The organism is Streptomyces sp. A0642, from assembly GCF_004795105.1.
Taxonomy (GTDB): Bacteria; Actinomycetota; Actinomycetes; order Streptomycetales; family Streptomycetaceae; genus Streptomyces.
Genome location: NZ_SSBL01000001.1, coordinates 57,672 through 113,704 on the forward strand (window position 1 = coordinate 57,672; position 56,033 = coordinate 113,704).

The 56,033-nt window shown below is 73.4% G+C and carries 51 protein-coding genes (1 of these 51 only partly in view); 25 read left to right on the plus strand and 26 right to left on the minus strand.

Annotated elements, in window-relative coordinates:
* Window positions 1–341, plus strand: the final stretch of a protein-coding gene (gene hemE / locus E6R60_RS00205; RefSeq protein WP_136324273.1) for a uroporphyrinogen decarboxylase. 733 nt of this gene lie to the left of the window's left edge; only the last 341 of its 1,074 coding nucleotides appear in the window; its start codon lies beyond the left edge, outside the window; its stop codon occupies window positions 339–341.
* A 28-nt stretch (window positions 342–369) separates the two neighbouring features.
* Here hemE and E6R60_RS00210 read toward each other — a convergent pair whose 3' ends face one another.
* Complete coding sequence (locus E6R60_RS00210) at window positions 370–1,752, minus strand: FAD-dependent oxidoreductase (RefSeq protein WP_136324274.1); 1,383 nt, start codon at window positions 1,750–1,752, stop codon at window positions 370–372.
* A gap of 83 nt (window positions 1,753–1,835) precedes the next feature.
* Window positions 1,836–2,783, minus strand: coding sequence for a DUF4349 domain-containing protein (locus E6R60_RS00215; RefSeq protein ID WP_136324275.1), 948 nt, complete (start codon window positions 2,781–2,783; stop codon window positions 1,836–1,838).
* Between the two features lie 127 nt (window positions 2,784–2,910).
* On the opposite strand from E6R60_RS00215, the gene hemG reads away from it, so the two are divergent.
* Entirely contained in the window at window positions 2,911–4,410 is a 1,500-nt protein-coding gene (gene hemG, locus E6R60_RS00220; protein ID WP_136324276.1) for a protoporphyrinogen oxidase, read from the plus strand.
* A gap of 4 nt (window positions 4,411–4,414) precedes the next feature.
* Entirely contained in the window at window positions 4,415–5,149 is a 735-nt protein-coding gene (hemQ, locus tag E6R60_RS00225; RefSeq protein WP_136324277.1) for a hydrogen peroxide-dependent heme synthase, read from the plus strand.
* Between the two features lie 145 nt (window positions 5,150–5,294).
* Here hemQ and E6R60_RS00230 read toward each other — a convergent pair whose 3' ends face one another.
* From E6R60_RS00230 to E6R60_RS00250, 5 genes are all read right to left on the minus strand, one after another.
* Window positions 5,295–6,086 (minus strand): TIGR04222 domain-containing membrane protein, encoded by a 792-nt coding sequence (locus tag E6R60_RS00230; protein WP_136324278.1) that lies wholly within the window; start codon window positions 6,084–6,086, stop codon window positions 5,295–5,297.
* Window positions 6,087–6,150: 64 nt separating this feature from the next.
* A complete protein-coding gene (locus E6R60_RS00235) occupies window positions 6,151–7,167 on the minus strand; it encodes a TIGR04222 domain-containing membrane protein (protein WP_136324279.1) in 1,017 nt (338 codons plus the stop codon).
* Between the two features lie 5 nt (window positions 7,168–7,172).
* Window positions 7,173–8,504 (minus strand): DUF692 domain-containing protein, encoded by a 1,332-nt coding sequence (locus tag E6R60_RS00240; RefSeq protein ID WP_136324280.1) that lies wholly within the window; start codon window positions 8,502–8,504, stop codon window positions 7,173–7,175.
* A 132-nt stretch (window positions 8,505–8,636) separates the two neighbouring features.
* On the minus strand, window positions 8,637–9,386 hold the full coding sequence (locus E6R60_RS00245; RefSeq protein ID WP_136324281.1) for a DUF4142 domain-containing protein: 750 nt from the start codon (window positions 9,384–9,386) through the stop codon (window positions 8,637–8,639).
* A 266-nt stretch (window positions 9,387–9,652) separates the two neighbouring features.
* A complete protein-coding gene (locus tag E6R60_RS00250; protein WP_136324282.1) occupies window positions 9,653–10,399 on the minus strand; it encodes a peptidyl-tRNA hydrolase in 747 nt (248 codons plus the stop codon).
* A 71-nt stretch (window positions 10,400–10,470) separates the two neighbouring features.
* Between E6R60_RS00250 and E6R60_RS00255 the strand changes: the two genes are divergently transcribed.
* Genes E6R60_RS00255 through E6R60_RS00270 form a run of 4 tightly spaced genes read left to right on the plus strand, consistent with a single transcriptional unit; the run spans window position 10,471 to window position 12,918 of the window.
* Window positions 10,471–11,148 carry an AIM24 family protein gene (locus tag E6R60_RS00255; protein ID WP_136324283.1) on the plus strand — a complete coding sequence of 226 codons (678 nt, stop codon included), beginning with the start codon at window positions 10,471–10,473 and terminating at the stop codon, window positions 11,146–11,148.
* Between the two features lie 59 nt (window positions 11,149–11,207).
* Complete coding sequence (locus E6R60_RS00260) at window positions 11,208–12,035, plus strand: ATP-binding cassette domain-containing protein (protein ID WP_136324865.1); 828 nt, start codon at window positions 11,208–11,210, stop codon at window positions 12,033–12,035.
* Entirely contained in the window at window positions 12,032–12,703 is a 672-nt protein-coding gene (locus E6R60_RS00265; protein WP_136324284.1) for an ABC transporter, read from the plus strand. The genes E6R60_RS00260 and E6R60_RS00265 overlap by 4 nt, the downstream gene beginning before the upstream one ends.
* Before the next feature lie 14 nt (window positions 12,704–12,717).
* Window positions 12,718–12,918 (plus strand): hypothetical protein, encoded by a 201-nt coding sequence (locus E6R60_RS00270; protein WP_136324285.1) that lies wholly within the window; start codon window positions 12,718–12,720, stop codon window positions 12,916–12,918.
* A gap of 15 nt (window positions 12,919–12,933) precedes the next feature.
* Here the strand turns inward: E6R60_RS00270 and E6R60_RS00275 are convergent, their stop codons facing one another.
* The 4 genes from E6R60_RS00275 to zapE form a co-directional block, all read right to left on the minus strand.
* Window positions 12,934–13,623: a polysaccharide deacetylase family protein gene (locus E6R60_RS00275; RefSeq protein ID WP_136324286.1), complete on the minus strand. Its 690-nt coding sequence runs from the start codon at window positions 13,621–13,623 to the stop codon at window positions 12,934–12,936.
* Window positions 13,624–14,007: 384 nt separating this feature from the next.
* Complete coding sequence (locus E6R60_RS00285; protein ID WP_136324287.1) at window positions 14,008–15,387, minus strand: alkaline phosphatase PhoX; 1,380 nt, start codon at window positions 15,385–15,387, stop codon at window positions 14,008–14,010.
* Between the two features lie 134 nt (window positions 15,388–15,521).
* Window positions 15,522–15,947 (minus strand): OsmC family protein, encoded by a 426-nt coding sequence (locus E6R60_RS00290; RefSeq protein ID WP_136324288.1) that lies wholly within the window; start codon window positions 15,945–15,947, stop codon window positions 15,522–15,524.
* Between the two features lie 86 nt (window positions 15,948–16,033).
* Window positions 16,034–17,125: a cell division protein ZapE gene (gene zapE / locus E6R60_RS00295; RefSeq protein WP_136324289.1), complete on the minus strand. Its 1,092-nt coding sequence runs from the start codon at window positions 17,123–17,125 to the stop codon at window positions 16,034–16,036.
* A gap of 196 nt (window positions 17,126–17,321) precedes the next feature.
* Here zapE and E6R60_RS00300 point away from each other — a divergent pair, with 196 nt between their 5' ends.
* The 4 genes from E6R60_RS00300 to msrB all read left to right on the plus strand — a co-directional run bounded on the left by E6R60_RS00300 (window position 17,322) and on the right by msrB (window position 20,620).
* The gene (locus E6R60_RS00300; protein WP_168713516.1) at window positions 17,322–18,092 is read left to right on the plus strand and encodes a pyrimidine reductase family protein; all 771 of its coding nucleotides are present in this window, start codon (window positions 17,322–17,324) and stop codon (window positions 18,090–18,092) included.
* Between the two features lie 143 nt (window positions 18,093–18,235).
* A complete protein-coding gene (locus E6R60_RS00305; RefSeq protein WP_136324290.1) occupies window positions 18,236–18,688 on the plus strand; it encodes an indole-3-glycerol phosphate synthase in 453 nt (150 codons plus the stop codon).
* Window positions 18,689–18,810: 122 nt separating this feature from the next.
* A complete protein-coding gene (gene murC / locus E6R60_RS00310; protein ID WP_136324291.1) occupies window positions 18,811–20,205 on the plus strand; it encodes a UDP-N-acetylmuramate--L-alanine ligase in 1,395 nt (464 codons plus the stop codon).
* A gap of 10 nt (window positions 20,206–20,215) precedes the next feature.
* Window positions 20,216–20,620: a peptide-methionine (R)-S-oxide reductase MsrB gene (msrB, locus tag E6R60_RS00315; protein WP_136324292.1), complete on the plus strand. Its 405-nt coding sequence runs from the start codon at window positions 20,216–20,218 to the stop codon at window positions 20,618–20,620.
* A gap of 37 nt (window positions 20,621–20,657) precedes the next feature.
* Here the strand turns inward: msrB and E6R60_RS00320 are convergent, their stop codons facing one another.
* From E6R60_RS00320 to E6R60_RS00335, 4 genes are all read right to left on the minus strand, one after another.
* On the minus strand, window positions 20,658–21,119 hold the full coding sequence (locus E6R60_RS00320) for a hypothetical protein (RefSeq protein ID WP_136324293.1): 462 nt from the start codon (window positions 21,117–21,119) through the stop codon (window positions 20,658–20,660).
* 96 nt (window positions 21,120–21,215) lie between these two features.
* Window positions 21,216–23,663, minus strand: coding sequence for a GTPase-associated protein 1-related protein (locus E6R60_RS00325; protein ID WP_136324294.1), 2,448 nt, complete (start codon window positions 23,661–23,663; stop codon window positions 21,216–21,218).
* Window positions 23,664–23,979: 316 nt separating this feature from the next.
* Window positions 23,980–24,390: an SgcJ/EcaC family oxidoreductase gene (locus E6R60_RS00330; RefSeq protein WP_136324295.1), complete on the minus strand. Its 411-nt coding sequence runs from the start codon at window positions 24,388–24,390 to the stop codon at window positions 23,980–23,982.
* Window positions 24,391–24,490: 100 nt separating this feature from the next.
* Window positions 24,491–25,780, minus strand: coding sequence for a sigma-70 family RNA polymerase sigma factor (locus E6R60_RS00335; protein WP_276613936.1), 1,290 nt, complete (start codon window positions 25,778–25,780; stop codon window positions 24,491–24,493).
* Here E6R60_RS00335 and E6R60_RS00340 point away from each other — a divergent pair.
* On the plus strand, window positions 25,676–26,563 hold the full coding sequence (locus tag E6R60_RS00340) for a LysR family transcriptional regulator (protein WP_136324297.1): 888 nt from the start codon (window positions 25,676–25,678) through the stop codon (window positions 26,561–26,563). The two genes, E6R60_RS00335 and E6R60_RS00340, sit on opposite strands and share 105 nt — an antisense overlap.
* A gap of 80 nt (window positions 26,564–26,643) precedes the next feature.
* Here E6R60_RS00340 and E6R60_RS00345 read toward each other — a convergent pair whose 3' ends face one another.
* The 3 genes from E6R60_RS00345 to E6R60_RS00355 all read right to left on the minus strand — a co-directional run bounded on the left by E6R60_RS00345 (window position 26,644) and on the right by E6R60_RS00355 (window position 28,716).
* Window positions 26,644–27,432, minus strand: coding sequence for an oxidoreductase (locus E6R60_RS00345; RefSeq protein WP_136324298.1), 789 nt, complete (start codon window positions 27,430–27,432; stop codon window positions 26,644–26,646).
* Between the two features lie 169 nt (window positions 27,433–27,601).
* Entirely contained in the window at window positions 27,602–28,012 is a 411-nt protein-coding gene (locus E6R60_RS00350; protein WP_136324299.1) for a Rid family hydrolase, read from the minus strand.
* Between the two features lie 83 nt (window positions 28,013–28,095).
* Entirely contained in the window at window positions 28,096–28,716 is a 621-nt protein-coding gene (locus E6R60_RS00355) for an L-threonylcarbamoyladenylate synthase (protein WP_136324300.1), read from the minus strand.
* A gap of 300 nt (window positions 28,717–29,016) precedes the next feature.
* Here E6R60_RS00355 and E6R60_RS00360 point away from each other — a divergent pair, with 300 nt between their 5' ends.
* From E6R60_RS00360 to E6R60_RS00380, 5 genes are all read left to right on the plus strand, one after another.
* Window positions 29,017–29,463 (plus strand): MarR family transcriptional regulator, encoded by a 447-nt coding sequence (locus E6R60_RS00360; protein WP_136324301.1) that lies wholly within the window; start codon window positions 29,017–29,019, stop codon window positions 29,461–29,463.
* A gap of 150 nt (window positions 29,464–29,613) precedes the next feature.
* A complete protein-coding gene (locus E6R60_RS00365; RefSeq protein WP_136324302.1) occupies window positions 29,614–30,450 on the plus strand; it encodes an alpha/beta hydrolase in 837 nt (278 codons plus the stop codon).
* A gap of 274 nt (window positions 30,451–30,724) precedes the next feature.
* Window positions 30,725–31,753, plus strand: a complete 1,029-nt coding sequence (gene tdh / locus E6R60_RS00370) for an L-threonine 3-dehydrogenase (protein WP_136324303.1) — start codon at window positions 30,725–30,727, stop codon at window positions 31,751–31,753.
* A gap of 28 nt (window positions 31,754–31,781) precedes the next feature.
* Window positions 31,782–32,975: a glycine C-acetyltransferase gene (locus E6R60_RS00375; RefSeq protein ID WP_136324304.1), complete on the plus strand. Its 1,194-nt coding sequence runs from the start codon at window positions 31,782–31,784 to the stop codon at window positions 32,973–32,975.
* Window positions 32,976–33,015: 40 nt separating this feature from the next.
* A complete protein-coding gene (locus E6R60_RS00380; protein ID WP_136324305.1) occupies window positions 33,016–33,936 on the plus strand; it encodes a LysR family transcriptional regulator in 921 nt (306 codons plus the stop codon).
* Between the two features lie 365 nt (window positions 33,937–34,301).
* Here the strand turns inward: E6R60_RS00380 and E6R60_RS00385 are convergent, their stop codons facing one another.
* Together E6R60_RS00385 and E6R60_RS00390 are read right to left on the minus strand one after the other, a co-directional pair.
* Window positions 34,302–36,941: an ABC transporter permease gene (locus E6R60_RS00385; RefSeq protein ID WP_136324306.1), complete on the minus strand. Its 2,640-nt coding sequence runs from the start codon at window positions 36,939–36,941 to the stop codon at window positions 34,302–34,304.
* Window positions 36,938–37,648, minus strand: coding sequence for an ABC transporter ATP-binding protein (locus E6R60_RS00390; protein ID WP_240802328.1), 711 nt, complete (start codon window positions 37,646–37,648; stop codon window positions 36,938–36,940). The genes E6R60_RS00385 and E6R60_RS00390 overlap by 4 nt, the downstream gene beginning before the upstream one ends.
* Window positions 37,649–37,815: 167 nt before the next feature.
* On the opposite strand from E6R60_RS00390, the gene E6R60_RS00395 reads away from it, so the two are divergent.
* Entirely contained in the window at window positions 37,816–39,045 is a 1,230-nt protein-coding gene (locus E6R60_RS00395; protein WP_136324307.1) for a sensor histidine kinase, read from the plus strand.
* On the plus strand, window positions 39,033–39,692 hold the full coding sequence (locus E6R60_RS00400; protein ID WP_136324308.1) for a response regulator transcription factor: 660 nt from the start codon (window positions 39,033–39,035) through the stop codon (window positions 39,690–39,692). Before E6R60_RS00395 ends, E6R60_RS00400 begins: the two co-directional genes overlap by 13 nt.
* A gap of 5 nt (window positions 39,693–39,697) precedes the next feature.
* Here E6R60_RS00400 and E6R60_RS00405 read toward each other — a convergent pair whose 3' ends face one another.
* Entirely contained in the window at window positions 39,698–40,084 is a 387-nt protein-coding gene (locus E6R60_RS00405; protein WP_136324309.1) for a VOC family protein, read from the minus strand.
* 66 nt (window positions 40,085–40,150) lie between these two features.
* Between E6R60_RS00405 and E6R60_RS00410 the strand changes: the two genes are divergently transcribed.
* Both E6R60_RS00410 and E6R60_RS00415 read left to right on the plus strand, forming a co-directional pair.
* Window positions 40,151–40,792 (plus strand): nucleoside/nucleotide kinase family protein, encoded by a 642-nt coding sequence (locus tag E6R60_RS00410; RefSeq protein ID WP_136324310.1) that lies wholly within the window; start codon window positions 40,151–40,153, stop codon window positions 40,790–40,792.
* A gap of 67 nt (window positions 40,793–40,859) precedes the next feature.
* Complete coding sequence (locus E6R60_RS00415; RefSeq protein WP_136324311.1) at window positions 40,860–41,990, plus strand: aminopeptidase P family protein; 1,131 nt, start codon at window positions 40,860–40,862, stop codon at window positions 41,988–41,990.
* A gap of 21 nt (window positions 41,991–42,011) precedes the next feature.
* On the opposite strand, the gene treZ is transcribed toward E6R60_RS00415, so the two are convergent.
* Entirely contained in the window at window positions 42,012–43,772 is a 1,761-nt protein-coding gene (gene treZ / locus E6R60_RS00420) for a malto-oligosyltrehalose trehalohydrolase (protein ID WP_136324312.1), read from the minus strand.
* A 176-nt stretch (window positions 43,773–43,948) separates the two neighbouring features.
* On the opposite strand from treZ, the gene E6R60_RS00425 reads away from it, so the two are divergent.
* The gene (locus E6R60_RS00425) at window positions 43,949–45,304 is read left to right on the plus strand and encodes a GH1 family beta-glucosidase (RefSeq protein ID WP_136324313.1); all 1,356 of its coding nucleotides are present in this window, start codon (window positions 43,949–43,951) and stop codon (window positions 45,302–45,304) included.
* 34 nt (window positions 45,305–45,338) lie between these two features.
* Here the strand turns inward: E6R60_RS00425 and E6R60_RS00430 are convergent, their stop codons facing one another.
* Window positions 45,339–46,250: a GNAT family N-acetyltransferase gene (locus E6R60_RS00430; protein ID WP_136324314.1), complete on the minus strand. Its 912-nt coding sequence runs from the start codon at window positions 46,248–46,250 to the stop codon at window positions 45,339–45,341.
* Window positions 46,251–46,482: 232 nt separating this feature from the next.
* The gene (locus E6R60_RS00435) at window positions 46,483–47,439 is read right to left on the minus strand and encodes a GNAT family N-acetyltransferase (protein WP_136324315.1); all 957 of its coding nucleotides are present in this window, start codon (window positions 47,437–47,439) and stop codon (window positions 46,483–46,485) included.
* Window positions 47,440–47,616: 177 nt separating this feature from the next.
* Here E6R60_RS00435 and E6R60_RS00440 point away from each other — a divergent pair, with 177 nt between their 5' ends.
* Entirely contained in the window at window positions 47,617–48,183 is a 567-nt protein-coding gene (locus tag E6R60_RS00440) for a DUF1707 and FHA domain-containing protein (protein WP_136324316.1), read from the plus strand.
* Window positions 48,184–48,573: 390 nt separating this feature from the next.
* A complete protein-coding gene (locus E6R60_RS00445; RefSeq protein ID WP_136324317.1) occupies window positions 48,574–49,590 on the plus strand; it encodes a cytochrome P450 in 1,017 nt (338 codons plus the stop codon).
* Between the two features lie 34 nt (window positions 49,591–49,624).
* Here the strand turns inward: E6R60_RS00445 and treY are convergent, their stop codons facing one another.
* Both treY and glgX read right to left on the minus strand, forming a co-directional pair.
* The gene (gene treY / locus E6R60_RS00450) at window positions 49,625–52,006 is read right to left on the minus strand and encodes a malto-oligosyltrehalose synthase (protein WP_136324318.1); all 2,382 of its coding nucleotides are present in this window, start codon (window positions 52,004–52,006) and stop codon (window positions 49,625–49,627) included.
* A gap of 225 nt (window positions 52,007–52,231) precedes the next feature.
* Complete coding sequence (glgX, locus tag E6R60_RS00455; protein WP_136324319.1) at window positions 52,232–54,400, minus strand: glycogen debranching protein GlgX; 2,169 nt, start codon at window positions 54,398–54,400, stop codon at window positions 52,232–52,234.
* A 356-nt stretch (window positions 54,401–54,756) separates the two neighbouring features.
* Between glgX and E6R60_RS00460 the strand changes: the two genes are divergently transcribed.
* On the plus strand, window positions 54,757–55,989 hold the full coding sequence (locus E6R60_RS00460; RefSeq protein ID WP_136324320.1) for an SAV2148 family HEPN domain-containing protein: 1,233 nt from the start codon (window positions 54,757–54,759) through the stop codon (window positions 55,987–55,989).
* Window positions 55,990–56,033: the final 44 nt, after the last annotated feature.

Here is a 56,033-nt window from a genome sequence, read left to right on the forward strand (position 1 = left end):
CCCCGTACGGCGTCCCGCGCATCCACTTCGGTGTCGGCACCGGTGAACTGCTCGGCCTCATGGGCGAGGCCGGCGCGGACGTCGTCGGCGTCGACTGGCGCGTCCCGATGGACGAGGCCGCGCGCCGCGTAGGCCCCGGCAAGGCGCTCCAGGGCAACCTCGACCCCGCCGTGCTCTTCGCCCCGACCGCCGCCGTGGAGGCCAAGACCCAGGAGGTGCTGGACGCGGCCGCCGGCCTGGAGGGCCACATCTTCAACCTGGGCCACGGTGTGATGCCGTCGATGGACCCGGACGCGCTGACGCGCCTGGTCGAGTACGTCCACACCAGCACCGCGCGCTGACACCGGCCGCCCGGGAGGCGGGCGCCGCTCAGGCGGTGCCGGCCTCCCGCAGCGCGGTGACCGTCTTGCGGGCCGCCACCAGGACCGGGTCCCAGACGGGGGAGAACGGCGGGGCGTAGCCCAGGTCCAGCGACGTGATCTGCTCCACGGTCATCCGGGCGGTGAGCGCCACCGCCGCCGTGTCCACCCGCTTGGCCGCCCCGTCACGTCCCACGATCTGCACGCCCAGCAGCCGCCCCGTGCGGTACTCCGCGAGCATCTTCACCGTCATCGGCCGCGCCCCCGGGTAGTAGCCGGCCCGGCCCGTCGACTCGATCGTCGCCGTGACGAAGCGCAGACCCACCGCGCGGGCGTCCTTCTCACGCAGACCGGTGCGGGCGATCTCCAGGTCGCAGACCTTGCTCACGGCGGTGCCGACCACGCCGGGGAACGTTCCGTAGCCGCCGCCGACGTTGGAGCCGATGATCTGGCCGTGCTTGTTGGCATGCGTGCCCAGGGCGATGTGGCGCGTGCGGCCCGCCACCAGGTCGAGGACCTCGACGCAGTCGCCGCCCGCCCAGATGTTGTCGTGACCCGCGACCCGCAGGGACAGATCGGTGAGCAGCCCGCCGTGGGGGCCGAGCGGCAGTCCGACGGCGCGGGCCAGGGTCGTCTCCGGCTCGACGCCGATGCCGAGCACCACCACGTCCGCCGGGTACGACGCGCCGTCCGTCTCCACGGCGCTCACCCGGCCGTCCGCACCGGTACGGATCGCGGTGACGGCCGCGCCGTTCACCGTCGTGATCCCGAGCCCGTCCATCGCCTCGTGGACGAGGCGCCCCATGTCCGGGTCCAGCGTCGCCATCGGCTGCCGCCCGCGGTTGAGCACGGTCACCTCGAAGCCGTGCTTCAGCATCGCCTCGGCCATCTCGACGCCGATGTAGCCCGCACCGACGACGACCGCGCGCCGGCCCTTCGCCCGGTCCAGGGTGTCCAGCAGCGCCTGCCCGTCGTCCAGGGTCTGCACGCCGTGGACCCCGGGCGCGTCCATGCCGGGCAGGGCGGGGCGCACCGGACGGGCCCCCGTCGCGATGACCAGTTTGTCGAAGCCGGTCCACGAGGTCTCGCCCGAGTCCCGGTCCAGGGTGCGCACCCGCTGCCCGGCGACATCGATCTCCGTCACCTCGGTACGCGTCCGCAGGTCGATGCCGCGGGCGCGGTGCTCCTCGGGGGTGCGCGCGATCAGGTCGTCCCGCTGCTCGACGTCACCGCCGACCCAGTACGGGATTCCGCAGGCCGAGTACGAGGTGAAGTGCCCCCGCTCGAAAGCGGTGATGGCCAGCTCGTCGGGGCCCTTGAGCCGGCGTGCCTGGGACGCGGCGGACATGCCCGCCGCGTCACCCCCGATGACCACCAGTCGTTCCGCCGCCATGCCAGATCCCTTCGACGCACCTGCGAAGGGCCCACGCTACGGCGCGGCGGATCCCGGGGGCGCGGCGGCGCCCCCGGGGGCCCTCACTCGCCGGCCGCCGGGGGCTCCCCGGCCGCCCTGCCCCGGCGGCGCAGCAGCCGCCACACGACGAGCAGGACGGCCGCGACGGCCAGGAACGGAGCCGTGGCGCCCACCACCATGGCCAGCCAGCGCAGCATCGTCAGGAAGGCGTGCCAGCCGCCGCTCAGCGCGTCCAGCAATCCGGGGTCCCCGTCCTCCTCCGGCGCCGCCTCCGGTTCCGTCAGGTCGAGCGTGATCGTGGCCAGCGTCGTACGGTCCTTGAGCGAGGCCTGCTGGGCGAGCAGGGACTCCAGGGATGCCTGACGGCTGCTCAGTTCGCCTTCCAGTGTGACGACGTCGGAGAGTGTGCCGGCCCGCTCCATCAGCTTGCGCACCCGCGCCACACTGGCGCGCTGGGTGGCGATCCGGCTCTCCACGTCGACGACCTGATCGGTGACGTCCTTGGCGGTGGACGTACGGGAGAGCAGCTTCCCCGCCCCGGCGAGCTCCCGCAGCACGTGGTCGTTCTCCTCCTGCGGCACCCGCAGCACGAGATGCGAGGAGTCGTGCGTGTCGTCCACCTGCTCGGTCGTCTCGTCGGCGACCAGCCCGCCCGCGTTCTGCGCGACGGTACGGGCGGCGGCGGCGGCCTTGGACGCGCTCCTGACCTCCACGGACAGGGACGCGGTACGGATGACGTGCGGGGCCGACCCCGGAGCCGGTGTCTTCGGCTTCCCCGACTTCGCCGAGCCCCCCTCGGCGTCCGGTGCCGCCTCGCCCCCGGCGTCCGCCTTGTTCTGTCCGGTGGCGGACACGGCGCGCTCGTCGGAGGCCGCACCGGAGTCGCCGCCGTCGGAGCCCGCGCCGCATCCGCTCAGCGCGAGGACGGCGGTGAGCAGCCCGGCGGCGAGCGCGGTGCCCGAGCGGCGGGCCGCCCGTCTGCCGGTACGGGTGATGGGTACTTCGTGCATAACTGTCCCCCCAGGACGGGTGATTGCTTGCTTCGGTTCGACGTGCGGGACGGCGGTCCGGGTTTCGCGAAACCGGTGTCGAAGCGGTCACGGTCGGGACTCGGAAGAGGTTTGAGAGAGTGGGGGCATGCAGCGTTCAGCACACCGCGCGGACAGGGCCCCCGGTCACGTCGTCGTCATCGGCGGCGGCATCGCCGGACTCGCCGCCGCCCACCGGCTCCTGGGGACCGGCCTGAGGGTCACCCTCCTGGAGGCGACCGACCGGCTCGGCGGCAAGCTCATGACCGGCGAGGTCGCGGGCGTACGCGTCGACCTCGGCGCCGAGTCGATGCTCGCCCGCCGGCCGGAGGCGGTCGCGCTGGCCCGCGCCGTCGGGCTCGGCGACCGGCTCCAGCCGCCCGCCACCGCCACCGCCGCGCTGTGGACGCGGGACGTGCTGCGTCCCATGCCCAAGGGCCATGTGATGGGGGTCCCCGGCGACCCGGCGGTGCTCGGTGAGGTGCTCTCGCCCGAGGGCCTCGCCCGCGTCGCCCGGGAACGCGACCTGGCCCCGACCGCCGTGGGCGACGACGTGGCCGTCGGCGCGTACGTGGCGGACCGGCTCGGCCGCGAGGTCGTGGACCGCCTGGTCGAGCCGCTCCTGGGCGGCGTGTACGCGGGCGACGCCTACCGGATCTCGCTGCGCGCCGCGGTGCCGCAGCTCTTCGAGGTCGCCCGGCAGGCGGGCTCCCTGCTCGACGGGGTGACCCGCATCCAGGAGCGGGCCGCCGCCCGGCAGCAGACCGGACCGGTCTTCCAGGGGATCGACGGAGGGATCGGCACCCTGCCGGGCGCCGTGGCCGAGGCCGTGCGCGCCGGCGGCGGCGAGATCCTCACCGAGACGCCCGTGCTGGGCCTGACCCGCGGTGCCGACGGATGGGACGTCCGCACCGACACCCGGGTGATCAGCGCCGACGGCATCGTCCTCGCCGTCCCCGCGTGGTCCGCCTCCGCCCTCCTCGCCGCCGAGTCCCCGGCCGCTTCCGCCGGGCTCGCGGGCGTCGAGTACGCGTCGATGGCTCTGGTCACCCTGGCCTTCCGGCGCTCCGACGTGACGGGCTCCCCGGCCTTCGACGGCCGCTCCGGCTTCCTGGTGCCCCCGGTCGACGGCCACACCATCAAGGCCGCCACCTTCTCCACCCACAAGTGGCAGTGGGTCGCCGACGCGGCGCCGGACCTGTTCGTCCTGAGGACCTCGGTGGGCCGCTACGGCGAGGAGGAGCATCTGCACCGCGAGGACGGCGAGCTCGTCGACGTGTCGCTGAGCGACCTCGCCGCGGCGACCGGACTGGCCGCGAAGCCCGTCGCCACCGAGGTCACCCGGTGGATCGGCGGCCTGCCGCAGTATCCCGTGGGCCATCTCGGCCGCGTCGCCCGGATCCGGGAGGAGGTCGCCGTACTGCCCGCGCTGCGCGTCTGCGGCGCGGTCTACGACGGGGTCGGCATCCCCGCCTGCATCGCGAGCGCCCACCGTGCCGCGGACGAGATCGTCCTGGACCTCGCGGGAGGGAACGGCGCGGGGGACGCCGGAGAGATCATCGCCACTCCGACCCTGGTTCAGGGCACCCGGAGCGAGGCGGGACAATAGCCGTATGAGTGCTCCTGAGACTGTGACATCAAGCAAGGCCCCCAACGCCGGCAAGAAGGCGAAGGACCTCAACGACGTCGTCCGCTACACCCTGTGGTCCGTCTTCAAGCTGCGCGACGTGCTGCCCGCGGACACGGACCGTGCGGCGTACTCCGGCGAGGTCCAGGAGCTGTTCGACCAGCTCGCGGCCAAGGACGTCACCGTGCGCGGCACCTATGACGTGTCGGGCCTGCGCGCCGACGCCGACGTCATGATCTGGTGGCACGCCGAGACCTCGGACGCGCTGCAGGAGGCGTACAACTTCTTCCGGCGCACCCGGCTGGGCAAGAGCCTCGACCCGGTCTGGTCGAACATGGCGCTGCACCGCCCCGCCGAGTTCAACAAGTCGCACGTCCCGGCGTTCCTCGCCGACGAGACGCCGCGCGACTACATCAGCGTGTACCCCTTCGTGCGCTCCTACGACTGGTACCTGCTGCCGGACGAGGACCGCCGCCGCATGCTCGCCGACCACGGCAAGATGGCCCGCGGGTACCCGGACGTGCGCGCCAACACCGTCGCCTCCTTCTCCCTCGGCGACTACGAGTGGGTCCTGGCCTTCGAGGCCGACGAGCTGCACCGCATCGTCGACCTCATGCGTCACCTGCGGGCCTCCGAGGCGCGGATGCACGTCCGCGAGGAGGTCCCCTTCTTCACCGGCCGGCGCAAGTCGGTCGCGGACCTGGTGGCCGGGCTCGCGTAGCGAGCGGGTTCCGATCACCCCAACCCGGAAGATCAGACGGCGGAACCCGCGGTACAGCGTGCCGCCCGCCGTTCCAGCGACACCGGGTTCGGCTTCCGGTGCGGCGCGCCTCCGGCGCGCCGCACCGGTGTCTTTCACCGGCTGGTCACGGGATGATCCGTGCGCCGCCCCCGCCGCCGAGCGCGGCCCGCAGCGCCGGGTCGGCGAGCGCGCGCACCCCGCGCACGGCGACCGCCACCAGCACATCGCCCTCAGGACCATCCGCGGCGGCCGTGCGCGCGTCCAGAAGCCGCTGTCCGGCGGGGGACGCCCAGGCGCTGTACGGATGCACTTCCATCCGGGCGACGGCCAGGCAGCCCAGGGTCAGTACGAGCGGCAGTCCGAACCAGGCGAGCACGGGCATCCCCGAGCCGCCCGGGTCCCGCTCGCGCCCGGGTACGAGCAGCGCGGCGGCGCCGAGCGCGGCTGTCAGCACAGCGGCCCCGCGGACCGCGCGCACCGCCGACGCGATGTCCGCCCCCGCCCCGCGCGGAAGCGCCAGTCCCGCGGCGACGAGGCGGTCGGCGAGGGCGCGCACGGCGTCGGCCGCCGCCGCTGCCGTGCGGACCGGCGGTATCGGGGACTGGCCCTGCGGGCCGATGGCGCGGATCACCGTGCGCTCCACCTCGTCACGGCCGTCCGGGTCGACCACCGTCGCCCAGCCGGTGTGCGCGAGCAGCAGCCGCCGGCGCAGATGCAGGGTGACGAGCGCCAGATCGGCGACCCGGTGCGGGCCGCCGGCCAGGAAGGCGGTCTCGTACAGCGTGAGTCCGGGGCCTTCCGCAGCGTGGGGCGAGCCTCCCCGCGGCGGGCTCACGCGAGCGGCGGCGAGACAGAGCCGGACACAGGAGAGGGTCGCCGCGCCCCATGCGACCAGCAGGAACAGAACCCAGAGCATGCCGGAGTCGTATGCGAGGGCGGGACGGAGCGCCAGGGGATTTCAGGATGCGGACAGCGACCGCTCAGGAACTGCTGCCGCAACTGGAGCCGCAGCTGGAACTCGAACTGCTGCCGCAGCTGGATCCGGAGCCGCAACTGGAGCCCGAGCCGCAACTGGACCCGGAACCGCAGCCGGACCCCGACGACCCGCACCCGCCGCCCCCGCTCCCGCCGCTGCTTCCGCAGCCGCCGTCGCCGGGGCTCGACCCGGCGCACCACACCGCCGGCACGAGAAGCAGTGCGGAGGAGTCGGACGAGTGATGCGACGGTGAGGACGAGTTCAGGGGCCCTCCCGCGGGCCGCATCCGGGCCGCCGTGATCAGGTGCGCCCGCAGCGCCGGGTCGGTGAGCGCCCGCGGCCCGGCCATGGCCACCAGGTGCGCCGCGTCCGTCGCGTACGCGTGAGCGGTACGGAACTCCGCCGCTGCCCGGCGCCCCGCCTTGGTGATCCGGGCGCGTGCGCTGCCCGCGACGACCAGCCCGATGACGGTGCCGGCGGCGAGGGCGGGGAACACCAGGAGGAAGAACGGGAAGGTGTCGGAGTAGCCGTCCGACCCGACGGCCTGCGCGATGGTCAGCACGAAGGCGACCGGGAAGCCGAGCAGGCAGCCCAGCCCCTGCGCGAGACCCCAGCGGCGCCACTTCCGGTTCGCCCCGGGAACGTTGAGCAGACCGCGTTCGGCGAGGCCGTCGCCGAGCTCCTGGACGGCGGGATGGCGCATCACCGCGTTCCGCAGCGTGTGCAGGGCTCCGCTGGGAGCCGCGGCCTGCTCCTGGAGCACCGCCCGCTCCACCGGGTCGTGGGCGACGGCCCGCTGGACCGCGGCGATCCCGGGGCCGCCGACGACCAGCCGGCCGTCCGCCAGCATCGCGGCCAGCGCGGTGTCCACGACCCGCCCGGGGCCGCCGTTCAGGAACGCCACCTCGGACAGGTCGTGGGCAGGGCCGTCGAGGCCGCGGCGGGCGCGGCCGGAGCCCAGGATCAGCAGCGTCGAGGAGACCGCCACGGCGAGCGTGAGGACCAGGGCCAGTACGTTCATCCCGGTCACCTTCCTGCGAGTACGGAACGGGCCGCACGGGCAAGCTGGGCGGTGCGGCGGGGCGGGCGGGCAGCGGCCCGGTCCTGCCACCAGTGGGTCAGCCGACGGCGGGCCGCCTCGTCGGCGGGGAGGCCGGCGATGAGCAGCCGCTCGGCGAAGTCCAGGGCGTCGCGCCGGTATCCGGCGGACATCGGACGGCTCCTGGCGTACGCGAGGAACGCCTCCCGGTAGCCGCGGCCCAGGATCTCCGGGAGCTCGGGGGCCACCTTGGCGACGACGTCGGCGCGCTTGGCGGCCAGGGCCCGGCTCTGGACGCCGAGGCGGCGGTGGTCGAAGCCCTCGGGGGCGGGGGTGCCGGCGACGAGGGCGGAGAGCAGCGCGGTCTGCGCGACCGCCACCCGGTCCCGCAGCGCCTCCGGGTCCCCGGCCCCGTTCCCGGGCCGCACGGTCCGCGCCGTGCCGGGGGCGGGCGGTCCGGCACTCGACGGGCGGGGAGCGGGCCGGGGCGCGCCGGCCCGGCGGGCGGCGAGGGTGTCGCGGATCGCGTCCAGTTCCCCGGCCAGCGCGGCGGGCGGCGGGAAGTCGTCGTCGCGCTCCAGCAGGACCCCGGGCGGGGCGATACGGGAGCGGAGTTCGGCGAGGACGTCGAGCACGGGCCCCGTGACGGGGTGGGCGTGGGTGTCGTGCCAGACGCCGTCCTTCTCCACGCCGCCTGCCACGTGCACGTACGCGATGGCCTCCACGGGCAGTTCGTCTAGGGCGGTGGCGGGGTCCTCGCCCCGGTTGACGTGGTTCGTGTGCAGATTCGCCACGTCGATCAGCAGCCGCACTCCCGTGCGTTCGACCAGCTCCGCCAGGAACTGCCCCTCGGTCAGCTCCTCGTCCGGCCAGGAGATCAGCGCCGCGATGTTCTCCAGCGCCAGCGGCACCGGCAGCGAGTCCTGCGCCACCCGCACGTTCTCGCAGAGCACGTCCAGCGCCGCCCAGGTACGCGGCACGGGCAGCAGGTGTCCCGCCTCCAGCACCGGTGACGCCGTGCGCGCGCCGCCCGCCCGTACGAAGGCGATGTGCTCGGTCACCAGGGGCGCGCCCAGCAGGGTGGCGCGCGCCGCCAGGCCGGCGAGCCGCCCGGCGTCGGGGCGGTCGGCCCCGCCGAGGCCGAGCGAGACGCCGTGCGGGACCACGGTGACGCCCCGCTCCCTGAGCCGTACCAGGGAAGCCGGCAGATGGTCGGCGCAGAGGTTCTCCGCCACCGCCTCCACCCAGTCGATCCCCGGCAGCGCCTCCACCGCGTCGGCGATCTCCGGCCGCCAGCCGATCCCGATTCCCAGCTCCATGGTGTCCCCCTCCGCCGCTCTGTGCAGGGGTCATGGCCCCGCCGCGCGGCGGTGAACCCGAAGAAGGGGACGTTCAGAGCTTGATTTGAGGTTCCCCGGCTCCTGGCGGGCCCGGCCGGCGCGGTGCGCCTGTCAGGGCATCGGCATCGGCATCGGCATCGTGGAGGGACGCGAGGTGAACGACTGGTCCCCGGTCGGGGCCGCCGGGACCGGCTGCGGCAGGACCGAGCCCCTCGGCGCCACCGGCGGTCCGCTCGGGCTGGCCGTCGCCGTTCCCGCCGCCTCGCGGGCCAGGGCGTCGAAGTCGACGAAGCCGGTGGCCTCCAGCATGGTGATGTGGTCGAGCACGGTCACGTTGGCGTCGCTCGCCAGCTGCCGGATCAGCGAGTTGCGGGTGGTGTGGCGTACCTGGGCGATGAGCGCGAAGACCTTTCCGTGCGCGTTCCGCAGCAGGTTGGCGAACTTCCGCTCGTACTCCTGGCCGCTCGCCGCGGTCATCTCCCGCAGCCAGCCCTGCTGCTGCTCCGTCGGCTGGTTCGGCAGCTCCACACCCAGTTTGGCGGCGACCTCCCGCGACCTGCGGTCCAGGTCCGTGTGCCCGACGACCAGATGGTCCCCGGCCGCCTTGATCGCCTCGGTCGGCGCCCGTTCGATCGCCTGCTGCCCGGCGGGCAGCTCCCACAGTCCGGCCAGGCGGACCTTCACCAGGAATTCCCGGTCGGTCGCGGAGAGCGGGCCCCACTGGGTCGCGGTGGTCGACGCGTCGAGGTTGGCCTGGCCGGTGCCGGAGCGGTCGGCGTACGACCAGACCGGATAGGCGAGGGCGCCGAGCGTGGCGACGAGCGCCGCGATGATGAGGGCCGTTCCGTTGATGCGTCGCACAGAGGTCTCTCCCGGGCCGAGGCGTGACGGCGTCCAATCAACCGCCGGTGGCAACGGCCGGGTACTGACCGGCCGTTCAACCTACTGGGCAGTATCGCCAGTGCGGCGGCGTCAGGAGGTACGTATCGGCGAACCGGATCGTTCAGGGAACCGGGAGGAATCCGCGGACGGGGGCGAGGCGGGGCGACGCGGCCCCCCGTCCGCAGGGGCGCTCGGCCCGTCCGCCGTTGGCGCGAGGCATGCGCCGGCGGTGGCCGGCCGGGCGGTCAGCGGCGCAGGGCCGGATGGTCGGCGACCACCGTGCACGAGCCCGGGGCGATCTCCGTGAACCCCGCGTCCTGCACCACCGGCAGTCCGCTCACCGTGAGTTCGCGCCAGCGGGCCGCGTCGGGCGTGGCAACCGAGAGCGGGAAGCCCGCCTCGCGCCACGCCTTGCGCTCGGTCTCCGACAGCTCCCACCAGGCGAGCTGGGCACCGTGACCGGCCTGTGCCATCTCCTTGCCCGCCGACATCCCGAGCTCCGGGTTCAGCCAGAGCACCGGCCCCGCGAGGTCGGGCGCGGCCGGCGCTTCGGGGTCGTCCAGATCCGTGCCCGACACCTGGAGCTTCGCGAGCTCCTTCGGCCAGCCGTCCAGCGGCACCGGAGGGTAGACCCGCACCTCGGCCTCGTCCCCCACGACCGTGATCCCGGGAAGGGCGCAGGCCTTCCGCCACTCCGCTCCGCGCGCCCGTCGCACCACCTTCCGGATCCGGGCGTCCTGCCAGTCGCGCATCACCTGGGCCCACTCGCCCTCGCCCGTCGACCGCTCGTCGGAGAGCATCACCAGCACCGCCCGCGCGGCCGTGCGCAGCGCGTCGGTACGGGCCGGGGGCGCCGTCTTCTCGATGTGAACCACCAGCGGGAGCACGTACTGAGGTGCTTCGTCACGGTTCGTCCGCTCGGAGCGGAAGGGGCTGTCCGCCGGCGGACCGGCGGGAACGGAAGGGGACTCGGAGATGTCGTCGCTGCTCACCCGTCCAGTCTGCCAGCCGCCCCGCAACCCGTTCTTGGCGGAATGAATCCCTCCGGGTGAGGATGCCCCGCATGAAGAGCGATCTCTTTTCCAGCGAGCACATGGCACAGCAGGCCACCGCCCCCGGAATGACCCTGCAGAACGCCAAATCCATCAAGTACGCGGTCAATGGCGAGATGCACGCCCGCCAGGGGTCGATGGTCGCCTTCCGCGGTGACCTCCAGTTCGAGCGCAAGGGCCAGGGGCTCGGCGGCATGCTCAAGCGTGCGGTCACGGGAGAGGGACTGCCGCTGATGGCGGTGCGCGGCCAGGGCGAGGCGTGGTTCGCCCACGAGGCGGCCAACTGTTTCATCGTGGAGATGGAGCAGGGCGACGTCCTCACCATCAACGGCCGCAACGTCCTGTGCTTCGACGCCACCCTCGCGTACGAGATCAAGACCGTGAAGGGTGCCGGGATGACCGGCGGCGGCCTCTTCAACAGCGTCTTCACCGGTTACGGGAAGCTCGGCCTGATGTGCGAGGGGCATCCCATCGTGATACCCGTCACGCCCCAGCAGCCGGTGTGTGTCGACACGGACGCGGTCGTCGGCTGGAGCGCCCACCTGAACACCTCGCTGCACCGTTCGCAGAGCGTCGGCTCCATGCTGCGCGGCGGCTCGGGGGAGGCCGTCCAACTGCGCCTGGACGGTGAGGGGTTCGTCATCGTGCGGCCGAGCGAGCTGAAGCCCGAGAAGGCGTCGTCCAACTGAGTAAGGACCTCCTGCGGCTGCACGCGGTGGGCCGGCGCTACGGGCTCGCCGGTCCCTGGGTGCTGCGTGGCGTCGACCTGGGGCTGCCCCCGCGCGCCCTCGTCCGCGTCGAGGGGGCCAACGGCACCGGGAAGTCCACCCTGTTGCGGCTCGTCGCCGGGATCGACGCCCCCACCGAGGGCCGGATCACCGGCGGCCGGCCGCGTACGGCGTACGTCCCCGAGCGGTTCCCGGCGGCGCTGCCGTTCACGGCCGCCGGGTACCTCGTCCACCTGGGCCGGATCCACGGACTGGGCCGGGCCGAGGCGGCCGGGCGGGCTCAGGAGTGGCTGACCCGCTTCGGCGCCGCCGAACACGCCCGCACCCCGCTCCCTGAGCTCTCCAAGGGCACCAGCCAGAAGGTCGCCGTCGCACAGGCGCTCCTGGCGGAACCGGAGCTGCTGGTCCTGGACGAGGCGTGGACGGGCCTGGACGCCGCGGCCCGGGAGGAACTGGACCGGGCCGTCGCAGCCCGCGTCGCCGCCGGATCCACCGTCGTCTTCGTCGACCACGACCCCCGCCGCCTGGCGGGCACGGCCGACAGGGTGGTGCGCGTCCACGGGACGGGACTGGCCGAGGCCACCCCCGCCCCGGCCGGGACGAGGACCGGCCCCCGGGTGCGGATCGAGGTCACGGGCCCGCCCGGCGCCCCGCTCCCCGCCGGACTGCCCGGCGACCCCGTCCCGGCGGCCGCCGGGGGCGGAGCGCTGCGGCTCACCGTCGCGGCCGCGCACTCGGACGCCCTGCTGAGCGCCCTGCTCACGGCCCGCCCGCCCTGGCACATCAGGCACCTCTCCACCTTGCCCGGCGACCACGGCGACCAACGCGACCACGGCGAGGTGGCATGACCGCGCTGATCCGGTACCAGACCGCCCTGCTGCTGCGCTCCCAGCGCTGGCTCGCCCCCGTACTGCTCTACGTCGCCTTCCTCGGCGTCGGCGTGCGCCCGGGGCAGCCCGTCCTGGATTCGCTCGGCTACAGCGCGGCCGGGCTGCTCCCCGTCACCGCGTGGCTCGTGCGGGTCTGCGCCACGCAGGAACCGCCCGCGGCCCGGACGGTCGTCGCCGCGGCCGTGGGCGGGCAGCCACGGGCCCACCTGGCGGCCCTGCTCGCCGCCCTGGGGTGCGCCGGGACGCTGGGCGCGGCCGCCACGGCGGGCGTCCTGCTGATCAGCGAGCCGGCCAGCACGGACCACTCGGTCAGGGTCCCGCTGCCGTCCGCCGGGCTCGCCGGGCTGTGCGCCGCCGCCTGCTGCGTCCTGCTGGGCGCGGCGGCCGGCGCGCTGTGCACCCGGCCGTTGCTCCACCGCCGCGGCCGGTCCGTCGCGGCGACCGTGCTCGCGAGTCTGCTGGCCCTGGTGACCAGCGGATCGCCCGCGAAGTACGCGGTCACCGGGCTGGTCACCGGCTCCCACAGCGGAGCGGTCCACGTGCCCGTCCTCGCGCTCCTCGCGGCGGCGGCCGTGGCGGCCGCCGCCGCCACGCTCGCCTGCCGGCTCACGGCGGTACGCGGCTGAGTACGCTCGTACGCATGGATGAGCGCAGAGACGAGCCCGCGAACGAGTCCCTTTGCGAGACTCCGGCCGCGTCCCCGGACAGGGCCGCCGGGCCTCCGTACGCCGCGTGCGTGCTGTGCCTCAAGCCGACCGAGTACGCGGAATCCGTCAGGGGCATCACGCTCTGCCCGGTCTGTGAATGGCAGGAGGCCCAGCGCACGGCCTGCTCCGGCTGAGAGGCGCCGGCCGGGTCAGCCGGCCATCAGGTCCGACACCTTCACGAAGCGGTATCCGCGCTTCCGCAGCTCCGGCACCAGCTGGCCCACCGCCTCGTCCGTGACCGGAGCCGCGCTGCGGGTGCAGTGCATCACGACCAGCGAACCGGGCTTCACGCCGTCCAGCACCTGCTGCGCGACCGCGTCCGCGTCCGTCGCGAACGCGTCGCCGCTGACGACGTCCCACTGCACCGCCGTCACCTTCTCCGGCACGAGCGCCCGCAGCGAAGCGTCGTCGTAGCAGCCGCCGGGGAAGCGGAAGTAGGGCACCACGTTGCGCGCTCCGGTCTTCCGGATGGCGCCGAACGCCCGCTCCACCTCGGTGCGCATCGCGTCCTTCTCCACGGTCGGCAGCCCGTAGCAGGGCGAGGTGAAGGCGTAGTGGCTGTACGAGTGGTTGGCGATCTCGAAGAGCGGGTCCGTGCCGATGGACCGGGCCTGGGCGGGATACTCCTCGGCCCACCGGCCGGTCATGAAGACGGTCGCCGGCACCTTCAGCCGGCGCAGCAGGGCGATCAGCTCCGGATTGTCGAAGTGCTCGCCGGAGGCCGCGCGCGGCCCCTCGTCGGCCGTCATGTCGGCGTCGAAGGTGAGCGCGACGACCTTGTCCGTGCGGCTCGGGCCGCGCTCGAGGACCGGAGTGAGACCGGCGGGGCCGGGCGCCATGGTGGGCGGCCTCTTCACGGACGGGGACGCGCCCGGCGGAGCGGCGGACGGGGACGCGCTCGGCGGAGCGGCGGACGGGGAGGGAGGGGGAGCCGGCGCGGAGGGCCGGGCTGCGGGTGCGTGGACGGCGTTGGTGGACGTGGGGCCGCCCGAGCCGCAACCCGTCAGAGCCGCGCCCAGAACGGCCGCCACGGCAGTCCCCCACGCGGCTGTCACCGTGAGTCTTCGTGCAGAGGTGGTCACTGACGGAACTTAGCTGATCATATGACCGGTGGCCGGTCCGGCACTCCGGCCGGAGGCAGCTCGACGCGCCACTGCCTCCGACCGGCCCAGCGGACCGTCAGACGCCCGCGCGGACGGCCGCCTCCACGGCCCCGGCCACGATCAGCGCCAAGGGCCCGTCACCGCGAACGTCGTCCCCGGCGTGTAGCAGTTGACGAACATCGTCTCCTGGTCCGGCGAGAACGTCACCCCGGCGAACTCGCCCCACTCCGGCTCCTCCGCCGTCCCGATGTTCTGCCGGCCGCGCGCCATCGCGTACACCTCGCCGCGCCGCGTCAGACCGAACACGTGCTGCGCCCCGCCGCCGTCCTCGCACACCATCAGACCGCCGTCGGAGGCCAGACAGATGTTGTCGGGGGACTCGCCCGGCAGCTGGATGTCCGTGTCCGGGCCGAAGACGATGACCAGGGTCAGCCGGCGCCGCTTCGGCTCGTACCGCCAGACCTGCCCGAAGTGGTCGGCCGCCGAGCCCTGCGCGCTGTGCGCGAAGCTGGAGACGAAGTAGACCGAGGAACCGCCCCAGTAGCAGCCCTCCAGCTTCTGGGCGTGCGTGATGCCCTTCGACCCGAAGTCCTGGAAGCGGATGGGTGTTTCGGCGGCCAGCGGATCCGGTACCGGGACCCACTCGACGCCCTCGAAACACGTCCCGGTCTCCTGGACCGCGGAGAGGTCGGGAACCCCCGGCACCCGCATCGCCTCCAGCCGGCCACCCGCCCGGAGCGAGCCCGTGCCGCCGAGCGGCTTCTCCGGCAGGAAGCGGTAGAAGAGGCCGAACGGCTTGTCGAAGGCGTCCTCCGTCTCGTACACGATGCCGTTGCGCGGGTCGATCGCGACCGCCTCGTGCTGGAAGCGGCCCATCGCGGTCAGCGGCACGGCGCCGGTCCGGTGCGGATGCGCGCCGTCCACCTCGAAGATGAAGCCGTGGTCCTTGGTGTAGCCGTTGGTCCCGGCCTTGTCCTCGGTCTCCTCGCAGGTCAGCCAGGTGTTCCAAGGGGTGCGGCCACCGGCGCAGTTGACCGCGGTGCCGGCGATGGCGACGCGTTCGTCGAGGACGTGGCCCCGGCCGTCGAGCTCCAGGGTCGTACAGCCGCCCTTGCCCATCGGGTCGTACGTGAGCCCCTCGACGGCGGGCACGGCGATCTGCGCGGTGACCCGGTTCTCGTGGTTGCGTACGAGCTGGACGTGCCCGCGGCGGCCGGCGAACGCCGCCATGCCGTCGCAGTGGCTGGGAACCGGCCCCTCGCCGGAGCGGAGCGGGTCGCCCTCCCGGGACAGCACCCGGTAGCGGAACCCCTTCGGGAGATCGAGCAGTCCGTCCGGGTCGGGCACCAGCGGGCCGTAACCCGCGTGGCCGCGGGCGGCCGAAGTGCCCGCGAAGAGTTCGGTGAACGCGCCGGTGAAGGCGATGGTGGCCACGGCCGCACCGCTTCCGGCCAGGACCTGACGTCGCGTCGCAGACGGTTGTGCTGATGCAGAAGACATGAGGCAACTTCCTGTTGGCGGACAGGAGAAGTGACCGCATGTGTGTACCACGCGATGCACCGCACGGGAACCACGCGGGTCACCGGCCTCATGCGTGTCCCGGGCCGCACAGGGCCCGGGACACGCGCCTGGCCTCAGGCGAGCGAGGCGCTCAGCGTGATCGTCGTGCCCGTCAGCGCCTGGCTGACCGGGCAGTTCGCCTTGGCGTCCTCGGCCGCCTTGACGAAGCCGGCCTCGTCGAGGCCCGGCACCTCGCCCTCGACGGTGAGGTGGATGCCCGTGATGCCGGTGCCGGGCTGGAAGGTGACCTCGGCCTGGGTGTTCAGCCGGGTCGGCGGGGTGCCGGCCGTGGCGAGACCGTTGGAGAGCGCCATCGAGAAGCAGCTGGAGTGGGCCGCGGCGATCAGCTCCTCCGGGCTGGTCTTGCCGTTCGCCTTCTCCGCGCGGGACGGCCAGGAGACCGGGTACTCCCCGATGGCGGAGGAATCGAGGGTGACGACACCCTTGCCCTCGATCAGGTTGCCTTCCCAGACCGTGTGCGCCTGACGCGTGGTAGCCATGCTGGTTCCCTTCAAACGGAATGCGCGGTTGTACGGGGGTGGCGAAGGCACTCCGTCGTGCCTTCGCCGTTGTCACGCCCCCGAACCTACTGCGCCACCAGCCCCTTCGCGTCGCGCGCCAGCGCGGTCAGCCGGGAGATTGCCCGGAAGTACTTCTTCCGGTACCCGCCGTTCAGCATGTCGTCGCTGAACAGCCGGTCGAACGGCAGCCCCGACGCGAGGACCGGGATCTCCCGGTCGTACAGCCGGTCCGCGAGGACCACGAGCCGCAGCGCGGTCGACTGGTCGGGCACCGGCCGCACCTCGGTGAGGCACACCGCGCTGATGCCGTCCGTCAGCGCGCCGTACCGGCTCGGATGGACCCGGGCCAGATGGTCGAGCAGCGCGGGGAAGTCGTCCAGGCTGGCGCCCTCGGTCGCGTACGCCGCCCTGGTGACCTGCTCCTCGGAGTACGGCGGCGGGGCCTCGGGCAGCCCGCGGTGGCGGTAGTCCTCGCCGTCGATGCGCAGCGGGCGGAAGTGCGAGGCCAGGCCCTGGATCTCGCGGAGGAAGTCGGCCGAGGCGAACCGGCCCTCGCCCAGCTTGCCGGGCAGCGTGTTGGACGTCGCGGCGAGCGCCACCCCCGCCTCGACCAGGCGGCTCAGCAGCGAGGACACGAGCACGGTGTCGCCCGGGTCGTCGAGCTCGAACTCGTCGATGCAGAGCAGCCGGTGCCCGCTCAGCGTCTGCACGGTCTGCTGGAAACCGAGCGCGCCCACGAGGTTGGTCAGCTCCACGAAGGTGCCGAAGGCCTTCAACGAGGGCGCGGCGGGCGTGGCGTGCCAGAGGGAGGCGAGCAGATGGGTCTTGCCGACGCCGTAGCCGCCGTCGAGATAGACCCCGCGCGGGCCGGCGGGGGCCACGGCCTTCTTGCCGAACCACTTGCGCTTGCCCGCGCCGCTGGCGTGCGCCCCGCCGAGCCCGGCCGCGAAGTCGGCGAGGACCTTGACGGCCTCGGTCTGGCTGGGCTGGGCGGGATCGGGGACGTACGTGTCGAAACGCACCGAGTCGAAGCGCGGCGGTGGCACCATCTCGGCGACCAGGCGGTCGGCGGGCACGTGCGGCTCGAGGGCGCACAGGGACAGCGGGGCCGTTTCGGCTATGGGGCTGGACCCCGGCACGGCGGTGAAGGAGGACACAACCACTCAGCTTACGGCCTCGCCCGGATGGTCAGTGGGGGAAGGAGCGGCGTCTGGGTCCTTCGAATCCAAGGCGGAGGAGGGAGCGATGGCGGAGCCATCGGGACTGACGACAACGCCGGAGGGGGAGGTCCCCGACGTTGCGACGCCGCCGACCATCCGGGCGAGGCCGTGTGGTCGTGCCAGACTGCCGGACATGCGACGCCTGTTCCCTGTGACTGATTCGACAGTGGCCGACGAGCCGGGCGAGTGGAGCCTGGACGCCCTCGCCGACGCCTACGCCTACCCCGAGACCGACGGCTCCTGGCTGCGCGCCAACATGGTGTCGACCCTCGACGGCGCGGCCCACCACGACGGCCGCTCCCAGCCGATCTCCTGCGAGAGCGACATGCGGATCTTCGGCACGCTGCGCGCGCTGGCCGACGTGGTGATCGCGGGCGCGGAGACCGTACGGCTGGAGGGCTACCGCCCGGCGCGGGCCCGGGCGGACTTCGCCGCGCGGCGGGAAGCGGCCGGGCAGGGGCCCGTGCCGGCGATCGCCGTGGTGAGCGGAAGTCTGGACCTGGACTTCTCGCTGCCGCTCTTCGTCTCGCCGCTGGTGCCGACGCTCGTGCTGACCGGGGCGGGGGCGCCGCCCGACCGGATCGCGACGGCCCGGAAGGCGGGCGCCGAGGTGGTGATCGCGGGGGAGGGCTCCCGGGTGGATCCCGCCCGCGCCGTGCGGGAGCTGGCCGACCGCGGGCACCGGAGGCTGCTGACGGAGGGCGGACCCCGGCTGCTCGGCCAGTTCGTGGCGGAGGACGTGCTGGACGAGCTGTGCCTGACCCTGGCGCCCATGCTCACGGCCGGTGACGCGCAGCGCATCGCGGGCGGTCCCTCGATGGCTGTGCCGGAACGATTCTCCTTGGCATCGCTGCTGGAAGAGGCCGGGTTCCTCTTCTCTCGGTACCGTCGGATCCGACAATGAGCGGAATATCCCGTTCCGGTTAGCGTTCGGTGGGCAGAATGAATCTCGCAGACCCCGTGCGAGCACGGGGAAAAATGGTTTCAGCAGTGACCGGACACGGTCACTGAAGCAGAAGGGCCCTTGTGGTGTTCACCAGCGTTTTGATGATCGAGAAGCCCCTCACCTCGGAGGACGTCGAGTTCGTCACCACCCTGCACGGGGAGGAACGGGTCTCCTTCGTCGTTCTCATGCAGCCCCGTGGCGACCAGGCGGATGTGCTGTTGCGGGCCATCGACGACCTGGCGATGGGCGAACTGAAGGAAGCGGCCCGGGAGAGCGAGGTGCCGGAGGGCAAGAACGCCAGAGAGTCCGCCGAACTGTCGCTGGAGGTGTCCCTGGAGGCCCTGCGCCAGGCCGGCTCGCAAGCCGTCGGACAGGTGATCGAGGACCACCCCCTGGACAAGCTCAAGTCCGTGGTCGACGAGGCGGAGGCCGACGAGGTCATCGTCCTGACCGCCCCGCACTACGTGGAGGAGTTCTTCCACCGCGACTGGGCGTCCCGCGCCCGGCACAAGGTCGGCGTGCCCGTGCTCAAGCTCTTCGCGCACAGCGAGTAGCCGGCGTACCGGCGCCCGAGCCCGTCGCGCACGGCGAACGGGCGGCGGACCGGTGCTCAAGCTCCGCGCGGACAGCGAATAGGCTGGGAGCCCCCGTCCGCACCACCCTGGGAGACACACGCATGGCACCCGGTATTCCTGCCGCCATGGAACGGCCGCACTTCATCGGCATCGGCGGCGCCGGAATGTCGGGCATCGCGAAGATCCTCGCCCAGCGGGGTGCGAAGGTCGCGGGCAGCGACTCCAAGGAGTCCGCCACGGCCGGGGCGCTGCGCGCGCTCGGGGCGACCGTCCACATCGGGCACGCCGCCGGTCACCTGGCGGACGACGCCACGTGCGTCGTCGTCTCCAGCGCCATCCGCGCCGACAATCCCGAGCTGGTGCGCGCCGGGGAGCTCGCGATCCCCGTCGTGCACCGCTCCGACGCCCTCGCGTCCCTCATGGAGGGTCTGCGGTCCATCGCCGTCGCGGGCACCCACGGCAAGACGACTACCACGTCGATGCTGGCCGTCGCCCTCACCGAGCTGGGCCTCGACCCGTCGTACGCCATCGGCGGCGACCTCGCCGGGCCCGGCACCAACGCCGCGCACGGCGAGGGTGCGATCTTCGTCGCCGAGGCCGACGAGAGCGACCGGAGCTTCCAGAAGTACGACCCCGAGGTCGCGATCGTCCTCAACGTCGAGCTCGACCACCACGCGAACTACGCCTCGATGGACGAGATCTACGACTCCTTCGAGACCTTCGCCGGCAAGATCGTCCCCGACGGCACCCTGGTCGTCTCCGCCGACCAGTCCGGCGCGGTCGAGCTGACCCGCCGGGTCCGCGACCTGTCCGCGCTCAAGGTCGTCACCTACGGGGAGTCCGCGGACGCGGACGTCCGCGTCCACAAGATCACCCCGCGCGGCCTGACCAGCGAGGTCACGGTCGTCCTCAACGGGAAGTACCTCACCTTCACCGTCTCCGTCCCCGGCCGCCACTACGCCCTGAACGCGGTGGCCGCCCTGGCAGCCGGTGTCGCCCTCGGCATCCCGGCGCACAACCTGGCCTCCGCCCTCGGCAAGTACACCGGCGTCAAGCGCCGCCTCCAGCTCAAGGGCGAGGCGGCCGGCGTCCAGGTCGTCGACAGCTACGCCCACCACCCCACCGAGATGACGGCCGACCTCGAAGCGATGCGCGGCGCCGCCACCGACGCGCGGATCCTGGTCGTCTTCCAGCCCCACCTCTTCTCCCGCACCCAGGAGCTCGGCACCGAGATGGGCCAGGCCCTCGCGCTGGCCGACGCCTCCGTGGTCCTCGACATCTACCCGGCCCGCGAGGACCCGATCCCGGGCATCACGAGCGTCCTGATCATCGACGCCGCGAAGGCCGCCGGCGCCGACGTGGCGGCCGTACACGACAAGGCGACGGTCCCGCAGGTCATCGCGGGAATGGCGAAGCCCGGTGACCTCGTTCTCACCATGGGGGCGGGCGACGTCACGGACCTCGGCCCGCAGATCCTGGACCACCTGTCGAGCTGAGGGAGCCACCGTGCCGTACGAGATCGAGAAGCCGGACGAGCAGTGGCGGGAAGAACTGTCTCCCGCCGAGTACGCCGTCCTGCGCAAGGCGGGCACCGAGCCGGCCTTCGTGGGCGAGTACACCGACACCAAGACCACGGGCGTCTACTCCTGCCGCGCCTGTGACGCGGAGCTGTTCCGCTCCGACACCAAGTTCGAGTCGCACTGCGGCTGGCCGTCCTTCTACGACCCGAAGGACACGGACGCGGTCGAACTGATCCAGGACCGCAGCCACGGCATGGTCCGCACCGAGGTCCGCTGTGCCCGCTGCGGCTCGCACCTGGGCCACGTCTTCGAGGGCGAGGGCTACCCCACCCCGACGGACCAGCGGTACTGCATCAACTCGATCTCGCTGCGGCTGACCCCCGACGCCTGATCACCGGCAAGCGGAGGTACGAGGACTGACGTAGGCGTCAGTCCTCGTCCGTCGTCTCCGGCTTCAGCAGCGGGTGCACCACGCCGGGGAAGACCCGGGCCCGCACGACCGACTCGGCCGAACCGCCCTGGACCACCGTCTCGGCCACGCCCCAGGGGCGGCCCGGCAGCTGGACGATCAGGGTGTACGAGGCGGAGCACCCCGTGCACTCGTACCGGTCCACCCACGTCTCCACCTCGGTCGCGCTCCCCGGGTAGCGCGCCACGTGCCGGTGCCGGGCGTGGCAGCGCTCACACGTCTCGCCGGGCTCGCACGTGCCGCCGCACGGGCAGGGCACGTCGAGCGACTCGGCCGGGCGCCAGCGCTGCGTGAGGACGGCCTCACGCGTGGCACCCATGTCCTTCATCGCCTTGAGATTGCGGGCGGCCACGTTGTACGACTCACCGGTCGCCGCCATCCGGTCGCGGATCACGTCCTTGCGCCCACGGTTCGTCGTCATCTGTTCCTCCTGGGGTTCACGCAGCCCGCCAGGAGCCCATGAGATCGGTGAGCACCAAAGGTACCCGGCGCACGGCGCCCCCGACGACCCGCTCGGTCAGCCCCGGCGCACCCGGCCCGCGATCCTCCGGCCGATCCGCCCGAGGGTGCGCCGGTCCCGGCGGTTCCACTCGTGGAACGCCTCCGCCCGGCCGCTGCTCCCCGAACGGCCCACGGCCTCCTCCACCGCCGCGACCTGCTCGGCGGAGAGCCTGCGGACGGCGGGGCGCAGGACCTCCTCCAGCAGGGCGGCGGCGGTCCGGCTCCACTCCGCTCCCGCGTGCGGATGAGCGGTCCAGACGGCGAAGCAGTCCGCCGCGTAGGCCGGTTCGGAACCCAGCCGGGAGCGGACGTCCGCGCCCCGTGCGGCCCGGTCGTACGCGGCGACGAGATCGGGGTCGCCGCTGTGCACGAGGGCGTACAGCTCGGCCTCCGGCCGGTCCGGTGCGAGCAGCCGCGTGGCGAGGGCCCCGAACGCGTGGCCGAGCACCTCCCCTTCCACCGGCTCGGCGTCCTTGCGCAGCGCACGGGCCCTCTCGGCCCACTCCGGCGCCGCCGTGTCCGACCGGATCTCGCGGGCGAAGTCGAGGAGGAGCAGCGCCGCGCGTTCGCGGCCCGCGATCTCCTGCGGGAAGCCGCGCAACAGGTCGTGGGCGAGTTCGGGCGCTTCCTCGTCCGTCGCCGGGGCGCCGAGCGCCGCGGCGACCAGGTGCGACCAGGTGCCGGCCGTCCGGTGGGCGTCCGACGTGGCGGCCTCCAGCAGCAGCCGCGCCTCGCCCGCCGTCATCGCACCCTTCTCCCACACCAGTCCCACGGCCGTCCGCAGCACCAGCGGCTCCGCGAACGGCGACATCCCGGCGGCCCGCAGCACCCGGTGCACCGCGCCCACCCGGTCCGCTCCGCAGCCGGCCTTGGCCCCCGGCGCCTCGGCGCACATCCGCAGATGGGGCAGCGCCTGGGTCCCGGTGAACGGCAGCGGAACCCGCCCCAGCAGCCGCTCGACCCCCGACGGGTCCTGGGGCGCGATCCGGTCGAGCGCGCCGAGCAGGGCCGTACGGACGTCGAACTGCTCGTCCATCAGCTCCAGCAGCGCGGGCCCCCAGCCCGGCTCGCCGTCCCCGGGCTCCAGCAGCGCGGGTGCGAGCCGGCCGACGACCGAGGGCAGTAGTTCCGCGCAGTCCACGCCGAGCAACCGGGCCACCCGCAGGAGCTGTACCGTCCTGGCGACCTCGAGACCGGTGCCGGCGCCGCTCAGCTCGGTGAGGATCTCCGGACCGAGCACCGAGGCGACGGCACCGCCCTCGGGACCGCTGAAGGCGGTGCGGCCCGGCAGCTCCACCGAGCCGTTGCCCCCGCGGACCGCTTCCGTGACCAGCATGGCGGCCAGCGGGGCCGTGGTCGTCGCGGGGGAGCGTCCGTCGAGCGCGGCGAACAGCCGCCCCGCGGCGTCGAATTCGGGTCCGGTGCGGTCGTCGACCCCGGGTGCGGTCAGGGCGTCGACCAGCTGCCGGGTCCGTTTCGCGTCCAGCGCGTAGGGCCGCTCGGCGGCCCAGCTCGCGGCGGCGGCGCGCCCGCCCGTGCCCAGCGCGATGCCGGCGCACAGGGCCGTCACGGCCAACGGCCCCGCGGCGAACGGTTCCCCAGGCAGCTCGGAGGCCTCCCGGAACAGCTCCGGCGCGCGGCTCCGCCAGATCCGGGCGGCCGTCTCGGCCCAGGGGTCGGCCACGGCCCCCTCCGGACGCGGACCGGTACAGGTGTGCACGTGCAGACCGGGGCCCGTCAGGTCGTGTGCGTCCTGCGGCAGCACTCCCACGATGCGCTGCGGGGCGCGCAGCGGGTGGCGGGTGTACGTGGTGAACGTCAGCCGCTCGGCGAGACCGTCGGGCAGCGCGACACAGGCCAGCGCGATCCACCGGGCCACGTCCGCGCTCTGCCGCTCGACGAGCACGACCCGGCCGGAGTCGTCCTGCCCGCACAGCCGGCGCAGATCGGCCAGGACACCGGCGAGCCAGGGCCCTCGGGCGACGGCGAAGTCGTTGAGTCCCTCGCGGTCCCGGGCGTGGCCGGTGGCGGGCAGGCCGGCGAGCGGTCCGGGGTGCGTACGGTCCGGAGTCGTCGAGGCCCAGCGGCCGGACCGGCCGGCGGTGATCGGGAGCACCCCGCCCGGCAGCCGGGCGCCGGCGGGGAGATGCACCGCGTGCGCGTGGAAGCCCACGGCGGAGCCGGGCGAGGGCTGGACCGCCACGGTCCGGGCCAGCAGATGACTGCCGTCGGACAGCACGCTGAAGCTGAGCGCCTCGGGCAGCGCGCGCAACGCCGAGCCGGCGAGCCGGAGAGCGGTGCCGGTGGGTGTCTCGTACGCCAGGAGCGGCCCCGCCTCGGTGAGGGCGAACGCGGGTATCGCGGCGTCAACTGCCGTGAAGCGGCCCGGTATTGCCTCGGCCTCGCCGGTGCCGGGACCGTCCCCGCCGGTTGCGGAGGAGTAGTGCAACTGCGCGAGGCTCATGCGTCGGCTCTCTTCGTCCCTGCCGTGAAGGTCCCCCTGCCACCCGCACCCGCCGTCCCGTGGTGGCAGCGCCGTCCCGGCAGAGCGACGACCCCGGCGGGGAGTGTTCCGCAGTCGCTGGGGCGACGCTATCAAGGACCCGCCCGGCGCTGCGGCGAGAAGGCGGAGCAACCGGGAGGGGGCGACGGCAGGTCCCGGGAGGCCGACGGCCGGTGGACCGTACGAGGCGCGTGCACGCGCCTCGTACGGTCCACCCCGGCCATGCACCCGCCTTCGTGGCCGGGCGCGCTTCCCGCGCAGGTGAAGGGCCGTGCGGTTACTGCCCGGGCGCCAGTACCGGGCTGTTGTGGTAGGCGGCGACGAGCCAGCGGCCGTCCCGCTTCTCGAAGACCCAGGTCGCGTTCACCTTGGCCGCGTCCGGCACCTCGGTCCGGCCGGGGAACAGGACGCCGGATTCACTGACGAGGATCGCGGCGTCCCCGCCGACGAAGCGGAGGCTCAACTGCCGGTTCTGCGTGGAGGTGTTCTTGAGCGGGCCGGCGAAGGCGAGGGCCATGCTCTCGCGGATCACCTCTCGGCCGTCCCGGAGCGAGCCGGTCATGATGGCGGTCGCATCCGCGGTGTAGCCGGCGACCATGCCCTCGGCGTCACCGTTCTCCCACGCCTTGTAGGAGTCGGCCAGGACGGCCTGGATGGCGGCCTCGTCTTCCGCGCGACTGTCGGACATCGGGTCTCCCTGGTGAGCGGTCCGCCGGGTGTTTCCGGCGGACTCGCCCCTACATACCGGCGGCACGGCCGGAACTCATCGCGTCCACGGAAACCGGCTGTCAGGCGGTCGCGAGTCCCTGGGCGTCGAGTCGCGCGGCCAGACCGAAGGACGCGAAGACCTCGGCTTCCCGGAACACCGAATTGCGGCTGATGCCCGCGGTGGTGACGGTGAGGATCTGGAGCGTGTGCAACGCGTATCCCTCACCGACGCGCCGGTAGGCGGCGAAGCCGGGCTGGCCGTTGGCGGCGACGGGCTTCAGCGACCAGTCCGTTCCGGCGTGCTCGAAGACCCACTCCATGAACAGGCCGTACCCGCCGCGCCCGGCGAACCAGTTGATCACCGGCGGCATCTCCATGATCACGTCATCGGTGAGCAGCCGCTGGATACCCTCGACATCGGCCCGCTCGAACGCCTTCATGTAGCGGTCGATCCACGCGCGCTGTTCGGCCGTCGACGGCTCGCCGGCCTGGTCGTGCCCGCCCCCGAACTCCTTCACCCGGGCCCGCGCGCGCTGCAGCGAACTGTTCACCGACGCCACGGTCGTGCCGAGGATGTCCGCCGCCTCGGCTGCGGAGAAGCCGAGCACCTCGCGCAGGATCAGCGCCCCACGCTGACGCGCCGACAGATGCTGGAGTACGGCGGCGAAGGCCAGGCGCAGGCTGCTGCGCTCGATCACCGTCCCGGCCGGATCGCCCGCCCCCAGCAACGAGTCCGGCAAGGGCTGGAGCCAGGCGGTGTTCTCCCGCGACACGAGCGGCGCGAGCGGCTCCGACGCGGCCACCAGACCCGAGGGCAGCGGCCGGCGGCCTCGGGCCTCCAGAGCGGTCAGGCATACGTTCGTCGCGATCCGGTACAGCCAGGTGCGCAGGGAACCTCGCGTCTCGTCGTACTGCTCGCGTGCCCGCCAGGCCCTCAGACAGGTGTCCTGGACCAGGTCCTCGGCGTCATGAGCGGAGCCGAGCATCCGGTAGCAGTACGCCAGCAACTCCGAACGGTACGGCTCGATCCTGCGAGCGAAGCCCTCTCCCCTGGCCGCTGTCACGTCCGCGCCTCTCCGCCGCTGTCGAGTGCACGATACCCAAGGGCCGAGGCCCGGCCCGGGCGGACCGGCAGGCCGCGGTCGCCGTCCCGTCCCCCGCGGGCGGCCGCCGGAATACCCGGGCCCGTGCGCGCGATGTAACCGTTGCCGGTACGACGAGTGCCGCGGAGTCGACCGCAGCCATGCAGGAGGGGACGGGAGCCGATGAGCCTTCGCCAGTTCGAGTACGCCCTGGCCGTGGCCGAGGAGGGCTCGGTGACGGCGGCGGCGGAGCGGCTGCGCGTCGCTCAGCCGTCGGTGTCCCAGCAGATCCGCGGCCTGGAGCGCGAGCTCGGCGTGGAACTGTTCGCCCGCACACCCACCGGCCTCGTCGCCACCGTGGTCGGCCGCGCGTTCCTGCGGGAGGCGGAGGCCGCGGTGAGCGCGGCGCGGCGTGCCAGGGCGACGGCGCGGGCCGGTGCCGACGAACTGGCGGGCGAGCTGGTGGTCGCGGCGCAGATGGGCTTCGGCACGCGGCAGTGGCCGGGCGCCCTGGACGCGTTGCGGCGCCGCTACCCGCACCTGGAGGTGACGGTCTTCGAGGAGCCGAGCTCCGCGGAGCTGGAGCGGCTGTGCCGCCGGGGCGTGCTGGACCTCGCCCTGATGGCGGCGTGCGAGCGGAGCCCCGCGGACGCCCACCGCCTCGGTGACGAGGAGTTCGTGGTGGTGCTCGGTCCCGGCCACCGGCAGCTCGCCGCGGACCGGGTCGACCTGCGTGAGCTGGCGGGGGAGTCGTGGGTGAGGTTCGACCGCGACAGCGCGCTCGACGGCGTCCTGCTGAGCGTGCTCGGTGACAGCGGACTGATCCCGGCCACCGCCGCCCGCGTGTCCCAGACGGCGACCGCGGTGCGCTGGGCCGCCCACGGGCTGGGCGCGACGCTCGTGCCCGCCTCCGCTGTGCCCCAGGGCCACGAGCACCTCGTGCGCCCGGTGTTCCCGGCCGTGTCCCAGCCGGTCATCGCCGTGCTCCGGCAGGGCGCGGGCCCCGGGGAGACGGCCCTGCTCGACCTGCTGCGCCGGGAGAGCTGGACCGGGGCCGCCGCCTCGCGCTGAGCGACCCCGGAATACGCGCGGTGGCGGTACCCGTGGGCACCGCCACCGCCACCGCATTTCGCTTGCGGAATTCCGTGGAATCAGCCCCGGGGGAATTCCCCGCCGTCCACGGTGAGAATGTTTCCCGTCACCCAGCTCGCCCTTTCGGAAACGAGGAAGAGCACCGCGTCGGCGATGTCGTCGGGCCGGCCGACCCGCCCCAGTGGCACGCCGCCGTTGTCCGCTCCCGTACCCGGGACCATGCGCGCCCACGCGTCCCGCGTCGCCTCGCCGCCGGGGGTCTCGGTCCTGCCGGGGCTGACGATGTTGACCCGGACGCCGAACGGCGCCAGTTCCAGGGCCAGCCCCCGGCTGTAGTTCTCCAGCGCCGCCTTCGCCGCCGTGTAGTGCAGGAACGGCGGGGGCGTGAACGGGGTCGCGGCCGAGGAGACGTGCACGATCGTCCCCGAGCGCTGTTCCCGCATCGCGGGCGCCAGCAGCGCGTCCAGCCGTACGGACGCCAGGTAGTTCAGATCGAGCTGGTCCTGCCACTCCTCGTCGGGGATGTCGGCGGTGTGCCGGAACGGCCCGGCGCCGCCCGCGTTGTTGACGAGGATGTCCACCCCGCCGAGCACGTCCTGTGCGGCGGCGGCGAGGGTCTCCGCCCCGGCCCGGGTCCGCACGTCGGCCTCGACGAAGGTGACGCCTTCCGGCACCGCGCCGGCCGCCGACCGCGCGGTCGTGAGCACCTCGGCGCCCGCTTCCCGGAGTTGGCGCACGATGGCCGCCCCGATCCCACGGGACCCGCCTGTGACGAGGGCCCGCTTTCCGGTGAGTTCCCGCTTCCCGGCGCGTTCCCGCTTTTCCGGTGCAATCTCCGTAGGGGTCATGCCTCTGGTCCTCTCTCCATGCCGTACGCGTCCGCTCGGCTGACGTGGAATGCGTTGTCGCCGAGCTGTTTTGACGGTACGCAGGGGAGAGAACCGGAGGCAAAGACCAAATGTCAGCAGGTGCTATAGGGAATTCCTATGGCACTGCGGACCGCGGCCGGCGGCCGTCTCAGGAGTCGAGGACCGCGGCGACGGACTCGATCTCCACGAGCTGGTCCTGGTAGCCGAGCACGGTGACGCCCATCAGGGTGCTGGGCACGTCGTGGTCGCCGAACGCCTCCCGGACCACCTTCCAGGCGGTCACCAGGTCCTCCTGCCGGGTGGAGGCGACGAGTACGCGCGTGCTGATGACGTCCCGCAAGGACGCGCCCGCGTCCTCGAGCGCGGTCCGCATGTTCTCCAGGGCCTTCGCCGCCTGGCCCGCGTAGTCGCCGGCCGCCGCAGTGGATCCGTCCTCGTTGAGCGGGCAGGCGCCCGCGAGGAAGATCAGCCGTGCCTCGGCGGGGGCCGTGGCGGCGTAGGCGTACTCGGCGACGTCGGACAGGGTGGCGGAACGTATGAGGGTGACGGCACGGGGCATGGTCGGTCAGGTCCTCCGGTGTGAGGGGGCAGGGGAATCGCGGGCCCGGGCGGGCCGGGATCGTGGACCCGGCCCGCGCCCGTCTACTCGAAGCGGGAGGGGTCGCCGGCTCCGCGCCGTACGATCTCCGGCTCGCCGCCGGAGAAGTCGATCACGGTGGTCGGCTCCGTGCCGCAGTCGCCGGAGTCGACGACGACGTCCACCTCGTGGTCGAGGCGTTCCTTGATCTCCCAGCCCTGGGTCATCGGCTCCTCCTCGTCGGGCAGGAGCAGGGTGCTGGAGAGCAGCGGCTCGCCGAGCTCCTCCAACACCGCCTGGACGACGGCGTGATCGGGGATGCGGACCCCGACGGTCTTCTTCTTCGGGTGCAGCAGCTGACGCGGCACCTCCTTCGTCGCCGGAAGGATGAAGGTGTACTGGCCGGGCGTCGCGGCCTTGATCGCGCGGAACACGTCGTTGTCGATCTGGACGAACTGCCCGAGCTGGGCGAAGTTCTGGCACATGAGCGTGAAGTGGTGGCGGTCGTCGAGGTTGCGGATCGCGCGGATGCGGGAGATGCCGTCACGGCTGCCGAGCTGGCACCCGAGGGCGTAACAGGAGTCCGTCGGATACGCGACGAGCGAGCCGGAGCGGATGCTTTCGGCCACGCTGGTGATGGTGCGCCGCTGGGGATTTTCCGGGTGTACGTCGAAATACTTCGCCATCCGGCGAGTCTACGGCGGGGGCGGCGGGCGGTCCGAGGTAAAGGCGGGCAGTTCGGCCCCGGAGAGGGGCAGGACAACCGCTTCGGGTGGTGGAGCTCGGCTCAAACATTTCAGGCCATGTCGCATCGGGCCCGCATCGGGCCACGCTCCCGCCGTTCGGGGCCGGGGAGCGATAGTGCATCATGCACGTGAAGTGCATGATGCATAGATCATGCATGGTGCACATCTATGATATATATGTGCAAAAGAGGTCGCCCCACCCTACGGGGAGGCGAGCCCGGCAGTCGAAGGAAGCCTCGCGTGGACGTACCTGTGGACCGGATTGAGTTCGAGACGATGCTTCTCGGGCGCCACATGAATCTGCTCGCCTCGAGGGGCGGGGGCCGGCTCGACCGGAGTGCCTACATCCTGCTCAGCCGCATCCGGGTCGAGGGTCCCATGTCCATCGGTCAGCTCCGGGACGCCTTCGGCCTGGACACCTCCACGCTCAACCGTCAGACCGCCGCCATGCTGCGCGCCGGCGTCGTCGAGCGCATCCCGGACCCGGACGGGGGCATCGCCCGGAAGTTCGTCATCACGCCGGAGGGCGAGCAGCGCCTGGACAACGACCGCGCCGAGAACCTCAAGGGCCTGGGGACGCTGCTGGCCGACTGGACGCCGGAGGAGGTCACCCAGCTCGCGGACAACCTCGCCCGCCTCAACCGTGACATCGAACGGCTCGACGGGCGTCCCTGGCCTCGGGACTGAGTGCGGGCGCGGCCGGGCGCACGGGTGGCCGGCCCGCGTCAGGTCCTCCAGGCCCCTCGGGCGCGGATCCGTGCGAGCCGCCGCCTCCCCGTCCGCCCTCTGGGTACGGTGGGGCGACGCGTGCGGGACCGCTGCGAACGGGGGTACGGAATGGCCGAGTTGGAGCTTTCTGCGGGGATCGTCGCGTACGAGGACACCGGCGGCGACGGGCCGGTCGTGGTCCTGCTGCACGGCGTGGCGATGGACGGCTCGCTGTGGCGGCACGTCGTCGCCGATCTGCGGGACGGGTACCGGTGCATCGTGCCGGTGCTGCCGCTCGGGGGCCACCGGAGGCCGATGCGGCCGGACGCGGACCTGTCGGTCCTGGGCGTCGCACGGCTGGTCGCGGAGTTCCTGGAGGTGCTGGACCTCACCGACGTCACCCTGGTCATGAACGACTGGGGCGGTGCGCAGGCGCTGGTCGCGGACGGCCGGGACCAGCGGATCGGCAAGCTCGTCATCACCTCCTGCGAGGCGTTCGACAACTTCCCGCCCGGCCTGCCCGGCGCCAACCTGTACGCCTCCGCCAGGGTGCCCGGCGGTCTGAGGGCGGCCTTCACCCTGCTGAAGCTCAGGCCGATGCGGCGGCTGCCGATGACCTGGGGCCGGATGAGCAGGAGGCCGGTACCGGACGCGGTGATGGACGCCTGGTTCCGGCCGCTGTGGACCTCGCCGGAGATCCGCCGCGACCTGCGGAAGTACGTCCTGGGCGTGCCGCCGAAAGCCGAGCTCCTGCGCTGGGCGGAGGCGCTGCGCACCTTCGACCGGCCGGCGCTCGTCGCCTGGGCCTCGGAGGACCGGGTCATGCCGCCGGAACACGGACGCCGGCTGGCCGGAATGCTCCCCAAGGGCGAACTGGTGGAGATCGCCGACAGCTACACCCTGATCCCGGAGGACCAGCCGGAAGAGCTCACCCGGCACCTGAGGGCGTTCCTGCGGAAGGGGTGAGGTGCGCCTCCCGCTCCGCCGGACGGAGCAGCCGGACCTCACCCCCGTGCGCCACGGCGTGAAGCGGAGCTGCGGCGGCGCTTAAGAAAACCTCGATGGACCTGGGGCGCGGGGTGCGGCAGATTTCTCCCTGACGGCGGAGGATGGTGCGCGGCAGCCGGTCGAACGCGCTGCCACGCCGTCCCCTCTCATACTTCCCCGGGCCGCAGGCTTCCTCAGGCATGTCTCCGGCTCGGGGACATCAACGCCGTACCAGGTACAGGGAGCCGCAGCCGTGAAGGCACTCGTGAAGCAGAAGGCCGAGCCCGGACTCTGGCTGATGGACGTGCCCGAGCCGGAGACCGGCCCCTCGGACGTCCTGATCAAGGTGCTCCGCACCGGCATCTGCGGCACCGACCTGCACATCCGCAATTACGACGGATGGGCGCAGCAGTCCATCAAGACCCCGCTCGTCCTCGGCCACGAGTTCGTCGGAGAGGTCGCCGCGATCGGCTCCGACGTCGTCGACATCGCCGTCGGCGACCTGGTCAGCGGCGAGGGCCACCTGGTGTGCGGCAAGTGCCGCAACTGCCTGGCCGGACGCCGCCACCTCTGCCGCTCCACGCTGGGACTCGGCGTCGGACGCGACGGGGCCTTCGCCGAGTACGTCGCGCTGCCCGCGTCCAACGTGTGGGTGCACCGGGTCCCGGTCGACCTCGACATCGCCGCGATCTTCGACCCGTTCGGCAACGCCGTGCACACCGCGCTGTCGTTCCCGCTGGTCGGCGAGGACGTCCTCATCACCGGCGCCGGCCCGATCGGCATCATGGCCGCCGCCGTCGCCAAGCACGCCGGCGCCCGCAACGTCATGATCACCGACGTCAGCGAGGCCCGTCTGGAGCTCGCCCGCAAGGTCGGCGTCAGCCTCGCGCTCAACGTCGGCGAGCAGACGATCGCCGACGGCCAGCGGGAGCTCGGGCTGCGCGAGGGCTTCGACATCGGCCTGGAGATGTCCGGCCGCCCCGAGGCCATGCGCGACATGATCGCGAACATGACGCACGGCGGCCGCATCGCGATGCTCGGACTGCCGTCCGAGGAATTCCCGGTCGACTGGTCCCGGATCGTCACCTCCATGATCACGATCAAGGGCATCTACGGCCGCGAGATGTACGAGACCTGGTACGCCATGTCCGTCCTGCTGGAGGGCGGTCTCGACCTCGCCCCCGTGATCACCGGCCGGTACGGCTACCGCGACTTCGAGGCGGCCTTCGACGACGCGGCGAGCGGACGCGGCGGCAAGGTCATCCTCGACTGGACCGCCTGACCCTTTCGAACCCCTTAAGGAGCCCCGCATGTTCGACTCCGTACGCGACGACCTGCGCACCACCCTCCAGGAGATCGAGGCCGCCGGGCTGCACAAGCCCGAGCGCGTCATCGGCACCCCGCAGTCCGCGACCGTGGCCGTCACCGCGGGCGGCCGCCCCGGTGAGGTGCTGAACTTCTGCGCCAACAACTACCTGGGCCTGGCCGACCACCCCGAGGTGATCGCCGCCGCGCACGAGGCGCTGGACCGCTGGGGCTACGGCATGGCCTCCGTCCGCTTCATCTGCGGCACCCAGGAGGTCCACAAGGAGCTGGAGCGACGGCTCTCCTCCTTCCTGGGCCAGGAGGACACGATCCTCTACTCCTCCTGCTTCGACGCCAACGGCGGAGTCTTCGAGACCGTCCTCGGTCCGGAGGACGCGGTCATCTCCGACGCGCTCAACCACGCCTCGATCATCGACGGCATCCGCCTGTGCAAGGCCAAGCGCTTCCGTTACGCCAACCGCGACATGGACGACCTGGAGCGGCAGCTCAAGGAGGCGTCCGGGGCCCGCCGCCGCCTCGTCGTCACCGACGGCGTCTTCTCCATGGACGGGTACGTCGCCCCGCTGCGCGAGATCTGCGACCTCGCCGAGCGCTACGACGCCATGGTCATGGTCGACGACTCGCACGCCGTCGGCTTCGTCGGCCCCGGCGGCCGCGGCACGCCCGAGCTGCACGACGTGATGGACCGCGTCGACATCATCACCGGCACGCTCGGCAAGGCGCTCGGTGGTGCGTCCGGCGGTTATGTGGCCGCCCGCGCCGAGATCGTGGCGCTGCTGCGCCAGCGCTCGCGCCCGTACCTCTTCTCGAACTCGCTCGCCCCCGTCATCGCGGCCGCCTCGCTGAAGGTCATCGACCTGCTGGAGTCCGCCGGCGACCTGCGGGAGCAGCTCAACGCCAACACCGCGCTCTTCCGTACCCGGATGACCGAGGAAGGCTTCGACGTCCTGCCCGGCGACCACGCCATCGCCCCCGTGATGATCGGGGACGCGGCGAAGGCAGGCAGGATGGCGGAACTGCTCCTGGAGCGCGGTGTGTACGTGATCGGGTTCTCGTACCCGGTCGTCCCGCAGGGCGCGGCCCGCATCCGCGTCCAGCTGTCCGCCGCGCACTCCACCGCGGACGTGAACCGCGCGGTGGACGCCTTCGTCGACGCGCGGGCGGCGCTGGGGGAGTAGGCGCGTCCGGGGGCCGCTGCGACCTGGGAGAATGGGTCACATGATCGATGCACGGCGGCTGCGCATCCTGCGGGCGGTGGCGGATCACCGCACGGTGACCGCCGCGGCCGCCGCGCTGTATCTGACCCCCTCCGCCGTCTCCCAGCAGCTCGCCGCGCTGGAGCAGGAGACCGGACACCGGCTGGTCGAGCGGGGCGCCCGCGGCGCGCGGCTCACCCCCGCCGGCGAGATCCTGCTGACCCACGCCAACGCGGTGCTGGCCCAGCTGGAGCGGGCGGAGGCGGAGCTGGCCGCGTACAGCTCGGGCGACGCCGGTACGGTCACGGTCGCCGCGTTCGCCACCGGCATCGGCCTGGTCCTCGCCCCCGCGATCGCCGCCCTGGGCAGGACCGCGCCCGGCATCAAGGTCCGCGTCCAGGACGCGGAGGGCGATGCGAGCGTCCCCATGGTGCTGGACCGGCAGGTCGACGTCGCGGTGGCCGTCGAGTACCGGGGCGCGCCGGGCGAGGACGACCGGCGGCTGACCCGCGTACCGCTGTACTCGGAGCCGTTCGACGCGGTGCTCCCGGTGGGGCACCGGCTCGCCGGCGAGGAGCAGGTCGCCGTCGCCGAGCTGGCGAAGGACGCCTGGATCGGTCCCTACCCGGGCAACCCCTGCCACGACGTGGTCGTCCTGGCCTGCGAGTACGCGGGCTTCGCGCCGGACCTCGAACACTCCTCGGACGACTTCCACGCGGTGGTCGCCCTGGCGGGCGCGGGCGCCGGTGTCGCCCTGGTCCCGCGCTCCGCGCTGCGCGGCATGCCCCTGACGGGCGTGGTGGTCCGCCCGGTGCACGGCACCGCCCCGACACGCCGGGTCTTCGCGGCCGTACGCCGGGGCGCGGAGGCCCACCCGCTGATCGCCCCGGTGCTGGCCGCGCTGGCGGGGGCGGCGGGGGACGACGTGCTCGCGGCGGGCTGAGAACCGGGGGCGCCGCGTATCCGCGCGACCCGTGCCGCGTTCCGGCCCACCGGGAACGGGTTCCGGCCACCGGCTCCGCCCCCGGGCCCAGCGCTCGCGCCGTCGGCAGTCCCGCCGTCCCCGGCATCGCGACGAGCGGGGCGGTGTCGCCCGCCCCGTGCCCCGTGACCGGCCTGGTGCCCCGGCGACCCCGGCCTGACCCCGTGAGGTGGTCCGGCGCCACCCGGTCGCCTTGGGCCCCCCGCCTCACCGTCCCGGCCGGTGCCTGCCGCGACAGCGTGACCGGGGCGGACCAGGCCCTTACCGGGAGACCGTTCCCGCGGCGGGGGACGTCCTCACGGGACGTCCCACGGTCGAGGGCCGGCTCAAGACCGTCGGACCCTCGGCAGCGGGTGGCGGCCCCGGCCCGCCCCGGGGCCGTGCCCGCCGCGCCGCGCCCCCGGCAGTAGCGTGCCCACAGCCGCCGCTGCCGTCACGGCCGCCGCCAGGACTCCGTACTGCGCCGGAGGCAGGTACGGCAGCCCGCCCGTCGCCGGGAACGCGAACGCGAGCAGGGGGATCGCCGCGACCACGGTCCCGATCGTCAGACCGGCCACGGTCACCAGGGCCGTCTCCAGCACCCGCATCCGCAACAGCTGCCCACGCCCCGTGCCGACCAGCCGCAGCAGGCGGAACTCCGGGCGGCGGCCGACCGAGATCAGCGCGAGGGTGCTGACCACGGCGAGCAGCGCGAATCCGCCGATCACTCCGACACCGATGATGATCAGGGCGTCGTCCTGCTCCGAGGACGAGGGGCTGATCCGCACGTCATCCGCCGTCGCCGGGCGGACATCGAGCCCCTTGTACGGTGCCAGCGCACGCCGTACGGCCGCCGTGGCGTCCCCGTCCGCCGAGCGCACCAGGATATGCTGATCGCGCGGAGCCGAGACATGACCGGCCAGCACCTCGCGGGGCAGCATGAACTCGCCGAGTCCCAGGGACCGTTCGTAGATCGCCACCACCTTGGGCCGTACCTGCGTACCGTCCCCGAGACGCAGCTTCACCTCGTCCCCGACGCCGACGTCCAGGTCGTCGGCCCGGTCCTCGCCGACGGCGACCGTGCCCCGGCCCGTGAGACCGGCCAGGCCGCCCGCCGTGACCCGGGCATCGAGCGTGCCGGCCAACCCGTCCGCCGTGACGCCCAGCACCGGGAAGCGGTCCAGCACCGGATCGCCGGCCTCGCGGTGGGCGAGGACGACAGCCGACCGCAGCAGACCCGTCGCGGCAGCCACCCCCGGCGCCTCGCGTACGGCCCCGGCCGCCTCCGCCGGGATGCCCGCCGCGGGGCCCGTCACCACCAGGTCCGCCCGCAGCGCGTCGGACGCCTGCCGGGCGGCGGCCCGTTCCAAGGTCGTACCGGCCGCCAGCTGGACGCAGACGAACGCGACGACCAGGACGACCGGGGTGAGCGCCGCCCCCAGCCGGCGGTTGTGCGCGGCCGAGGCCCGGGCCGCCAGGAAGCCGGAGACCCCGCCCGCACGCCGGGCCGGCGCGCCGAGGACGCGCATCGACACCCGGGCGATCCACGGACCGAGCAGCGCCACCGCGATGATCAGCGAGGTCGCCGCACCCGATGCGGCGAGCGCCGCGGCCTGGCCGCTCTGCGTGGCGGCCGCACCGGCCGAACCGATCCCCGCCAGGGCCAGCAGCACCCCGGCGGCCGTGCGCAGCCGTCCCGGCGCGCCCGGCTCCGGAGCCCGCGCCGCGCTCAGGGCGGCCGCAGGCCGCATCCGGGCCGTCGCACGCGCGGCGAGCAGCGCCACAGGCCGGGCGGCCAGGGCGACGAGCAGGGCGCCCGCTGCTCCCGCGGCGACCGGCAGCCACACCGGAACGGGCAGCGGCAGCGGGGCCGTGGTCAGCAGCGACCGCATCAGCAGCCCCAGCGGCACGGACAGGACCGCTCCCAGCAGCGCGGCGGCGACCGCCACCCGGCCCGCCTCGCGGCCGACCGCCGACCTGAGCTGCCGGGGAGTCGCCCCGACCGCCCGCAGCAACGCCAGTTCGCCGGAGCGCTGATGCACCGCCTGCGAGATCGTGGTGGCGATCACGAGCAGAGCCACCATGAGAACCGTTCCGCCGATCGACGCCAGCATCGCCAGCAGATCGCCGCGCCCGCCGAGCGCGTCGACCTGCTCCGCCTCCCCGCGCTCGGCGCCTGTCAGCACGCGCAGACCGCCCTCGCCTCCGCCGTGTCCCGCCACGGCCTCGCCCAGGGACGCCCGCAGCGCGTCGGCGGAAACGCCGCGCTCGGCCACGACGGCGATCACGTCCACCGTGCCGGGGTGGCCGGCCAGCGCGGTGAGCCGCGACTCGGTGAAGAACACGGCGGGCGCGCCGTCGCCCCGGTGGCCGGTGCCGGCCACCCCGCTGACGGTGTACTGACGGGCCGCGCCGTCCACCTGGAGCGTCACGCGTCCGCCGGGCACGCCGCCCGCGCCCGCCAGTGCCCCGTCCACGACGACCTCCGACGCCGACCTGGGGGCGCGCCCCTCGGACAGCTCGTACGCGCTCAGCGCGGCGGACGGCCAGGAGCGGCCGACGGCGGACGGCCCGTCGCCGACCGTCACCGGAACCGAGTCGTCCGCGACGGTCCGTGCCACGCCGTCCGCCGCAGCCACCCGCGCCACCACCGAACGGTCCAGCCGTACCCGTTCCGGCAGATGGGCGGTGGCCGTCTGCGGCTCGCCGCCCCACGGCTTCGCCGTGTACGAGACCCGCTGGTCGGCCACCACCACCGCGTCGGCCCCGGAATAGCGCTCCACGGGCGGCCGCGCCAGCAGCAGCGAGCCGAGCACCAGCGAGAAGGCGCCGAGCAGCGCGGCGGCGGCCGCCACCGCCGCGAACACCGCGGTCCAGGCCCGGCGATGGGCCGTCAGCGAGCGGCGGGCCAAGAACGCCGAGGCCCGCCGGCTCCCGGCCCGCCCGGTCGCGCGGACCGGCTTCTTCCGTGCTTCGGTGAGCGTCATCGCAGCCGGCCGCCGTCCATCGTCATGACCGTGTCCGCCCAGCTGGCCGCCACCGGGTCATGGGTGACCATCACGACCGTACGGCCGTCGAGCCGGACCGCGTCCCGCAGCAGGCCGAGCACCAGCACCGCCGACTCCGGGTCCAGGGAAGCCGTCGGCTCGTCCGCGAAGAGCACGTCGGGTTCGGTCACCAGCGCCCGCGCCACCGCGACCCGTTGCTGCTCCCCGCCGGACAGGGTCGCCGGTCCGCCACCGCCCCGGCCGGACAGCCCGACCCGGTCCAGCAGCCGCCGCCCGCGCTCCAGCACCCGCTCGTCCTCGGGATCGGCGCCGGCCAGGACCAGCGGCAGCACGACGTTCTCCTCGATGCTCAGCGACGACACCAGGTTCAGCGCGTGCGACTGGAAGACGAAGCCGATCCTGTCCCGCCGCAGCCGGGTCAGCGCGGCCTCGGTCAGCGTGCCGAGATCGGTTCCCGCGATCCGTACCGTGCCCGACGACGGCCGGTCCAGGCCCGCCGCGCACTGCAGGAACGTGCTCTTGCCCGAACCCGAAGGACCGACCACCGCGGTGAAGCTGCCCACGGGCACGACGCAGCTCACCGCGTCGAGCGCGACCGACTCCCGGCCGCTGCCGCGCCGCCCGTGGCGTCGGCTCACCGACTCCAGTTCCAGCGCCGCCGTGCGCAGTGCCGTGGTTGTCTCCACCGTGGACCCCTCACTTCTTGTTCCGTCCTGACCTGCGTAAACGCTAGGTGGGTGAGGTGGCCCGGGCGAGGGTGCGCGCTCCCGGACCGGGGGTACAGCCAGCACCACCACCGCCCGGGGGGCCGCCCCACTCCGACGGCCGGAAGGCCCCCGTAACGTGGTGCGGCATGAGCACCGCCCCCGCCCCGCTGACGGTCGCCGTCCGGCGTTCCTGGCATGCCTCGCGCTATGTCTTCATCGGCATCCCGATCGCGCTGTTCGCGTACGTCGCCACGTTCCTCGTGGTGGCGGCGCTGCTGTTCGCCGTCGTGGTGATCGGGCTGCCCGCGCTGCCGGAGGCGGCCAGGGCGCTGCACCGCTTCGCCGAGTTCGAGCGGCGCAGGGCGGCGGCGTACCTCGGCGTCCCCTTCCGGCCGACGCCGTACCTGCCGCCCGACGGCGGTGAGCTCGGCCGGCGGGTCAGATATGTGCTCACCGACCCCACCGTCCGGCGCGAGGCCCTGTGGCTGCCGTTCCAGGCGCTGGCCGGCAACGTCATCGGCTACCTCGCGATGGTGCTGTGGCCGGTCGGACTGCTGGTGGACGGGGTCGCGCTGTCCCTCGTGCACCTGCTGGACCGGTGGCGCGCGGCGGAATACGGAACGCCACCGCCCGAGCGCCGGGGCGTTGCCCTGCGCTGGCATCCCGTACTCGCCGGACTGTCGGCGAGCTGGACCAGGTCCCTGCTGACCACCCCGCCCTCCGCCGAGCTCGCCGAGAGAGTCGTCCAGTTGACGGAGAGCCGGGCCGGGGCGGTCGAGGCGCACGGCGCCGAACTCCGCCGTATCGAACGGGACCTGCATGACGGCGCGCAGGCTCGCATCGTCGCCCTCTCGATGCGCATCGGCCTGGCGAAACAGGTCCTGGACCGGGACCCCGCCGCCGCGCGGCAGCGTCTGGACGAGGCCCAGGACGGCGTCGACGCGGCGCTCGCGGAGCTACGGCACGTGGTCCGCGGCATCCACCCGCCGATCCTGACCGACCGGGGGCTCGCCGGCGCGGTACGCGCCCTGGCCGCGGACTCGGCCGTTCCCGTCACGGTGGATCTCGACGGCGTCGACGACGGACTGCGGCTGCCGGCCGCCGTCGAGGCCGCCGCCTACTTCGTGATCGCCGAGGCCCTCACCAACATCGGCAAGCACAGCGGCGCGACGGCCGCACGCGTACGGATCGACCGGGCCCCGGGCGCCCTGCTCGTGGCCATCGGCGACGATGGCCACGGCGGCGCGGACGAACGCGGCGGCAGCGGGCTGGTCGGGATCAGGCGGCGGATCGCCGCCCTGGACGGGACCACCCGCATCAGCAGCCCCACCGGGGGGCCGACGGACATCGAAGTGGAGCTGCCGTGCGGATCGTGATCGCCGAGGACAACGCCCTGTTGCGCGAGGGCCTGATCCTGCTGCTCACCAGCTCGGGCCACGAAGTGGTGGCGGACGTCGCGGCCGGCCCCGAGGTACTGCCCGCCCTGCTGGAACACCGCCCGGACGCCGCCGTACTCGACGTACGGCTGCCGCCCACGTTCCGCGACGAGGGGCTGCGCGCCGCCATCGCCGCGCGCGGGGAAATGCCCGCCCTGCCGATCCTGGTCCTCTCGCAGTACGTCGAGGAGACGTACGCCGCCGAGCTGCTCGCGCAGGGCGCGCAGGGCATCGGATACCTGCTCAAGGACCGGGTCGGCCGCGTCGACCAGTTCCTCCAGGCCCTGGACCGGGTGGCTTCCGGCGGCACCGCCCTCGACCCCGAGGTGGTCAGCCAACTGCTGATCCGCAAGGCGTCGGCGAAGCCGCTCCTGAGCCTCACCCCGCGCGAGAGGGAGGTCCTGGAACTGATGGCCCAGGGCAAGGCGAACGGCACCATCGCCACCGAACTCGTCGTCACGGAACGGGCCGTGAGCAAGCACATCGGGTCCATCTTCGCCAAGCTCGGCCTGGAACCGGACGACGGCTCGGTCCACCGCCGGGTCCTGGCGGTGCTCGCCTACCTGGAGGGCAACGGGGCGCGCTGAGCGCCTCACGCGGGCTGGAGCAGGTCCCAGCGGTTGCCGTACAGGTCCTCGAAGACCGCGACCGAGCCGTAGACCTCGTGCCGCGGTTCCTCGAGGAACCGGACCCCGGCCGCCCGCATGCGGGCGTGGTCGCCGGCGAAGTCCTCGGTGTGCAGGAAGAAGCCGACCCGCCCACCGGTCTGGGCGCCGACACTGGCCGCCTGCGCCTCGTCCTTGGCCCGGGCCAGCAGCAGCCCCGTTCCCTCGGCGCCCCGGGGACGCACCACGACCCAGCGGCTGCCGTCGCCCCGGTCGGTGTCTTCCACCCGTTCGAAGCCGAGGGCGTCGGTGTAGAAGGCGAGCGCCTCGTCGTAGTCGCGGACGACCAGGGTGACCAGGGCGATGTGGGACATGGGGGGCCTCGCGAGTCAGTCGGGGAAGGGAGCCGCCACCGGCTCCCTGGCGGGACAATATCCGCCATGGACACCAGCGACCTCACCGGGCTGACGGCCCGCGCCCGCCGCCTCGCCCTGGCCGGGGACCGCCGCATCCTGGGAATCGCCGGTCCGCCCGGTGCCGGGAAGTCCACCCTGGCGGAGCAGCTCGTCGGCGCGCTGGGACCCCTCGCCGTCCTCGTGCCGATGGACGGCTTCCACCTCGCCCAGGCCGAACTGGAACGGCTCGGCCGGGCGGAGCGCAAGGGCGCGCCCGACACCTTCGACGCCGCCGGGTACGCGGCCCTGCTGCGGCGGTTGCGGGCGCCCGAACCGGGGACCGTCGTGTACGCCCCCTCCTTCGACCGGTCCCTGGAAGAGCCGGTCGCGGGCGCCCTCCCCGTGCCGCCGGACGTCCCGCTCGTCGTCACGGAGGGGAACTACCTCCTGTACGGGGAGGGGGCCTGGGCACCCGTGCGGGGACTGCTGGACGAGGCGTGGTTCCTGGAGCTCGACGAGGGTGTACGGGTCCGCAGGCTCGTCGACCGGCATGTGCGATTCGGCAAGGAACGGGCGTACGCGGAGCGCTGGGTGGCCGGTTCCGACGAGGCCAACGCGCGGCTCGTCGCCGCCGGCCGCGGCCGTGCCGACCTCGTCGTACGGCTCGCTCGGGGCTCGCGGCCCTGACTGCTCGCGCTCCACCGTCCGGGCGGGCAGGATGCAGGGAGCCGTTCCGCGCCGCCAGGAGGTCCGCATGTCCAGCCCGAACCAGCCCGTGCCGTTCACCGCCGACGACTACCGGGCCCGGATGACGCGGGCCGCCGAGAGCGCCGCGGCCGCCGGACTCGCGGGCGTGCTGGTCGCGCCCGGGCCCGACCTGGTGTACCTGACCGGCTATCAGCCCACCGCGGTCACCGAGCGCCTCACCGTTCTCGTCCTCACCGCCGGTCAGGACCCGGTGCTGGTGGTACCGACCCTGGAGGCCCCCGACGCGGAGAAGGCCGTCGGCGCGTCCGCGCTGACCCTGCGGGACTGGACCGACGGCAAGGACCCGTACGCCGTCACCGCGCCGCTGCTCGACGCGAAGGGCCGGTTCGGCATCAGCGACAACGCCTGGGCGATGCACCTGCTCGGCCTCCAGCAGCTGCTGCCCGGCACGTCGTACGCCTCCCTGACCGAGGCCCTGCCGATGCTGCGTGCCGTGAAGGACGCCGCCGAGCTCGAACGGCTCGCCGCTGCGGGGGCGGCCGCCGACGCCACGTACGAGGAGATCCTGAAGGTCCGGTTCTCCGGCCGCAGGGAGACCGACGTGGCCGCCGATCTGGCGCGCCTGCTCACCGAGTCCGGCCATTCCCAGGTCGACTTCACCGTGGTCGGTTCCGGCCCGAACGGCGCGAACCCGCACCACGAGGCGGGCGACCGCACGATCGAGCGCGGTGACATGGTGGTGCTCGACTTCGGCGGCCTCAAGCACGGTTACGGCTCCGACACCTCCCGTACGGTCCACGTCGGCGAACCCACCGCCGAGGAGCAGCGGGTCCACGACATCGTGCGGGAGGCGCAGAAGGCGGGCTGCGACGCCGTACGGCCGGGCGTCTCCTGCCAGGAGATCGACCGGGCCGCCCGCGCCGTCATCACCGAGTTCGGCTACGGCGAACGCTTCATCCACCGCACCGGCCACGGCATCGGCGTCACCACCCACGAGCCGCCGTACATGATCGAGGGCGAGGAGCAGCCGCTCGTCCCCGGCATGTGCTTCTCCGTGGAGCCGGGCGTCTACCTGCCCGGCCGGTTCGGCGTCCGGATCGAGGACATCGTGACCGTCACCGAGGACGGTGGCCGCCGCCTCAACGCCACGGCCCGCGAGCTGGCAATCGTCGAGTAGCGGGGCGCCGCCGCCCCGGGATCAGTCGTCCGCCAGCACCACGCACGACTCCGGCGGCAGGTGCAGTGCCCCGTCCGGGCCGGGCGGCCCGACCGGCAGCCAGGCGGCCAGGACCCTGCCCCCGCCGCCGCGGTGCCGGCCGCCGCCCAGCGGGATGGTGGCCGGCTTCTCGGCGAGGTTGACGGCGACGCGCAGGTCGCCCCGGCGGAATGCCAGCCAGCGGGCCTCGTCGTCGTACGCCGTCCTCACCGTCGCCAGATCCGGGTCGCTGAGATCGGGCAGGGCGCGGCGCAGCGCGATCAGTTCGCGGTACCAGGCGTGCAGGCGGGCGTGCGGGTCGCGCCGCGGCTCGCTCCAGTCCAGGCAGGACCGGTCGCGCGTGGCCGGGTCCTGCGGGTCGGGGATGTCCTCCTCGGCCCAGCCGTGCGCCCCGAACTCCCGCCGCCTGCCCGTGCGCACGGCTTCCGCGAGCTCCGGATCGGTGTGGTCGGTGAAGAACTGCCACGGCGTACGGGCGCCCCACTCCTCGCCCATGAACAGCATCGGGGTGAAGGGTCCGGTCAGCACCAGCGCCGCCGCGCACGCCAGCAGGCCGGGGGAGAGGGAGGCGGCGAGCCGGTCGCCGAGGGCCCGGTTGCCGATCTGGTCGTGCGTCTGGGCGTAGCCGACGAACCGGTGGGCGGCGGTGCGGGTGACGTCGACGCGACGGCCGTGCGTACGGCCGCGGAAGCTGGAGTACGTGCCGTCGTGGAAGAAGGCGCTCGTCACGGTCTTGGCGAGCCCCGCCAGCGGGGCGGCCGCGAAGTCCGCGTAGTAGCCCTGGGACTCGCCCGTCAGCGCGGTGTGCAGACAGTGGTGGAAGTCGTCGTTCCACTGGGCGTGCAGACCGAGGCCGCCCGATGCGCGCGGAGTCGTCGTGCGGGGATCGCAGAGGTCGGACTCGGCGATCAGTGAGAGCGGCCGGCCCAGCTCGGCGGAGAGCGCGTCGGTGGCCGCGGACAGCTCCTCCAGGAAGGTCAGCGCCCGGGTGTCGGCCAGCGCGTGGACGGCGTCGAGGCGCAGGCCGTCCAGCCGGTAGTCGCGCAGCCAGGCGAGCGCGCTGCCCAGCAGGAAGGCCCGCACCTCGTCGGAGCCCGGCGCGTCCAGATTGACCGCCGCGCCCCAGGGGGTGTGGTGCGTCTCGGTGAAGTACGGACCGAAGAGGGGAAGGTAGTTGCCGGAGGGGCCCAGGTGGTTGTGCACCACGTCCAGGACGACCGCGAGCCCCAGCCCGTGCGCCGTGTCGACAAAGCGCTTCAGCCCCTCGGGGCCGCCGTACGGTTCGTGCACCGCCCACAGCGACACCCCCTCGTACCCCCACCCGTGGACGCCGGGGAACGGGCAGACCGGCATCAGCGACACATGGGTGATGCCCAGCTCCACGAGATGCCCCAGCCGGGCCGCCGCCGCGTCGAAGGTGCCCTCGTCGGTGTACGTACCGATGTGCAGCTCGTACAGGACCGCGCCCGGCAGCCCGCGCCCCGCCCAGTCGCTGCGCCAGGCGTACGCGTCGTGGTCGACGACGGCGCTCTCGCCGTCCGGCCCGTCGGGCTGGCGGCGCGAGCGGGGATCGGGGCGCACCGGGCCGCCGTCGAGGGCGAAACCGTAACGGTCGCCGGCCGCGGCCTCCGCCTCGGTCCTCCACCAGCCGGCCCGGTCCGGATCACGCTCCATCGTCCGCAGCTCACCCGACAGCCGCAGAGCGGCCGATTCCGCGTCCGGTGCCCATACCTCGAACAACATGCAGCGCTCCCTCGTCTCCGGCTACCGCCCATCGTCGGCAGACGGCGCGATCTTCGACCCGCGACACTGGATCGAGTCCGTAACTGGCGATTAAGGTCTGGATCTGGTTCTGGTTCTGATCATTGCCCTGCCGGGTTCTGACCTACGCACTCCCTCTTATGGCTGTGGAGGCCGAGATGACTGTGCCGCCCTTCCCGCCCGGATTCCTGTGGGGGGCGTCCGCCTCCGCCTTCCAGACCGAGGGCGCCGCCGACACCGAAGGCAAGGGGCCCTCCGGCTGGGACGCCTTCGCCGCGCAGCCCGGACGCATCAAGGACGGCACCGACACCACGCGCGGCACCGGTTTCCACCGGCACTACCGCGAGGACGTCGCCCTCCTGGCCGGGCTCGGCGCGGACGCCTTCCGGTTCTCCGTGAGCTGGCCGCGCGTCGTGCCGGGCGGCAGCGGCCCGGTCAACCCGCAGGGGCTCGATTTCTACGACCGCCTCGTCGACGAACTCTGCGCGCACGGCATCACCCCGGCCCCCACCCTCTACCACTGGGACACCCCCCTCCCGCTGGACGAGGCCGGAGGCTGGCTCAACCGGGACACGGCCTACCGTTTCGCCGAGTACGCGGGGATCGTCGCCGAACGGCTCGCCGACCGCGTGCCCATGTGGATCACGATCAACGAACCCGCCGAAGTCACGATGCTCGGTTACGCGCTCGGCGAGCACGCCCCGGGCCGGACCCTCCTCTTCGACGCACTGCCCGCCGCCCACCACCAGCTCCTCGCGCACGGACTGGCCGTGCGCGCCCTGAGAGCGGCAGGTGCGGGCAACATCGGCATAGCCGTCTCCCACTCCCCGGTCTGGACGGCGGGGGAGTCCGACGAGGACCGCTTCGGCGCCGAGCTGTACGACATCCTCACCAACCGGCTGTTCGCCGACCCGCTCCTCACCGGCCGCTACCCCGACGAGAACGTCGCCGCCCTGATGCCGGGCCCGGTCGAGGACGACCTGCGGACCATCTCCGCCCCGCTCGACTGGTACGGCGTCAACTACTACAACCCGACGCTGGTCGGCGCCCCCGCGCCGGAGGCCCTCGACACCTTCGCGGGCTTCGGCATGCCGGCCGGACTCCCCTTCGGCATCCGGGAGATCGACGGGTACGAGAAGACGGACTTCGGCTGGCCCGTCGTCCCCGACGGCCTGCGCGAGACCCTCGTCCAGCTTCGGGACCGCTACGGCGACCGGCTCCCGCCGCTCTACATCACCGAGAACGGCTGCGCCGTCGACGAACCCACCGCGGACGACCGCCGCATCGCCTTCCTCGACGGCCACCTGCGCGCCCTGCGGGAAGCCATCGACGCGGGCGTCGACGTACGCGGCTACTTCACCTGGTCACTCACCGACAACATCGAGTGGACCGAGGGCGTCAGCAAGCGCTTCGGCCTGGTCCACGTCGACTACGAGACGCTGCGCCGCACGCCCAAGGACTCGTACGCCTGGTACCGCGACGTCATCAGGCGGCAGCGCGCGAACGGGGGCTGATGCGCGCCGGCGCATCGGCCCCCGTCCTCACGCCCTAGAGCAGGTGGATCCGCTCCTGCGTCACCGGATGTCCGGCGCGCGCGAAGGCGGCCGCCATCGGCACGTTCCCCCGGTCGGTCGCGCCCGCGATGAACTCGGCTCCCCGGGCGGCCAGGAAGTGCGTGCACTCCACGAGCAGGTCGTAGCCGTACCCGTGCCCGCGCGCCTCCGGCACGACGCCGATGAAGCCGATGCACGGCCCCGAGGGATTGTGCGCGGGAATGTGGAGACCGGCCGGTTCGCCGTCCGGCGTGTACGCCACCTGCCACCAGTCACGCGGCGAGGGACACCAGTGGAAGAAGTCGAGCTCCTCCTGGGCCGCCGCCTCCAGCCCGCCGGGGCCCTCGATCGCCCGGCGGGCGTGCGCGTTGAGCGTGACGGAGTGGATCCTGCGCAACAGGCCGAGGATCACCGCGTCGTCGGGTTCCGGGCGAAACGTCAGCCGGCCGGGCCGTTCGGGCAGGCCGCAGTCCGGCGTCCACCGGTACTGGTACCGCTCGACGAGCGGCTTCATACCGGCCGCCGTGGCGGCGGCGATCCGGGCCTCGGCGGCTGCCCTGACCTCGTGGAGTTCGCGCCAGTTCGCGGGAAGGCCCAGTTCGTATTCGGCGTGCAGCGGGGCCCGGCGCAGGAGTTCGACGCCGGCCTCGTCCTCGCCGGCGGCGAAGTCGAACCAGTTGAGCAGCACGGGCTCGGTGTCATCGGGGCCGCCCCACCAGGCGGCCCGGGCGACGACGGTGCCGTCGCGCAGGGCGATCCAGGTCCACTCGGGGCGGTACTCCCCGCCGTCGTCGACCGTGGCATAGCGGTGCCCGAAGGCGGCGCGGCCGACGAGTGCGGGGTCGCGCAGGGAGTCGAAGAGAGAGGCGTCGCTCTGTGAGAGCGCGCGAACGACCAGATCGGTCATGGGTAAGTCCTCCGGAAGCAAGCTGTGCGCTCCCGGTCAGACCGGGTCGGACACCGCCCGGCGGACGGGACGGGAGCGCGGGAACGAAGTGGTACGCGGAGTGGTGCCGTTGCTCGTACCCATGTGCCTCGCCTCCTTCCTCGCCCAGGGGCTCGCAGATGCCCTCGCGGCAACCCTAGGGCCTTTCGGGCCGGCCGTCCAAGGGATTCGGACGGCCAGCCCGGTGGACCGGTCAGTCGTCCCACACCATGTCGAAGGCGCGCTCGAAGTTGACGTAGCCCAGCCGCGCGAAGGACTTCGCCATCGGCACGTTGCCGAGGTCCGTCGCCGCCCGGATGCGCTCCACGCCGTCCTGCCCGGCGAGCACCCGGGTGCCCTCGGCGAGGAGTTCGTCGATGTAGCCGTGGCCGCGCCGGCCGGGCAGCACGCCGATGTACGCGATGATCGGGTGGTAGTTGTTGCGGGCGGGGATGACGAAGCCGACCGGTTCGCCGTCCGGGAGTTCGGCTGCGCGCCACCACTCCCGCGGGGTCGAGTAGTGGGCGAGCTCCTCGTCGTAGTGCTTCTCCGCGGCCTCGCGCGCCGTCAGGCCCGAGGCCAGGTCCGCCCGGCCGTGGGCGTCGAGCGTGCCCTCCATCACCGGCGTCATCAGGGCGAGGAGATCCTCGCGGCCGGCGACCGGGCGGAACCGCAGCCGGCCGCTGTCGGCCGGCACCGGGGTGCCCGCACGCCACTCCAGGCGCAGCCGCTCCACGAGCATCCGGGCGCCGGTGCGCTCCATGACCCGGATGCGGGCCTCGACGACGTCACGGACCGCCGGGTCCTCACGCCAGTCGGGCGGTACGAAGCGGCCGTACTCCGGACGCGGGGCGCCGGCCGGGACGACGGCCGCGGTGGCCGCCTCCAGCAGCCGGAGGCCCGCCTCCCCGCGCTCGGGCTCGGGCAGCGTGTCGTCCAGGTCGAAGAAGTCGAGGAGGAGCGGGGCCCTGCCGTCCTTGCTCCACCAGGCGATCCGCGCCACCACCCGGTCGCCCCGCAGGGCCACCCACATCCACTCCGGGCGCCGGCGGCCCGTCGCGAGGTCGTCCGCGAGTTCGTGGTCCAGGACGTAGGACAGCCGGCGGAACAGGCCGAGCTCCTCCGGGCCGGCCAGCGGACGTACGGTCAGATCGAGTGGTGCGTCGAGCACGAATCCCCCACAGGTGTACGGGCTCGTCCCGGCGGTCGCCGGGACGGCACGGCCGCCGACAGTAGCAACGCCCGGCGCGCGACACCCCCGGATATCCGGGGCGGCCGCGCAGGTCAGGAAGGCGGAAAGCGGGGTTGTTCTGGACACTCCGGGGCGGTCGGCCCGACAATCGACGGTGTGACGTCCTCCTTCGAGTCCCACACGTATCCCGCGCGGCTCTCCGACGCCCAGCGCGACCGTGTTCTGGGTGCGCTCAGAGAGGGCGCGGCCCAGGGCAAGCTCTCCCACGACACCTTCATGCGGCGCATGGAACTGGCCCTGACCGCCAGCCGTTCCGATGAACTGGCCGCGCTCACCGCCGACCTGGGGCACAACGGCCGCTGGTCGCGACAGGTGTTCCGGGCCGTCAGCGGCGTCTCCGGCTTCCCCGAGCGCGTGCGCAGGGCGTGGCGGGCCGAGCGGCTGCCCAGGCTCCTGCTCCCCGGCCCGAGTCCGCAGCCCCTGCTCATCGGCCGCGACCCGGGCAACGGACTGCGCCTCACCCACGAGACGGTCTCCCGCATGCACGCCGAACTCACCGCGCACGGCGGCTGGTGGCTGCTGCGCGATCTCGGCTCGACCAACGGCACCTGCGTCAACGGCCAGCGCGTCACGGGGGCGGTGCCGGTGCGGGAGGGGGACCAGGTGAGCTTCGGCAGAATCACCTTCCGGCTCTCCGCACCCGCGCCCCTCCCACCCGCGTAACGGCTTCGGTCCGCCGCACCTCTTCCACCGCGGAAGGATTGCGAGGAGCCGCGCCCCCTCACGCCGCGTGCCCCCGCTCCGATACAACGGCTTCGAGCCGCCGCGCCCGGCCCCCGGCCGGAACGGAGGATGCACGCCTGCCGGTGCAACCCGCGGCCGGCCCGGGTGAGGAACGCCTCGCCGACCGCCTCCGAACCGCCTGCGGCCGGGGCCCGGCGCATGGGACCGGGGAGGCCGGGACCTGCGGGCCTGCGGGGCGCGCTCCGGCCGCGCCCGGCGGCGGTCGCCCGTCACCCGGACGGACGCACGCCGACTGCGGCGGCTCCGTTCAGGTGATCCCCTGGCAGGGAGCGCGCCGCGCACCGGCGCACCGGACACCGGGGGTAGGCCATGCAGGCGGACACGCCCGGAGACATACCGGCCCCGACGCCCTCGCCCGAACGCCGTGCCGCCCGGCGCCCGTCCGCCCGGCCGCGGCGCCCGGCCCGCGCCGGGAGCGGACCCAGTCTCCTCGCTCCGGGCGCGGCCCACGATCCGTACCGGCTCTACCGCGTGCTCCGCGAGGAGTACCCGCTCTGCTTCGACGCGCCGCTGGGCGCCTGGCTCGTCAGCCGGTACGACGACGTCGCCACCGCCCTGACCGACCCGAGGTTCGCCGGCTATCCGCACGACGGAGCGCCCCGGGGCGGCCCCGCCCCGATCGGACTCTGCCACGGAAGCGCCCGCTGCCTGCCGCGCGGCCGGTACGCGGCAGCGGCCGGCCAGGTGCCCGGCCACCTGGCCGAGCGCGTCGAGCGGACCGCCTACGTGCTGGCCCGGCGCATCGCCGGACGCCCCCGGGCCGACCTCGTCGAGGAGTTCTGCCGCTGGCTGCCCGCGGGAACGGGCACCGGCGCCCATACGGGCACGGCCGACGCCGCGCCCTGCGCCCGGCACACCGCGCTGCGCGAAACCGCGCTCGCCTCGTTCCTCGCCAACCTGCTGGACGACCCGGACCTGATGGCCGTCATGCGCATCGAACCCGCTCTCGCCGGCCGGGCCTGGACCGAGTCGCTGCGCCGCGACCCGCCCGTCCAGATCGTCCTGCGCCGCACCGTCGCCGAGGTCACCCTCAGCGGCGGCACCCTGCCGGCCCGGGTGCCCGTCGCCTGCCTGATCGGCTCGGCCGGCCGTGACCCGGAGCGGTTCGCCGCACCGGACGTCTTCGACCCCTTCCGCCGCGACCAGGACCGCGGCACACCCGGCCCGGCGGGTTGCCCCGCCGTGCTGCTCGGCCGGCTGGAAGCCGAACTGGGCCTGCACGCCCTGCTCGACGCTATGCCCGGCCTGCGCTGGGCGGACGGCTTCCGCCCGGCGGCCACCGGCCTGCTCACACGGGGCCCACGGTCCCTTCTCGTCCGGCCTTAGACCGTCCGGCTGCGAACCGTCCGGCTGTAGACCGTCAGGCCGTGGACCGTCCGCCCCGGCTGAGCAGCGCCACCGGCCTCTCCGCGAACAGCTCCGCCACCGGGACCGCCCCGCCGGAGAACTTCCGGCCCGGCGTCAGCAGGTCGTACCAGACCCCCTCGTCCGGCAGCGCCAGTGCCGTCCCGCGCCAGCCGCCCGCCTCGGCGAGCCGCAGCGACAGCCGGGTCACGGCGGTGACCACCTCGCCCGAACGGCAGAAGGCCAGACAGTGCGCCGCCGCCGGACCGGAGGCGGCCAGCGGGACGTACGTACCCGACTCGCCGAACACCTCGGGGTGCTCCCGGCGCAGCCGCAGCGCCGTCTCGGTGAGCGCGGCCTTCTCGTCGGCGGGAGCCCCGTCGGGCGGCTGCCGGAACGGCTGGCGGTTGTCCGGGTCGACCAGGGCCAGATACTCCCGCTCAGTGCCCTGGTAGAGATCCGGCACCCCCGGCATCGTCAGGTGCACCAGGGCCGCGCCCAGCACCTGAGCCCTCACATGCGGGGCGAGCGTCGCCGCGAACCGTTCCAGGAGCGCCCGCGCCGTGCCGGTGCCGGCGGCCGGGCCGGCGGCGACGAAGTCCGTCGCCACCCGCTCGTACACCGGGTCCGGTTCGGTCCAGCTCGTGAAGAGACCCGACTCGCGCACCGCTTTCAGCAGCGCGGGCTCCAGCCGGCCGGCCCGCTCCCCGGGCGGGAAGCCCACACAGCCGAACGCCGTCTGCCACGCCTGCCAGGCGAGCTGCGGGTCGGGGGCGGCGGGGCCGGTCCGTGTCAGCTCGGCGATCAGTTCCATCCACTGCCCGGGGCACTGCGACAGCACCGCGACAGCCGCCCGGACGTCGGCGCTGCGCTTGGTGTCGTGCGTCGTCAGGGCCGTGCCGGTGGCGGGCCAGTCGCGGGCCAGCCGTGTGCAGAAGGCGTGGAACTCCTCGGGAGCCACCGCCGGCTGCCCCGGATCACCGCCCACCTCGTTCGCCGAGAGCAGCGGGACGTACCGGTAGTACGCCGTGTCCTCGACCGCCTTGGCCCGCAGCGCCGACGCCGTCTGGGCGAACCGGGCACAGAACGCCTCCCGGTCCGCGCCCGCGCCGAGCCGCCCCAGGGCAAGGTCCCGCACCACGTCGACGGCCGAGGCCTCCTCCCGTACCGGGAACGCCGCCTTGGCATCGCTCACCGCGACCGCGTCGAGCGTCGCCTCGGCCGTCTGGGTGCAGGGGCCGCCCGCGAGCACGTACGGGCGGTAGACCGGCACACGGACCAGGAGTTCGCGCACGGCGGTGTGCAGGGCCCAGGGGGCGTGGTCGCGCAGCGCGGGGTCCTCGGCGCAGACGCGCGAGGCGAGCCGGGTCAGCAGCTCGGTCTCGGCGGCCAGTTCATGGGTGACGACGCGGTACGCGGCCCGGCGCACCGTCCCCGTCCAGTAGCCGCCCCGGTCGCCGGCCGGATCGGCGTACGCGCGGTAGCCGCCGGTCAGCTCGGCCGCGCCCTCCGGGTCGACGAAGAGCCCGTCGATCCGGTGCAGCGCGTCGTACCCCGTCGTCCCGGCGACGGCCCAGCCCGCCGGCAGCGGTTCGGAACCGGTGAGGATCTTCTCCACCACCGTCCACACCCCGCCGGTCGCCGCGGAGAGCCGCTCCAGATATCCGGCCGGGTCGGCGAGCCCGTCCGGGTGGTCGATCCGCAGACCGTCCACGACCCCGTCCCGCACCAGCTCCAGGATCTTGGCGTGCGAGGCGGCGAAGACCTCGGGGTCCTCCACCCGCACTCCGATGAGCTCCGAGATGGTGAAGAAGCGGCGGTAGTTCAGCTCGGTGCGGGCCAGCCGCCACCAGGCGAGCCGGTAGTGCTGGGCGTCGAGCAGCTCGGGCAGATCCAGGTGGGCGGTGCCGGACCGCAGGGGGAACTCCTGATCGCCGTAGCGCAGGACGTCCCCGTCGACCCGCAGCCGGTCCATCTCCTCGCCGATGCGTCCGGCGAGCACGGGCAGCAGGATCCGCCCGTCGCCCGCCGCCCAGTCGATGTCGAACCAGCGGGCGTACGGGGAGCCCGGCCCCTCGCGCAGGACCTCGCGCAGGGCGTGGTTGTGCCGGGGGTCGGCGGCCATGTGGTTCGGCACGATGTCCAGGACGAGCCCGAGCCCGTGGTCCCGGGCGGTGCGGGCCAGCCGGCGCAGCCCCTCCTCGCCGCCCAGCTCGGCGCGTACCCGGCCGGGGTCGACGACGTCGTAGCCGTGCCGTGAGCCGGGCACGGCTTCGAGCACCGGGGACAGGTGCAGATGCGAGACGCCGAGGGAGGCGAGGTAGGGCACGGCGTCCTCGGCGGCCGAGAACGGGAACTCCGGCTGGAGCTGGAGCCGGTAGGTGGCGGAAGGCGTCATGGGAACGTTCGTACCCAGATCCGGGCCGCCTGTCTCACCCGGGCGCGGACAAAGGCCCGGGTGGCTGCCCCCGGGCCCGGCCGTCACCCCCCGCCGACCGGCCATCGCCCCCACGCCGACCCGGACGTGTCCGTTCCCGCCGACCCGGACGTGTCCCTTCCCGCCGGCTCGGCCACGGCCCCCACGCCGGCCCGGACACGGTCTCCCCGCCGGGCCGGCCTTCCCTCACGCCGGCCGCTGGAGCACCACCATGCTCCGTCCCACCAGCGTCACCCGTTCGCCCGCCGCCACCTTCGGACCCGCGCCGGTCAGCACCCCGTCCGGGCGGGCCGTGTCGACGATCGCCAGCCACTGCTGCCCGTGATTGACCGGGACGGCGAATTCCAGCGTTTCGGCGCTCGCGTTGAACATCAGCAGGAACGAGTCGTCGGAGATCCGTTCCCCGCGCGGGCCGGGTTCCGAGATGGCGTGCCCGTTCAGGAAGACCGTCAGCGCCTTGGCGTGCGCGGCCTGCCAGTCCCGCTGGGTCATCTCCTTGCCCTCGGGGGTGAACCAGGCGATGTCCGAGAGCTCGTCGTGCGTGCCTTCCACGGGACGCCCGTGGAAGAACCGCCGGCGCCGGAAGACCGGATGGTCGCGACGCAGCCACACCATCGCCCGGGTGAACTCGAGCAGACTGCTGCCGAGCCCGTCGCCGCCGCCCTCCCCGTCCTGTTCCCCGCCGTCTCCGCCCGCCGGCCCGGCCGGGTCGGGCCAGTGCACCCACGACAGCTCGTTGTCCTGGCAGTAGGCGTTGTTGTTGCCCCGCTGGGTCCGGCCGAACTCGTCGCCATGACTCAGCATCGGCACGCCCTGGGAGAGCATCAGCGTGGCGATGAAGTTGCGCATCTGCCGCTCGCGCAGCGCCAGCACCTCGGGCCGGTCCGTCTCGCCCTCCACGCCGCAGTTCCACGACCGGTTGTGGCTCTCGCCGTCCCGGTTGCCCTCGCCGTTGGCTTCGTTGTGCTTGTCGTTGTACGAGACCATGTCGTGCAGGGTGAATCCGTCGTGGCAGGTGGTGAAGTTGATCGAGGCGAGCGGCCGCCGTCCGTCGTCCTGGTACAGGTCGGACGACCCCGTCAGCCGGCCCGCGAACTCGGCCAGGGTCCGGGGCTCACCGCGCCACAGGTCCCGCACCGTGTCCCGGTACTTCCCGTTCCACTCGGTCCACAGCGGCGGGAAGTTCCCCACCTGGTAGCCGCCCTCGCCGACGTCCCACGGCTCGGCGATCAGCTTCACCTGGCTGACCACCGGGTCCTGCTGCACCAGGTCGAAGAACGAGGACAGCCGGTCCACCTCGTGGAACTGCCGGGCCAGCGTGGCCGCCAGGTCGAAGCGGAAGCCGTCCACGTGCATCTCGGTCACCCAGTAGCGCAGCGAGTCCATGATCAGCTGGAGCACGTGCGGGGAGCGCATCAGCAGGGAGTTCCCGGTCCCCGTGGTGTCCATGTAGTAGCGCTGGTCGTCGGCGAGCCGGTAGTACGAGGCGTTGTCCAGCCCGCGGAAGGAGAGCGTCGGCCCCAGGTGGTTGCCCTCCGCCGTGTGGTTGTAGACCACGTCGAGGATCACTTCGATGCCGGCCTGGTGCAGGGCGCGCACGGCCTGCTTGAACTCCAGGACCTGCTCGCCCCGGTCGCCCCAGGAGGCGTAGGAGTTGTGCGGGGCGAAGAAGCCGATGGTGTTGTAGCCCCAGTAGTTGGCGAGCCCCGCGTCCGCCAGCCGGTGGTCCTGGACGAACTGGTGCACCGGCATTAATTCGATGGCGGTGACGCCGAGCTCGGTCAGATGGGCGATGACCTCCGGATGGGCCAGCCCGGCGTACGTACCGCGCAGCTCCTTCGGCAGCCCCGGATGGAGCATCGTCAGGCCCTTCACGTGGGCCTCGTAGATCACCGTGCGGTGGTAGTCCGTACGGGGCCTCCGGTCGTCGCCCCAGTCGAAGTACGGGTTGACCACCACCGAGGTCATGGTGTGCGGCGCCGAGTCCAGGTCGTTGCGCGCGTCGGGCCGGCCGAACGGGTAGCCGTACACCGCCTCGCCCCACTGGATCTGCCCGGCGACCGCACGTGCGTACGGGTCCAGGAGCAGTTTGGCGGAGTTGCAGCGGATGCCGCGCTCCGGCTCGTACGGTCCGTGCACCCTGAATCCGTACCGCTGACCGGGCATCACCCCGGGCAGATAGGCATGGCGGACGAAGGCATCGGTCTCCCTCAGCTCCACCGCCGTCTCTGAACCGTCGTCGTGCAGCAGGCACAACTCGATTCGGTGGGCGGCCTCCGAGAAGACCGCGAAGTTGGTCCCGGCGCCGTCGTACGTGGCGCCGAGGGGGTACGCCTGTCCCGGCCAGACCTGCATAGATTCGACTCTTCCACTTCTGATGCGGTTGCCTGGGGAATGCGGGCTCCCTGATGCAGATCTTCCCCGAAAACGCGGCCCTTACCTAGGACGTCGCCCGGTCCGGTCAACATCGGGCCCCTCCGTGTCGCCCGGCGCCGGAATCCGGAACCCCATCCGGCCGACTGTCCGGAATGCGGCTGGGGGTGGGGTGTTTAATCACTATGAATCCGCTCACTCCGGCAGATCTCGCCGTACGGAACACGTGTGGCTCGTAGGGGAGTTGGGAAAGGAGCCTGTGCATCCGGCTGCACCGGCTCCCGCTCGCGGAGTACCCTTCCTTGATCGTTGGTGGGGGAGTGGAAGGCGGTGCGCGGGTGAGCTCGGGAGGGTTCGAGCTGCCCCCAGGTGACACGGGTCACGAGGGGGATCTGGCCGATGTCCCGCCCGGGGCGGTCTCGCTGGCGCAGCCCCTGGAGATCGGTGCGGAACTGGACTGGGGCGCGGACGCCTGGAGCGAGGTGCGCACGCGCGCCCAGCGGGCCGGGCGCGCCTACATCTGGCTGAATCTCGTCGAACAGCGGCTGCGCGCCGTCGTCGCCGCGGTGCTCCGGCCCATCTACGAACCGGTCCACGGGGAGGACTGGGTGGTGGCCGCGGCGGGACCCGCCGGGCAGGAGTGGGTGCAGCGCGCGGTCGCCGTGCGGGAGGTGTCCCGCCGCAAGGGCTATCTGCTCGACCCGGCCGACGACAACGTCCTGAGCTTCCTCACGCTGCCGCAGCTGCGTGAGCTGATGGTCCAGCACTGGCCCTGTTTCGAGCCCTACTTCGACGACCGCCGCGACGTCGAGCTGGCGCTGGACGAGCTGGAGGTCGCCCGCAACGTGGTCTCGCGCAACCGGGCCCTCAACGAGGCGGTGCTCGCCCAGGCCGAGCGGGCCTCCGCCCGGCTGCTGGAGATCCTCGGCAGCGGTGCGGCCGTCCCCTCCGCGGACCGGCTGCCGGTCGACGCCGTGGAGGAGCTCGTCGGCGACCGTTACGCGGACGTGGTCTCCGTCCACCCCGACCGGGTGCGGCTCCAGCGCCAGCTGCCCGCCGAGGACCTCTTCGGCGGGTCGCGCCGGCTCGACGCGATCGGGATCGGCCTCAACCTGCTGGTGCAGAACTTCTCGGGGCGCCGGCTGATCCGGCTCGCCGAGTCGGGCTGCCGGGTCCGGCTGCTCTTCATCAACCCGGCCAGCAGCGCGGTGAAGCGCAGGGAGCGCGAGCTCGGCCTGAAGAAGGGCGAGCTGAGCCGGTCGGTGGAGATGAACATCCTTCACATGCGCCGGGTCCGCTCCAAGCTGCGCGACCCGGGCGCCTTCGAGATCCACGTCTTCGACGAGACGCCCCGCTTCACCGCGTACCTGGTGGACGGTGACGGCGCCGACGCCGTGGGGGTCGTCCAGACGTATCTGCGCAGGGCGCGCGGCATGGAGGCGCCGGTGCTGGTGCTGCGGGGCGGCGGACGGGCCGTCGTCCGCTCCGGCCAGGACAGCGACCACGGCCTGTTCGAGACCTACCGCGAGGAGTTCGAATCCGTGTGGACGGACTCCCGGCCGGTCTCCTGAGGGGCCGCTCCGGGGCGTTGTCAGTGGCCCGTGCGAGGGTGGTC

Bases quoted from the DNA above. Each gene is read 5' to 3' on its own strand.
- E6R60_RS00210 (WP_136324274.1), bottom strand. From the start codon at position 1,752: ATGGCGGCGGAACGACTGGTGGTCATCGGGGGTGACGCGGCGGGCATG.
- E6R60_RS00215 (WP_136324275.1), bottom strand. From the start codon at position 2,783: ATGCACGAAGTACCCATCACCCGTACCGGCAGACGGGCGGCCCGCCGC.
- hemG (WP_136324276.1), top strand. From the start codon at position 2,911: ATGCAGCGTTCAGCACACCGCGCGGACAGGGCCCCCGGTCACGTCGTC.
- hemQ (WP_136324277.1), top strand. From the start codon at position 4,415: ATGAGTGCTCCTGAGACTGTGACATCAAGCAAGGCCCCCAACGCCGGC.
- E6R60_RS00230 (WP_136324278.1), bottom strand. From the start codon at position 6,086: ATGCTCTGGGTTCTGTTCCTGCTGGTCGCATGGGGCGCGGCGACCCTC.
- E6R60_RS00235 (WP_136324279.1), bottom strand. From the start codon at position 7,167: ATGAACGTACTGGCCCTGGTCCTCACGCTCGCCGTGGCGGTCTCCTCG.
- E6R60_RS00240 (WP_136324280.1), bottom strand. From the start codon at position 8,504: ATGGAGCTGGGAATCGGGATCGGCTGGCGGCCGGAGATCGCCGACGCG.
- E6R60_RS00255 (WP_136324283.1), top strand. From the start codon at position 10,471: ATGAAGAGCGATCTCTTTTCCAGCGAGCACATGGCACAGCAGGCCACC.
- E6R60_RS00265 (WP_136324284.1), top strand. From the start codon at position 12,032: ATGACCGCGCTGATCCGGTACCAGACCGCCCTGCTGCTGCGCTCCCAG.
- E6R60_RS00270 (WP_136324285.1), top strand. From the start codon at position 12,718: ATGGATGAGCGCAGAGACGAGCCCGCGAACGAGTCCCTTTGCGAGACT.
- E6R60_RS00275 (WP_136324286.1), bottom strand. From the start codon at position 13,623: ATGGCGCCCGGCCCCGCCGGTCTCACTCCGGTCCTCGAGCGCGGCCCG.
- E6R60_RS00285 (WP_136324287.1), bottom strand. From the start codon at position 15,387: ATGTCTTCTGCATCAGCACAACCGTCTGCGACGCGACGTCAGGTCCTG.
- E6R60_RS00290 (WP_136324288.1), bottom strand. From the start codon at position 15,947: ATGGCTACCACGCGTCAGGCGCACACGGTCTGGGAAGGCAACCTGATC.
- E6R60_RS00300 (WP_168713516.1), top strand. From the start codon at position 17,322: ATGCGACGCCTGTTCCCTGTGACTGATTCGACAGTGGCCGACGAGCCG.
- E6R60_RS00305 (WP_136324290.1), top strand. From the start codon at position 18,236: ATGATCGAGAAGCCCCTCACCTCGGAGGACGTCGAGTTCGTCACCACC.
- murC (WP_136324291.1), top strand. From the start codon at position 18,811: ATGGCACCCGGTATTCCTGCCGCCATGGAACGGCCGCACTTCATCGGC.
- E6R60_RS00320 (WP_136324293.1), bottom strand. From the start codon at position 21,119: ATGACGACGAACCGTGGGCGCAAGGACGTGATCCGCGACCGGATGGCG.
- E6R60_RS00325 (WP_136324294.1), bottom strand. From the start codon at position 23,663: ATGAGCCTCGCGCAGTTGCACTACTCCTCCGCAACCGGCGGGGACGGT.
- E6R60_RS00330 (WP_136324295.1), bottom strand. From the start codon at position 24,390: ATGTCCGACAGTCGCGCGGAAGACGAGGCCGCCATCCAGGCCGTCCTG.
- E6R60_RS00340 (WP_136324297.1), top strand. From the start codon at position 25,676: ATGAGCCTTCGCCAGTTCGAGTACGCCCTGGCCGTGGCCGAGGAGGGC.
- E6R60_RS00345 (WP_136324298.1), bottom strand. From the start codon at position 27,432: ATGACCCCTACGGAGATTGCACCGGAAAAGCGGGAACGCGCCGGGAAG.
- E6R60_RS00350 (WP_136324299.1), bottom strand. From the start codon at position 28,012: ATGCCCCGTGCCGTCACCCTCATACGTTCCGCCACCCTGTCCGACGTC.
- E6R60_RS00355 (WP_136324300.1), bottom strand. From the start codon at position 28,716: ATGGCGAAGTATTTCGACGTACACCCGGAAAATCCCCAGCGGCGCACC.
- E6R60_RS00365 (WP_136324302.1), top strand. From the start codon at position 29,614: ATGGCCGAGTTGGAGCTTTCTGCGGGGATCGTCGCGTACGAGGACACC.
- E6R60_RS00375 (WP_136324304.1), top strand. From the start codon at position 31,782: ATGTTCGACTCCGTACGCGACGACCTGCGCACCACCCTCCAGGAGATC.
- E6R60_RS00380 (WP_136324305.1), top strand. From the start codon at position 33,016: ATGATCGATGCACGGCGGCTGCGCATCCTGCGGGCGGTGGCGGATCAC.
- E6R60_RS00385 (WP_136324306.1), bottom strand. From the start codon at position 36,941: ATGACGCTCACCGAAGCACGGAAGAAGCCGGTCCGCGCGACCGGGCGG.
- E6R60_RS00395 (WP_136324307.1), top strand. From the start codon at position 37,816: ATGAGCACCGCCCCCGCCCCGCTGACGGTCGCCGTCCGGCGTTCCTGG.
- E6R60_RS00405 (WP_136324309.1), bottom strand. From the start codon at position 40,084: ATGTCCCACATCGCCCTGGTCACCCTGGTCGTCCGCGACTACGACGAG.
- E6R60_RS00410 (WP_136324310.1), top strand. From the start codon at position 40,151: ATGGACACCAGCGACCTCACCGGGCTGACGGCCCGCGCCCGCCGCCTC.
- E6R60_RS00415 (WP_136324311.1), top strand. From the start codon at position 40,860: ATGTCCAGCCCGAACCAGCCCGTGCCGTTCACCGCCGACGACTACCGG.
- treZ (WP_136324312.1), bottom strand. From the start codon at position 43,772: ATGTTGTTCGAGGTATGGGCACCGGACGCGGAATCGGCCGCTCTGCGG.
- E6R60_RS00425 (WP_136324313.1), top strand. From the start codon at position 43,949: ATGACTGTGCCGCCCTTCCCGCCCGGATTCCTGTGGGGGGCGTCCGCC.
- E6R60_RS00430 (WP_136324314.1), bottom strand. From the start codon at position 46,250: ATGACCGATCTGGTCGTTCGCGCGCTCTCACAGAGCGACGCCTCTCTC.
- E6R60_RS00445 (WP_136324317.1), top strand. From the start codon at position 48,574: ATGCAGGCGGACACGCCCGGAGACATACCGGCCCCGACGCCCTCGCCC.
- treY (WP_136324318.1), bottom strand. From the start codon at position 52,006: ATGACGCCTTCCGCCACCTACCGGCTCCAGCTCCAGCCGGAGTTCCCG.
- glgX (WP_136324319.1), bottom strand. From the start codon at position 54,400: ATGCAGGTCTGGCCGGGACAGGCGTACCCCCTCGGCGCCACGTACGAC.